The 56,427-nt window shown below is 47.8% G+C and carries 64 protein-coding genes, 2 tRNA genes and 2 other annotated features (2 of these 68 only partly in view); of the genes, 9 read left to right on the top strand and 57 right to left on the bottom strand.

The window, feature by feature from the left end; all coding sequences use genetic code 11:
- A protein-coding gene (gene glnA, locus IV45_RS02830) for a type I glutamate--ammonia ligase (RefSeq protein WP_057740525.1) crosses the window boundary here: on the bottom strand, positions 1-491 show its beginning. Its footprint begins 847 nt before the window's first position; 491 of the gene's 1,338 nt are visible here — the first part of the coding sequence; it begins with the start codon at positions 489-491; the stop codon falls past the left edge of the window.
- Positions 492-611: 120 nt separating this feature from the next.
- A complete protein-coding gene (gene miaA / locus IV45_RS02835) occupies positions 612-1,550 on the bottom strand; it encodes a tRNA (adenosine(37)-N6)-dimethylallyltransferase MiaA (RefSeq protein WP_057740527.1) in 939 nt (312 codons plus the stop codon).
- Positions 1,551-1,638: 88 nt separating this feature from the next.
- On the opposite strand from miaA, the gene IV45_RS02840 reads away from it, so the two are divergent.
- On the top strand, positions 1,639-1,818 hold the full coding sequence (locus IV45_RS02840; RefSeq protein ID WP_057740529.1) for a DUF3042 family protein: 180 nt from the start codon (positions 1,639-1,641) through the stop codon (positions 1,816-1,818).
- A 148-nt stretch (positions 1,819-1,966) separates the two neighbouring features.
- Here the strand turns inward: IV45_RS02840 and IV45_RS02845 are convergent, their stop codons facing one another.
- From IV45_RS02845 to IV45_RS02875, 7 genes are all read right to left on the bottom strand, one after another.
- Entirely contained in the window at positions 1,967-2,386 is a 420-nt protein-coding gene (locus IV45_RS02845; RefSeq protein ID WP_083487247.1) for a rhodanese-like domain-containing protein, read from the bottom strand.
- A 25-nt stretch (positions 2,387-2,411) separates the two neighbouring features.
- Entirely contained in the window at positions 2,412-3,386 is a 975-nt protein-coding gene (locus IV45_RS02850; RefSeq protein ID WP_057740532.1) for an ROK family glucokinase, read from the bottom strand.
- The gene (locus tag IV45_RS02855; protein ID WP_057740724.1) at positions 3,373-3,612 is read right to left on the bottom strand and encodes a YqgQ family protein; all 240 of its coding nucleotides are present in this window, start codon (positions 3,610-3,612) and stop codon (positions 3,373-3,375) included. Before IV45_RS02855 ends, IV45_RS02850 begins: the two co-directional genes overlap by 14 nt.
- A 20-nt stretch (positions 3,613-3,632) precedes the next feature.
- Positions 3,633-4,292 carry a rhomboid family intramembrane serine protease gene (locus IV45_RS02860; RefSeq protein WP_057740535.1) on the bottom strand — a complete coding sequence of 220 codons (660 nt, stop codon included), beginning with the start codon at positions 4,290-4,292 and terminating at the stop codon, positions 3,633-3,635.
- Positions 4,285-4,854, bottom strand: a complete 570-nt coding sequence (locus tag IV45_RS02865) for a 5-formyltetrahydrofolate cyclo-ligase (protein ID WP_057740537.1) — start codon at positions 4,852-4,854, stop codon at positions 4,285-4,287. Before IV45_RS02865 ends, IV45_RS02860 begins: the two co-directional genes overlap by 8 nt.
- A gap of 72 nt (positions 4,855-4,926) precedes the next feature.
- The gene (gene rpmG / locus IV45_RS02870; protein ID WP_047768829.1) at positions 4,927-5,076 is read right to left on the bottom strand and encodes a 50S ribosomal protein L33; all 150 of its coding nucleotides are present in this window, start codon (positions 5,074-5,076) and stop codon (positions 4,927-4,929) included.
- A 134-nt stretch (positions 5,077-5,210) separates the two neighbouring features.
- Positions 5,211-7,259, bottom strand: coding sequence for a peptidoglycan D,D-transpeptidase FtsI family protein (locus tag IV45_RS02875; protein ID WP_057740539.1), 2,049 nt, complete (start codon positions 7,257-7,259; stop codon positions 5,211-5,213).
- Between the two features lie 185 nt (positions 7,260-7,444).
- Here IV45_RS02875 and IV45_RS02880 point away from each other — a divergent pair, with 185 nt between their 5' ends.
- Entirely contained in the window at positions 7,445-10,054 is a 2,610-nt protein-coding gene (locus IV45_RS02880; protein ID WP_057740540.1) for a YfhO family protein, read from the top strand.
- Between the two features lie 82 nt (positions 10,055-10,136).
- On the opposite strand, the gene greA is transcribed toward IV45_RS02880, so the two are convergent.
- The 7 genes from greA to IV45_RS02915 all read right to left on the bottom strand — a co-directional run bounded on the left by greA (position 10,137) and on the right by IV45_RS02915 (position 16,973).
- Positions 10,137-10,613: a transcription elongation factor GreA gene (greA, locus tag IV45_RS02885; protein WP_057740542.1), complete on the bottom strand. Its 477-nt coding sequence runs from the start codon at positions 10,611-10,613 to the stop codon at positions 10,137-10,139.
- Positions 10,614-10,694: 81 nt separating this feature from the next.
- Positions 10,695-11,339: a uridine kinase gene (udk, locus tag IV45_RS02890; RefSeq protein ID WP_057740544.1), complete on the bottom strand. Its 645-nt coding sequence runs from the start codon at positions 11,337-11,339 to the stop codon at positions 10,695-10,697.
- Positions 11,340-11,464: 125 nt separating this feature from the next.
- Positions 11,465-13,894 carry a phenylalanine--tRNA ligase subunit beta gene (pheT, locus tag IV45_RS02895; protein ID WP_057740546.1) on the bottom strand — a complete coding sequence of 810 codons (2,430 nt, stop codon included), beginning with the start codon at positions 13,892-13,894 and terminating at the stop codon, positions 11,465-11,467.
- A gap of 6 nt (positions 13,895-13,900) precedes the next feature.
- On the bottom strand, positions 13,901-14,947 hold the full coding sequence (gene pheS / locus IV45_RS02900) for a phenylalanine--tRNA ligase subunit alpha (protein WP_057740547.1): 1,047 nt from the start codon (positions 14,945-14,947) through the stop codon (positions 13,901-13,903).
- 44 nt (positions 14,948-14,991) lie between these two features.
- Positions 14,992-15,193 (bottom strand) — a binding site (T-box leader).
- Between the two features lie 41 nt (positions 15,194-15,234).
- Complete coding sequence (locus IV45_RS02905; protein ID WP_057740549.1) at positions 15,235-15,573, bottom strand: winged helix-turn-helix transcriptional regulator; 339 nt, start codon at positions 15,571-15,573, stop codon at positions 15,235-15,237.
- 19 nt (positions 15,574-15,592) lie between these two features.
- Positions 15,593-16,111, bottom strand: a complete 519-nt coding sequence (locus tag IV45_RS02910; protein ID WP_057740550.1) for an HD domain-containing protein — start codon at positions 16,109-16,111, stop codon at positions 15,593-15,595.
- A gap of 88 nt (positions 16,112-16,199) precedes the next feature.
- Positions 16,200-16,973 (bottom strand): TrmH family RNA methyltransferase, encoded by a 774-nt coding sequence (locus IV45_RS02915; RefSeq protein WP_057740552.1) that lies wholly within the window; start codon positions 16,971-16,973, stop codon positions 16,200-16,202.
- Between the two features lie 61 nt (positions 16,974-17,034).
- Here IV45_RS02915 and IV45_RS02920 point away from each other — a divergent pair, with 61 nt between their 5' ends.
- The 3 genes from IV45_RS02920 to IV45_RS02930 all read left to right on the top strand — a co-directional run bounded on the left by IV45_RS02920 (position 17,035) and on the right by IV45_RS02930 (position 18,892).
- Positions 17,035-17,316, top strand: coding sequence for an acylphosphatase (locus IV45_RS02920; protein ID WP_057740556.1), 282 nt, complete (start codon positions 17,035-17,037; stop codon positions 17,314-17,316).
- Between the two features lie 72 nt (positions 17,317-17,388).
- Complete coding sequence (yidC, locus tag IV45_RS02925; RefSeq protein ID WP_057740558.1) at positions 17,389-18,393, top strand: membrane protein insertase YidC; 1,005 nt, start codon at positions 17,389-17,391, stop codon at positions 18,391-18,393.
- Positions 18,394-18,481: 88 nt separating this feature from the next.
- Positions 18,482-18,892 carry a peptide deformylase gene (locus IV45_RS02930; protein WP_057740560.1) on the top strand — a complete coding sequence of 137 codons (411 nt, stop codon included), beginning with the start codon at positions 18,482-18,484 and terminating at the stop codon, positions 18,890-18,892.
- Positions 18,893-18,960: 68 nt separating this feature from the next.
- Here IV45_RS02930 and IV45_RS02935 read toward each other — a convergent pair whose 3' ends face one another.
- The 25 genes from IV45_RS02935 to IV45_RS03055 form a co-directional block, all read right to left on the bottom strand.
- Positions 18,961-20,448 carry a HAMP domain-containing sensor histidine kinase gene (locus IV45_RS02935; protein WP_057740562.1) on the bottom strand — a complete coding sequence of 496 codons (1,488 nt, stop codon included), beginning with the start codon at positions 20,446-20,448 and terminating at the stop codon, positions 18,961-18,963.
- A 26-nt stretch (positions 20,449-20,474) separates the two neighbouring features.
- A complete protein-coding gene (locus IV45_RS02940) occupies positions 20,475-21,161 on the bottom strand; it encodes a response regulator transcription factor (RefSeq protein ID WP_057740565.1) in 687 nt (228 codons plus the stop codon).
- 143 nt (positions 21,162-21,304) lie between these two features.
- Positions 21,305-21,487, bottom strand: a complete 183-nt coding sequence (gene rpmF / locus IV45_RS02945) for a 50S ribosomal protein L32 (RefSeq protein WP_057740569.1) — start codon at positions 21,485-21,487, stop codon at positions 21,305-21,307.
- Positions 21,488-21,539: 52 nt separating this feature from the next.
- Positions 21,540-22,091, bottom strand: coding sequence for a YceD family protein (locus IV45_RS02950; RefSeq protein ID WP_057740571.1), 552 nt, complete (start codon positions 22,089-22,091; stop codon positions 21,540-21,542).
- A 55-nt stretch (positions 22,092-22,146) separates the two neighbouring features.
- Entirely contained in the window at positions 22,147-23,301 is a 1,155-nt protein-coding gene (locus IV45_RS02955) for a nucleotidyltransferase (RefSeq protein ID WP_057740573.1), read from the bottom strand.
- Positions 23,298-24,047 (bottom strand): class I SAM-dependent DNA methyltransferase, encoded by a 750-nt coding sequence (locus tag IV45_RS02960; protein ID WP_057740574.1) that lies wholly within the window; start codon positions 24,045-24,047, stop codon positions 23,298-23,300. Before IV45_RS02960 ends, IV45_RS02955 begins: the two co-directional genes overlap by 4 nt.
- Positions 24,048-24,404 (bottom strand): ribosome silencing factor, encoded by a 357-nt coding sequence (gene rsfS, locus IV45_RS02965; protein ID WP_057740725.1) that lies wholly within the window; start codon positions 24,402-24,404, stop codon positions 24,048-24,050.
- A 3-nt stretch (positions 24,405-24,407) separates the two neighbouring features.
- Complete coding sequence (gene yqeK, locus IV45_RS02970; RefSeq protein WP_057740576.1) at positions 24,408-25,019, bottom strand: bis(5'-nucleosyl)-tetraphosphatase (symmetrical) YqeK; 612 nt, start codon at positions 25,017-25,019, stop codon at positions 24,408-24,410.
- The gene (locus IV45_RS02975; RefSeq protein WP_057740578.1) at positions 25,012-25,644 is read right to left on the bottom strand and encodes a nicotinate-nucleotide adenylyltransferase; all 633 of its coding nucleotides are present in this window, start codon (positions 25,642-25,644) and stop codon (positions 25,012-25,014) included. The genes yqeK and IV45_RS02975 overlap by 8 nt, the downstream gene beginning before the upstream one ends.
- Before the next feature lie 15 nt (positions 25,645-25,659).
- Positions 25,660-25,971, bottom strand: coding sequence for a ribosome assembly RNA-binding protein YhbY (gene yhbY / locus IV45_RS02980; protein WP_057740579.1), 312 nt, complete (start codon positions 25,969-25,971; stop codon positions 25,660-25,662).
- A 12-nt stretch (positions 25,972-25,983) separates the two neighbouring features.
- Complete coding sequence (gene yqeH / locus IV45_RS02985) at positions 25,984-27,099, bottom strand: ribosome biogenesis GTPase YqeH (protein WP_057740581.1); 1,116 nt, start codon at positions 27,097-27,099, stop codon at positions 25,984-25,986.
- The gene (locus tag IV45_RS02990; RefSeq protein ID WP_057740583.1) at positions 27,092-27,622 is read right to left on the bottom strand and encodes a YqeG family HAD IIIA-type phosphatase; all 531 of its coding nucleotides are present in this window, start codon (positions 27,620-27,622) and stop codon (positions 27,092-27,094) included. The genes yqeH and IV45_RS02990 overlap by 8 nt, the downstream gene beginning before the upstream one ends.
- Positions 27,623-27,808: 186 nt before the next feature.
- On the bottom strand, positions 27,809-28,162 hold the full coding sequence (gene rplT / locus IV45_RS02995) for a 50S ribosomal protein L20 (protein WP_057740586.1): 354 nt from the start codon (positions 28,160-28,162) through the stop codon (positions 27,809-27,811).
- A gap of 45 nt (positions 28,163-28,207) precedes the next feature.
- Positions 28,208-28,405, bottom strand: a complete 198-nt coding sequence (gene rpmI / locus IV45_RS03000) for a 50S ribosomal protein L35 (RefSeq protein ID WP_057740588.1) — start codon at positions 28,403-28,405, stop codon at positions 28,208-28,210.
- Positions 28,406-28,423: 18 nt separating this feature from the next.
- Positions 28,424-28,936: a translation initiation factor IF-3 gene (gene infC / locus IV45_RS03005; protein ID WP_057740590.1), complete on the bottom strand. Its 513-nt coding sequence runs from the start codon at positions 28,934-28,936 to the stop codon at positions 28,424-28,426.
- A 42-nt stretch (positions 28,937-28,978) separates the two neighbouring features.
- Positions 28,979-29,101, bottom strand: a sequence feature (ribosomal protein L20 leader region).
- A 54-nt stretch (positions 29,102-29,155) separates the two neighbouring features.
- Positions 29,156-30,079 carry a primosomal protein DnaI gene (gene dnaI, locus IV45_RS03010; RefSeq protein WP_057740592.1) on the bottom strand — a complete coding sequence of 308 codons (924 nt, stop codon included), beginning with the start codon at positions 30,077-30,079 and terminating at the stop codon, positions 29,156-29,158.
- The gene (locus tag IV45_RS03015; protein WP_057740593.1) at positions 30,063-31,463 is read right to left on the bottom strand and encodes a DnaD domain protein; all 1,401 of its coding nucleotides are present in this window, start codon (positions 31,461-31,463) and stop codon (positions 30,063-30,065) included. Before IV45_RS03015 ends, dnaI begins: the two co-directional genes overlap by 17 nt.
- Positions 31,456-31,935: a transcriptional regulator NrdR gene (gene nrdR, locus IV45_RS03020; protein WP_057740595.1), complete on the bottom strand. Its 480-nt coding sequence runs from the start codon at positions 31,933-31,935 to the stop codon at positions 31,456-31,458. Before nrdR ends, IV45_RS03015 begins: the two co-directional genes overlap by 8 nt.
- A 50-nt stretch (positions 31,936-31,985) precedes the next feature.
- The gene (coaE, locus tag IV45_RS03025) at positions 31,986-32,582 is read right to left on the bottom strand and encodes a dephospho-CoA kinase (RefSeq protein WP_057740597.1); all 597 of its coding nucleotides are present in this window, start codon (positions 32,580-32,582) and stop codon (positions 31,986-31,988) included.
- Positions 32,579-33,415 (bottom strand): DNA-formamidopyrimidine glycosylase, encoded by an 837-nt coding sequence (gene mutM, locus IV45_RS03030; protein WP_057740599.1) that lies wholly within the window; start codon positions 33,413-33,415, stop codon positions 32,579-32,581. Before mutM ends, coaE begins: the two co-directional genes overlap by 4 nt.
- A 161-nt stretch (positions 33,416-33,576) precedes the next feature.
- Entirely contained in the window at positions 33,577-36,237 is a 2,661-nt protein-coding gene (gene polA / locus IV45_RS03035; RefSeq protein ID WP_057740601.1) for a DNA polymerase I, read from the bottom strand.
- Between the two features lie 104 nt (positions 36,238-36,341).
- Positions 36,342-37,052 carry a Bax inhibitor-1/YccA family protein gene (locus tag IV45_RS03040; protein WP_057740603.1) on the bottom strand — a complete coding sequence of 237 codons (711 nt, stop codon included), beginning with the start codon at positions 37,050-37,052 and terminating at the stop codon, positions 36,342-36,344.
- 79 nt (positions 37,053-37,131) lie between these two features.
- On the bottom strand, positions 37,132-38,448 hold the full coding sequence (gene murC / locus IV45_RS03045) for a UDP-N-acetylmuramate--L-alanine ligase (RefSeq protein ID WP_057740604.1): 1,317 nt from the start codon (positions 38,446-38,448) through the stop codon (positions 37,132-37,134).
- A 14-nt stretch (positions 38,449-38,462) separates the two neighbouring features.
- Complete coding sequence (ytpR, locus tag IV45_RS03050; RefSeq protein ID WP_057740606.1) at positions 38,463-39,101, bottom strand: YtpR family tRNA-binding protein; 639 nt, start codon at positions 39,099-39,101, stop codon at positions 38,463-38,465.
- Between the two features lie 132 nt (positions 39,102-39,233).
- Entirely contained in the window at positions 39,234-39,554 is a 321-nt protein-coding gene (locus IV45_RS03055) for a thioredoxin family protein (RefSeq protein ID WP_057740608.1), read from the bottom strand.
- Positions 39,555-39,708: 154 nt separating this feature from the next.
- Between IV45_RS03055 and IV45_RS03060 the strand changes: the two genes are divergently transcribed.
- Positions 39,709-40,038, top strand: coding sequence for a hypothetical protein (locus tag IV45_RS03060; protein WP_057740609.1), 330 nt, complete (start codon positions 39,709-39,711; stop codon positions 40,036-40,038).
- A gap of 94 nt (positions 40,039-40,132) precedes the next feature.
- Here the strand turns inward: IV45_RS03060 and IV45_RS03065 are convergent, their stop codons facing one another.
- The 4 genes from IV45_RS03065 to IV45_RS03080 all read right to left on the bottom strand — a co-directional run bounded on the left by IV45_RS03065 (position 40,133) and on the right by IV45_RS03080 (position 43,844).
- Complete coding sequence (locus IV45_RS03065; RefSeq protein WP_057740612.1) at positions 40,133-40,873, bottom strand: transaldolase family protein; 741 nt, start codon at positions 40,871-40,873, stop codon at positions 40,133-40,135.
- A gap of 402 nt (positions 40,874-41,275) precedes the next feature.
- On the bottom strand, positions 41,276-41,917 hold the full coding sequence (gene trmB / locus IV45_RS03070) for a tRNA (guanosine(46)-N7)-methyltransferase TrmB (RefSeq protein ID WP_057740613.1): 642 nt from the start codon (positions 41,915-41,917) through the stop codon (positions 41,276-41,278).
- Between the two features lie 12 nt (positions 41,918-41,929).
- Positions 41,930-43,114, bottom strand: coding sequence for an ABC transporter permease (locus IV45_RS03075; RefSeq protein ID WP_057740615.1), 1,185 nt, complete (start codon positions 43,112-43,114; stop codon positions 41,930-41,932).
- Positions 43,107-43,844 (bottom strand): ABC transporter ATP-binding protein, encoded by a 738-nt coding sequence (locus IV45_RS03080; RefSeq protein ID WP_057740617.1) that lies wholly within the window; start codon positions 43,842-43,844, stop codon positions 43,107-43,109. The genes IV45_RS03075 and IV45_RS03080 overlap by 8 nt, the downstream gene beginning before the upstream one ends.
- A 127-nt stretch (positions 43,845-43,971) precedes the next feature.
- On the opposite strand from IV45_RS03080, the gene IV45_RS03085 reads away from it, so the two are divergent.
- Entirely contained in the window at positions 43,972-44,397 is a 426-nt protein-coding gene (locus tag IV45_RS03085) for an HIT family protein (RefSeq protein ID WP_057740619.1), read from the top strand.
- 13 nt (positions 44,398-44,410) lie between these two features.
- Positions 44,411-44,623, top strand: coding sequence for a hypothetical protein (locus IV45_RS03090; protein ID WP_057740621.1), 213 nt, complete (start codon positions 44,411-44,413; stop codon positions 44,621-44,623).
- Between the two features lie 63 nt (positions 44,624-44,686).
- Here IV45_RS03090 and IV45_RS03095 read toward each other — a convergent pair whose 3' ends face one another.
- The 7 genes from IV45_RS03095 to IV45_RS03125 form a co-directional block, all read right to left on the bottom strand.
- Positions 44,687-45,634 carry a peptidylprolyl isomerase gene (locus IV45_RS03095; protein WP_057740623.1) on the bottom strand — a complete coding sequence of 316 codons (948 nt, stop codon included), beginning with the start codon at positions 45,632-45,634 and terminating at the stop codon, positions 44,687-44,689.
- Between the two features lie 90 nt (positions 45,635-45,724).
- A complete protein-coding gene (locus IV45_RS03100) occupies positions 45,725-46,687 on the bottom strand; it encodes a 3'-5' exoribonuclease YhaM family protein (RefSeq protein ID WP_057740625.1) in 963 nt (320 codons plus the stop codon).
- A 69-nt stretch (positions 46,688-46,756) separates the two neighbouring features.
- Positions 46,757-47,110, bottom strand: a complete 354-nt coding sequence (locus IV45_RS03105; RefSeq protein ID WP_057740627.1) for a YlbF family regulator — start codon at positions 47,108-47,110, stop codon at positions 46,757-46,759.
- Positions 47,111-47,160: 50 nt separating this feature from the next.
- The gene (locus IV45_RS03110) at positions 47,161-49,269 is read right to left on the bottom strand and encodes a PBP1A family penicillin-binding protein (protein ID WP_057740631.1); all 2,109 of its coding nucleotides are present in this window, start codon (positions 49,267-49,269) and stop codon (positions 47,161-47,163) included.
- A gap of 156 nt (positions 49,270-49,425) precedes the next feature.
- Positions 49,426-51,114: an arginine--tRNA ligase gene (gene argS, locus IV45_RS03115; RefSeq protein ID WP_057740636.1), complete on the bottom strand. Its 1,689-nt coding sequence runs from the start codon at positions 51,112-51,114 to the stop codon at positions 49,426-49,428.
- 258 nt (positions 51,115-51,372) lie between these two features.
- A tRNA-Gly gene (locus IV45_RS03120) sits at positions 51,373-51,443 on the bottom strand.
- A gap of 47 nt (positions 51,444-51,490) precedes the next feature.
- On the bottom strand, positions 51,491-51,841 hold the full coding sequence (locus IV45_RS03125; protein WP_057740637.1) for a hypothetical protein: 351 nt from the start codon (positions 51,839-51,841) through the stop codon (positions 51,491-51,493).
- 113 nt (positions 51,842-51,954) lie between these two features.
- Between IV45_RS03125 and IV45_RS03130 the strand changes: the two genes are divergently transcribed.
- On the top strand, positions 51,955-52,317 hold the full coding sequence (locus tag IV45_RS03130; protein WP_157051195.1) for a hypothetical protein: 363 nt from the start codon (positions 51,955-51,957) through the stop codon (positions 52,315-52,317).
- Here IV45_RS03130 and IV45_RS03135 read toward each other — a convergent pair.
- The 5 genes from IV45_RS03135 to IV45_RS03160 all read right to left on the bottom strand — a co-directional run.
- Positions 52,314-53,195 carry a folylpolyglutamate synthase/dihydrofolate synthase family protein gene (locus IV45_RS03135; protein ID WP_057740641.1) on the bottom strand — a complete coding sequence of 294 codons (882 nt, stop codon included), beginning with the start codon at positions 53,193-53,195 and terminating at the stop codon, positions 52,314-52,316. The two genes, IV45_RS03130 and IV45_RS03135, sit on opposite strands and share 4 nt — an antisense overlap.
- Positions 53,196-53,439: 244 nt before the next feature.
- Positions 53,440-53,523: transfer RNA gene (locus IV45_RS03140), tRNA-Leu, on the bottom strand.
- A gap of 595 nt (positions 53,524-54,118) precedes the next feature.
- Positions 54,119-54,796: a CPBP family intramembrane glutamic endopeptidase gene (locus tag IV45_RS03150; protein ID WP_057740643.1), complete on the bottom strand. Its 678-nt coding sequence runs from the start codon at positions 54,794-54,796 to the stop codon at positions 54,119-54,121.
- A gap of 13 nt (positions 54,797-54,809) precedes the next feature.
- Positions 54,810-55,820 (bottom strand): ribose utilization transcriptional repressor RbsR, encoded by a 1,011-nt coding sequence (rbsR, locus tag IV45_RS03155; protein WP_057740645.1) that lies wholly within the window; start codon positions 55,818-55,820, stop codon positions 54,810-54,812.
- A 22-nt stretch (positions 55,821-55,842) separates the two neighbouring features.
- Positions 55,843-56,427, bottom strand: partial view of a hypothetical protein gene (locus IV45_RS03160; RefSeq protein WP_057740647.1) — the 3' portion only. The gene runs 9 nt beyond the window's last position; 585 of the gene's 594 nt are visible here — the last part of the coding sequence; its start codon lies beyond the right edge, outside the window; it ends in the stop codon at positions 55,843-55,845.

The raw sequence follows: 56,427 nt of genomic DNA on the forward strand, positions 1-56,427 counted from the left end.
AGTGGTTCCATGTCAAAGTAGTTTTCTTGGTCGTTGACTTCCATCGTTGGCTGACTATTTTCATCCGTCTTGAAGAGGAAGAATTCTGGTTCAGGACCGATGTTAAAGTGCTTGAAGCCCAGCTTGTGCATCTTGTCAACGATCCGCTTCAGGTTGTTCCGTGGATCACCAGCAAACGGCTTACCGTCAATCGTGTGGACACTGCAGATTACCCGAGCAACCTTGCCGTGTTCTTCACCCCATGGGAAGACCAGCCAAGTTGACATGTCTGGGTACAGGTACATATCACTTTCTTCAATCCGGACAAAGCCGTCAATTGAAGAACCATCAAACATAATTTTATTATTCAGCAGCTTATCCAACTGGCTAATTGGCAGGTCAACGCTCTTGCTGACCCCGAGCAGGTCGGTGAACATCAGCCGTAAGAAATGAACGTTAGAATCCTTTACCAATTGGTGAACTTCTTCTTTTGTGTAGACGTGTTTAGCCATAATACAGGTCCTTTCTCAATCTCAATCACTGTTATACCAATTCCTTAAACTGGTTCCTACCTTAACGAATGCGTAATGGAAAGTCAATCTACCAGACAAGTTCCTGGATATCTGTTCTATTCAGTCAGTTGAACTTTCTTTTTTTAACCAAGTTTGAATGGCTTCTTCAATTTCTTCAGTGCTATTTTTCTTCGTTACCAGGTCGTACCAGTGGGTGTTTAAGTGATGTCTGAACCAGGTTAGTTGCCGCTTAGCATAGTGGCGTGAATCTTGCTTAATCTTCTCCACACAGGTTGTTAAGGACTCCTGGCCAGCAAAATAAGGGGCCAGTTCACGGTAGCCAATCCCCTTCCCGGCTGGCAGCGACAACCCACCCTGATCATACAGCCAACGCGCTTCATCAATTAAACCATGTTTCACCATGAGGTCCACCCGGGAGTTGATGCGCTTATACAATAGTTCACGTTCAGTGGTCAGGCCGATCGTCAAATAATCGTAAACGGCATGGGGCTTTTCTTGTTGTGAAAACAGTTTGCCCGTCTTTTCGATGACTTCCAAAGCCCGAATACTGCGACGCACATTGTTTTGGGGAATCTTGGCCGCCGCTAACGGGTCAATTTGGTTTAAGTGGTGCCACACATATGCGGGTCCCTTTTCCCGCGCCACTTGCTGCCAACGCTGACGAATGGCCACCGATTTTTGATCGAAGTTGTCGGATCCCAGGCTCAGGTTGTCAACCAAGCCTAGCAGGTAGAAACCAGTCCCACCAACAATCAAGGGTAACCGGCCCCGGTCCACAATCTCATCAATTGCCTGACCGGCCTGGCGTTGGAAATCCGCAACCGTATAACGTTGGTCAACATTCGCCACGTTGATCAAATGATGGGGTACACCGTCCATCTCAGCTGGGGTGACCTTTGCCGTCCCAATATCCAACTTGCGGTAAACCTGCATTGAGTCGCCAGAAACCACTTCGGCGCCCAACGACTTAGCCAGAGAAATGGACAGGGCCGTCTTACCAACCGCGGTCGGCCCCACAATCAACACAATTTTTTTCAAAGTAATTAGCCTCACTATGTCTTAAACTGGAATTCTGTCTAGAAATCCTGCATAATAGATGCAGATAGACTTGAAGGGAGCTAGCAACATGAAACAATTTACAAAGGGTTTTGCTTTCGGTACTTTAGCAACACTGGGTGCGATTGCCAGCGGCGTATTAGCCTTTCATAAAACCGTTATTCAGCCAATCGAAGAAACTGAAGAAAAGTTTGATAATAACCGTCGTGCAGCCGTTCGTAAAGGTCGTTCTGCTCACCAAATGTTATAATCATCCAGTAATTTGCGTGCCTCGTCAATCATTGACGGGGCTTTTTGTATTTATTATACGATATAGGGATTATCATTGCCTGTTCAATAAAGAAAATGGCTCCAGCATCAATCAACGCTGGAGCCATTCGTTTCAATTGCTGAGCTCACTAATCAGTGTACTTGGCTTTCTTCGTCTTACCATTCCACTTGGCATAGCCGCCCTTCAAGATGTAAACATGCTGGAAACCATGCTTGGATAGAAGCCGTGCACCCTGAATACTTAATGCTTCACCGGCATCATACAGGTAGACCGGTAAATCAGGACGCAGGTCAGCATAGGTCTGCTGCAAATATGCCAGCGGCATCGACCGTGCACCCAGGATGTGACCACGTTTAAAGTCTTCCTTGTTCCGTAAGTCCAACACCTGGGCCTTGTGCATGCCCTTTTGAAATTCGTCTTCATCAAGAACCGTAGCATAGTGATTTCTGCGCCAACGGTTGAGCAGCCAGGTACCTGCCCAAGCCACGATGATTACAATACATACAATGTCAACAACAATTAAAGCTGTACTTGCTGCTAAAAACAAATCAATTCCCTACTTTCATCTACGATTATTCTTTATCTTTAAACTGCAGCGCCAACGAAGCCGCACCAATAATACCGGCATCATTGCCCAGTTCAGCCAGCTTCAGACGAGTAGAAGTCCGAACGGTTGGGAAGGCAAAGCGTTCAAAGTTCTTTTGGACCCGTTCCAACAGGAAATCGCCGGCAGCGGAAACTCCGCCACCAATGACTGCAAATTCAGGGTTCAAGGTGTTGCTGATGTTGGCAACTGCTAATCCTAAGTAGTAGCATACACGATCAACAACCCGGTTAGCAAGGTAGTCATCTTCCTTAGCCAGGTCGAAAACAATCTTGGACGTGATTTCGTCGCCGTTGTCAATCATGGCCTTCAGCCGTGAACTGCCTTCGTATTCTTCGGCCAAGTCTTGTGCCAAGTGAACCACACCGGTTGCTGAAGCATATTGTTCCAGGCAGCCATGGTTACCACAAGTACATTGATAGCCATTTGGTTCAACGATGATGTGGCCAATTTCGCCACCGGCACCGTTAACCCCATGTATCAGCTTGTGGTTGGCGATGATACCGCCACCGACACCAGTACCTAAAGTGATGAAGACCACATCATCACCATCGTTACCAGCACCCTTCCAGCGTTCACCTAAGCCGGCACAGTTAGCATCATTGTCCAAGGCAAATGGCATGCCAGTGCCGTCTTCGATCTGCTGCTTAACGGGTTGCGTTTGCTTCCAGTTCAAGTTGTAAGCACCAACAACAGTTCCTTTGTCCCGGTCAACCGTTCCTGGGGTCCCCATACCAATTCCTACAAACTGGCTGCGGTTCATCTTGTAAAGGTCCAAGTGGTGGTTGATGGAGTGCACGATGTCAGGCACGATGTGTGACCCCTCATCCAATACATTGGTCCGTACTGACCATTTCTGCTGAATCTCGCCCTCGATGGTTAAAATCCCAAACTTAATAGTTGTACCACCAAGGTCGACCCCGATTAACTTACGATTGTCCATTCTGTTTTCCCCCTACGTTGAAGATATTATGATGCGTTTCTTCGTAATGGTGCTCCCGATTTAACACCATCTTAGCTTGTAAAAACAGCTTCTTGCTAATGACGTGGGCGTGGTAGAGATTATCGATCTCCAATGCCATGACCTCAATATCCCAAAGTCGCTTGCCCACATGAACGAAAACATCAAATCGCTTCAATAATTGCTGAACGTCATAAAGTGTGCGCAAGTGTTCAATTGGTTTGAGTCTCAAAGCAATCCCCTCCAAACGAGCATCCACACTAGCAACACTAATATAGTGCCACTCAGTAAGCGCTTTATCAAGCTTATTTGACCTAATTTTGGTGCACCGACAATAGCAGTCATCAAAAAACCGGTTAAAAGGCCACCGATGTGTCCCGCCATATCAATTCCAGGCATCAAATCAGCCACTAAGTTGAAAATAACCAAAATTAAAAACTGCCGGGCCAATTGATGAATGAGCGGGTTGTCATGAAATTCGGCACCCAGAAAAATAAAGGCACCAAACAGGCCAAAGATCCCCGTGCTGGCCCCAGCTGAGACGCTGTTAGCTGCTACCACCGCGCTTAACAAGTTACCGCCAATGATGCTGGCCAGGTAAACCAACAGCATCCGCAACGACCCCAGAATATTTTCCAGATACAATCCCAAGAAGTAAAGCGTCAGCATGTTGATCACTAAATGCTCAATGCCAATGTGCAGAAAGCCAGCAGACATTAGCCGCCACCACTGGCCAGCCACAATTAATGGTGTGTATTTGGCGCCATAAGTCACCAAAACCGCGGTGCTGGTCGACCCGCCATTGACCGTCAACCATAGGAAAACCAGGACATTGATGGCAATCAGACTGACTGTCACGGGCGCGGCTTTAAAAAAGCGATTAGTCATGTTTTTCACCGTTGCCCATGATCGTAATGATCCGATCCACGGGAATATCAAATTGATCCGGCTCCCACTCGTCATCATCCGCCAGCTGGGTTGTCAACACTAAGGAACAGGTGAAGCCATTATATTTAGCCAGGTAACGATCGTAATAACCGCCGCCAAAGCCGAGCCGCTGGCCATTTTCTTTGAACGCCACACCAGGAACGAGCATGAAGTCAATCTGGTCAGGAGTGACGACAGTGCCGTTCTCGGGTTCCAACAGGCCAAATGATGTTTCCTTAAACTGGGTTTCCTCGTTCAATTCCACAAATTCCATCTGGCGGTTGGGCAACGTCCGTGGCACAACCACCCGTTGACCCTTATGACGGGCATGAAGAATGATGGGGCCCGTATCAACTTCAAACGACTGACTCATGGTTAAAGCAACCGTCTTTGCGCTGACCCACTCTGGCTGGTCATACAAACGCGATGCCAGTTGTTCTTGTTCCTTCACTTTGTTTTTGATATCAAGTTGCCGCATCCGCGCAATGTATGCCCGCCGCAGCTCCTTCTTGCCATATGTCATTATGACCCTCCTGAATAAAGAAAAAGACCCTTGTAATGAACACAAATTCATCAAGGATCTATTCTGGTCTAATTACTTCGTTTCACGATGAAGCGTCACTTTGCGTTCCCGTGGGCAGTACTTGTTTAATTCCAAGCGGTCGGGATTGTGACGACGGTTCTTACTGGTTAAGTAAGTCCGTTCGTGGCATGAAGTGCATTCTAAGGTAATGTTTACACGCATCTTATTGTGCCTCCAAACTGTTTGTATTTAACGAGAATACGTTATACGTAACCCTAACTCGTACAACTATATCATTAATTGGCTGCTTTGACCAGTCATTTGGCAAAGTTTGTTAAGTAGAAAACCTTGACAAACTACTTCAGGCTCTTGTCACTCTGCACATCTTTCCAGTAGGCCGAGAAGATTGCCTTAGCGATGTTCAGGTTGCTTTCACCACCAGCTGCGTTCGGTACGGCAATGGCTACAACCACCTGTGGCTTGTCAGACGGTGCATAGCCGGCAAAGGACAAGGTTTCGGTGCTGCGCTTCTTGTAGAAGGTTTCAGCCGTCCCGGTCTTAGCAGAGATGGATGGCTTTTCACCAGCCAGTGCCCGGCCAGTCGTGTACGGACTGCTACCGTGAGTAACCAGGTAAAGACCATGCTTGACAATGTCGAAGTATGACTTCGGTGCCGGAATAACTTGTTGCACTTCCGGATGAGCGGTGTACTCGATCTTGCCCAGCTCACCGTTCGATTTGGTGTCACGAATTTCCTTCACAATGTAAGGCTTCATCCGGTAACCACCGTTAGCAATCGTGGACATGTATTGGGCCAACTGTAAGGTCGTGTAACCATCGTAGTTCCCATAAGAAAGGTCAAGTGCTGAACCAATATGCTTTTGGTTAGAAGGACCGGTGTAGCCCGCCGTTTCACCTGGCAGGTCGATCCCCGTCTTCACACCCAGGCCGAACATGTTGAAGTAGTAACGTTCCTTATCAAAGATACTTGGCTTCAAGTCCAGTTGAGCGCCGTTGTGGTACTTCATTCCGCCCTCTTTCATGGCTAATTGCATCATGTAAGAGTTTGAGGAAACTTCCAGGGCTTCGGCAGCACTAACCGCCGTGTTGGCACTCCCACTCTTGTTGAACCAGGAAGCCTTGATTGAAGTCCCAGCAACCTTAATTGGCTGGTCGGTCAACGTGTTGTTTTCCGGAGTGATCACACCCGTCATCAAGCCGCACATGATCATGGCTGGCTTAACAACAGAACCCATGGTGATCGGGTGGTTGATGGATCCGATCTGGTCAACTTCAGACTTACCAGTATCAGGGTTCCGATCCATGCCGGCCATCGCGTAAATGGCACCCGTGTAAGGGTTCATAACCACAGCGTAAGCACCGGTACAGTCGCCACCTGGCATGTTATCTTGCACAGCCTTTTGGACATCCGCTTGGAATTTGGCGTTGACCGTCAAGACCAGGTTGTCACCCTTCTTACCGGCGTACTTGGTGACTGACTTGGTAACGTTATTCCCCTTCGTCGTGACCTGGGTTTGTGACTTAGAGCCCGCCAGCGTTGCCTGGTATTTCTTTTCCAGGTAACTTTGACCAACGCTATCGTTCCGTGAATAACCTTGGGCCAGCAGGGAGTTAACCTCGTCACTTGGCAAACCAGTCGTGGAGACGGTCCCAGCCAGCGTCTTAACGTCCTTACCAGCTGGATAGTTTCGTGACCAGGCAGTCCCGATCTTGACACCTGGCATTTGACTCAGGTGTTCACCAACCGTGGCCAATTCCTTAGTTGTCACGTGGTTTTGCTTGATGTAGGTCGTCGAGAGCGAATAGGCACCGCTCATCGTGGCGTAAATCATTGCCCGATTCTTTTGGGCTTTAGTCAGTCTGAAGTAGTTAGGATGCTTCTCCAGATAATCAACGGCATCGTCATATTGAGCGGTCGTCCCACTCTTGTGCACCTTTTTAAGCACAGCTTTAAGGTTGCTCTTCTTGGCCAGGTAATAATCTTGTTGGTTACGCTTGGTCAACTTTTTGGTTGGGACACTGATGTAACCGCCCAGTCGATTGGCAATCCGGTACATCTCATCACTGGAAACATTCTGACCCTTCGTGTAAGTAATGGCTTGCTTGGCTTGGTTACCAACCATTACCTTCCCGGTCGAATCATAAATCATTCCTCGTTGAACATTATTGGTTTGGATCGAGGTGTCGGACCGTTTAACTTCCGCCTTGTATGACGTTCCATTCATAACCTGCAGGTAGAACAAACGAACGGACAATGCCAATAGCAAAATGCCGACAATCCACAAGAGAAAGTTCAGTCGGAAAGGAATGACTGATTGCGGATTTTTGTTCTTATTTCTTGATCGAAAGGTGAAAAAACCTTTGAGACGATTAAAAAAATTCACAACAATTGCTCCTTAGTAGAATGCTACTATTTTAACAAAGCGTGCAGGACTATGCACGATTGTTTAACGTGATTAATCATACTATCATTTACCTATCTTAAACTACTTTTAACGCTGATTTAAATAAAAATAAAGGCTTGCGTTATATAATAGTCAGCAGTTATTTTTCGAAGGGAAAGATCCATATGTTGAAACGACTCCGCAATCGTCCGCCATTTCTACTATTCGCATTTCTCATGCCGGTCCTGATCATGGGCGGCTATTTTGCTTTTCGGGGAATGGCGCCGTTTGGGTCGAGTAGCATCTTGACCGTCGACTTAGGCCAGCAATACGTTGACTTCTTTGCCTACTTCCGTCATAGTGTCCTCTCCCATCCCAGCAGCCTGCTCTATTCGTTTTCCAAGGGCCTGGGCGGAGAAATGTTTGGGACCAACGCCTACTACCTCTTCAGCCCCTTAAACTTTCTCCTCTTGCCCTTCAGTGGTGCTAGCCTGACCACCGGCATTGTATTGTTGCTGCTTTTGAAGTATGGTCTGGCATCCCTGAGTTTTGCCTGGTTATTACAACGAGAAAAAGTGCAGGTTAAAGGCCGCTTGGTTGCCTTCTCAACTGCCTATGCGCTGATGGGGTGGATGATCGCCAACCAGCTCAACTTGCTCTGGCTAGACGCCCTCTTCTTGTTGCCAATTGTCATTGCCGGTGTTTTGCAAATCAGCCGCAAACAAGGTTTTAAGTTGTTCATCTACTCCATGGCCCTAACCATCATGGACAATTATTACATGGCCTGGATGATTGCCCTGTTTGCTTTCTTATTCTTCATTTGGCAGATCAGCCGCTACTCTAATCCGCTTAAGCAGCAGCTGAAAATCCTTGGTCAGTTTGTTCTAGCAGGCATTTCGGCCGCCATGCTGGCTGCTTGGGCCCTGTTGCCGACCATCTATGCCTTGTTACAAAGCAAGGGCACCTATACCGAAACTCAGCTGAAGTTCCATTTCGAATACGCCCCTTGGAAGATGCTGGCGAAACTCGTACCGGGCGCCTTTGACTTCTCGCAGATGCCATCTGGTCAACCAAACATCTATGTGGGAGCCCTCTGCCTGCTTGGCGCTTTGCTATACTTCTGCTGCTATCACGACCGTTGGCAAGCCAAAGTCAGCGCAGGCCTGATCTCAATCTTCATGATCATCTCCTTCTGCTGGCCGCCATTCGACCTCCTCTGGCACCTCGGTCAATACCCGGTTTGGTACCCGTCACGCTTCTCGTTTGTTTGGTGTTTCTGGGTCATCTGGCTGGCAGCGACTACGCTGACGCCTGAATTCCAACTAAAGATCCGGACTGCGATTGCCGCTTTGGCTCTGACAATTATCTTCACCGTTGCCTTACTGATTGTTCAACAGCACGTTTCATACATCCAACCGGCACAGGTCTTCATGGCCACCGGTTTCTCCCTGGTCGCCATCTGCCTGTTGACCATTTCTCGTCGACAATCGCCACGCCTAATCGACTGTCTCTTCTGTTTCTTGATCGTGGTCGACGTTACCACCAATGCCTACGTCTCCCTCAACCAAATCTCTTACGTTTCCCAGGCCGAATATGGTAATTACACCACTGCCTTAAACCAGGCCATCAAAAAGGTTAAACACAAAAACCGTGGATTCTACCGGGTGGGCAAGAACTTCATGCGTACCAAGGACGATCCCTTTCAATCGGATTTTTACAGTGCCGATCATTTCGGTTCAACCATGGAGCCAAATATCAGCCACTTTATGGGCGCACTGGGCAACCCGGCCGGCGATGGCTATGTCACTTATACCAACGGGACGAAGGTCACCGATGCCCTCCTCAACTTCCGTTACTACTTAGCCGCCCGCAACAACGGTTACTCAGGCGACAATCTCGTTCTGCCATTGACTTCAACCAGACCTGACTGGCAGCATACAAAGACGGTGGCCCAAACTAAGCTGGTCAACATCAAAGAAAACAAGGAGCAGCTGCCGGTTGCCTTCGCTGCCAACCGGGATATCATCAACTTCCGCTCACTGACGCTCGACCCGCTTGCCTACCAGTCACAGATCTTTCAGACCCTTGCTGGCCGGGGCAACCAGCCCACCTTCTTCCAAGTGCAAAACTTCGATCACGTGGACTTCAACAACGTCAACGATGCCCATCAAATTACGGGCACCACTTTCCGCCGCAAGAATCGCAAACAGCGGGCCAGTGTCGTCCTGCATTTCAAGCCGGTGGATAATGATGCCTACTACTTGACGCTGGGTCCGTCGGTAAAGAGTGTCGCCAAGATTTCGATTAACGATCACCCGTTGCACCAATACCCTACCTATCGCAACACCATCGTGGTCAACGTTGCCGATCACGCGAAAAACAAAAACATTACCGTTCGCCTGCAATTGAAGAAGCAGACGATGTGGTTGCAAAACGTCAGCCTCTATAAGCTGAACGAAACCAGCTTCAATAAGTGCAAACGAATTCTGCAGCGTTCACCCCTGCACGTCACCAGCTGGCACGAAAATCGCCTGTCCGGTTGGATCAACGTGAAACACAACCAACAGTTACTGATGACGACCATTCCGTATAACAGCGGCTGGCACGTCAAGATCGATGGCCAAGCAGTCACCGGTCAAAAAGTGCTGAACACCTTCCTGGCCGTCCCTATTACTCCTGGCAAACACCAGGTTAGTTTCACCTTCTGGCCGCCATTATTAACCCTTGGCCTAACCGTTTCGGCATTGACTTTGGCCGCCCTGATCGTGGCTGATAAGAAGAAAATATTAAAGTAAAATAAATTGGTCAAAAAATACCTCCCTACATTCAGATGAATGTAAGGAGGTATTTTAAATTATCTAGATCTTAAGGCATCAACTATTCAACCTTCAGAATCTTGACGTGCATCGTCCCACTTGGGATTTCGATGTCGACTTTTTCACCAACCTTGTGACCTAACAAGCCTTTAGCCATTGGTGATTCGTTGGAGATCTTACCATTCATTGGATCCGATTCGGATTCACCAACAATGGTGTAGGTTTCGGGATCTTCGTCTGGCAGTTCCTTAAAGGTGATCTTGCGGCCCATTGAAACTTCGTCAGCGGCAACATCGTCATTGTCAATAATCACTGCGTATTGCAGCATATTTTCAATCTGACTAATCCGCCCTTCAACGAATGCCTGTTCATCCTTAGCAGATTCGTATTCGGAGTTTTCTGACAAGTCACCATAGCTTCTAGCGATCTTAATACGCTTAATGACTTCTGGACGCCGGTGCAGGCGCAGATCTTCGAGTTCCTTTTGCAGCTTTTCCTTACCTTCAGCTGTCATCGGATACGTTTTTTCATCAGCCATATTGTTAGTTACCTCTTTTTCCTTTTTTCACAAATGCAACACTATCATTTCGTCAGTCACAATGCAACCGTTCTGTAAAAATTAAGACAAGTGATGACCACGTGCATTCAGAACATCCTTCACCTTTGTTGCCAACAGATCAATGGCCACGTGGTTTTGACCACCTTCTGGCACAATGATGTCAGCATAACGCTTAGTTGGTTCCACGAATTGGTGGTACATCGGCTTGACCGTTGCCAGGTACTGGTTGATGACCGAATCCAAAGACCGGCCACGTTCTTCCATGTCCCGCTTGATCCGGCGAATGATCCGGATGTCAGAATCGGTGTCAACGAAGACCTTGATGTCCATCAGATTACGCAGGCGCTCGTCATCCAAAATCAGGATCCCTTCCAGAATGATGATGTCTTGTGGTTCAACATGAACCGTCTTCTTGGACCGCGTGTACTGCTTGTAATCGTAGACCGACATTTCAATTGCTTTACCGTGGCGCAAGTCGGCCAGCTGCTTAATCAACAGGTCAGTATCAAAGGCCAACGGGTGGTCATAGTTGACCTTCTTCCGCTCTTCCATGGTCATATCAGCTTGGTCATTGTAATAGGTGTCTTGCGTAATGATCTGAATGGCCTCACCATGCAGTTCATCATAAATCGCGTGCGCAACGGTCGTTTTACCGCTACCACTACCACCAGTAACCCCAATGACAATCGGTTTCTTCTTATCCATTATTATTTTCTCCTGCCTATCATTTCAGTGCCTAAAGTTTATTTAACAACGACAGGCCCCCAGCACCGTCAAAGAGTGCTGGAGACCATCGTTTAATCTAATTTAAGAGATACCCCGGGTAAAAATTAACGAATTTCTGCGCCCAATGCATCCGTCAGATGAGCCTCAACCTTAGCAAAGGCCTTATTGACTGTTTCTTCCTTCAGCGTATCGTTTTGATCTCGGTAGGTCAGCGTGTAGGCCAGTGACTTCTTACCCTTTGGCAGGTGGCTGCCTTCATAAACATCGAATAAGTGAACATCGGTTAAGAATGCTCCACCCTTTTCATTGATGGCGTTAACCACATCGGCATTCGTGACTGAGCTGTCGACTAACAGGGCAATGTCCCGCGTGATGGATGGGTACTTGCTGATTGCTTCGTAGTGCTTGTCACGCCGGTCAGCCTTCAACAATGCTTCCAGATTCAGTTCAAAGACATAGGTTTCTGGAATCTTGTATTCTTTGGCCGTTTGTGGGTGAACTTCACCAATGAAACCAACTTGTTGATTGTCCAGCAGAATGTTTGCCGTCCGGCCAGGGTGCATTTCTGGCCGTGAACTGTCAGCCACAAATTCAACTTTACCGTTGACCGCGAAGTTCTTCAGGTACTGTTCAACAATTCCCTTCAACTGGAAGAAGTCGATCTGGTCGCCCTTCATATGCCAGTTGTCAGCATAAAGGCTGCCAGTGACCGCTCCGGCAACGTGTTCCTCTTCGCGTGGACGTTCGCCGCCAGCTGGGATGAAGACGCGTCCTTGTTCATATAAGGCAACATTATCGACGTTCCGGGCATGGTTGTAGGCAATGTCGTTCAAGAGGCCAGAAACAATGTTCATCCGCGTGGCAACGTGATCACTGCTCATTGGGTAGGACAATACCATCGGTTCAACATCCTGTGGTTCAACCATGAACTGCTTAGCCTTAGCCACCGTCGTCAAGGAATAAGAGATGGCTTGATCCAGGCCCAGACCTTCCAGAACGTGACGACTAGCACGCAGGCGCCGTTGCCGGTCAGTCAGGCCACCCAAAGTCCGGGTCATGACTGGCAGCGTCGATGGGATCTTGTCGTAGCCGTACAGACGAGCAATTTCTTCGTTCAGGTCAGCTGGGATACTGATGTCCCAACGCCGCGCCGGCACAACCACTTTGAACTGATCATCATCGATCTTTTCAGTGGCAAAATCGAGCCGGCGGAAAATGTCCAGTAAGTCTGCTAATGAGAGGTCCGTCCCCAGAGTGTCATTGACCTTGGCCGTTGACATCTGAATGGTCTTGGCTGGGTAGTCGGACTGGTTGCCGACCACAATGCCTTGGTCCACCGTCCCATTGGCTAATTGAGTCAACCAGTATGCTGCTTCGTTCAAGGCCGTTTCAACCGTTTCTGGGTTAATGCCCCGTTCGAAGCGCATGGAGGATTCGCTGTGCAGGTCTAAGCGACGGGCCTGTTTACGCACCATGACTGGGTCGAAGATGGCGGCTTCCAATGCAACCGTCTTGGTGTTGTTGTCGACCATCGTGCTCTTGCCACCCATCGTACCGGCTAAGGCAACGGCTGTATCACCAGCAGCAATCACGATGTCGTTGGCCTTTAAGACGCGTTCTTCATCATCCAGGGTGGTCAGCTTTTCACCTTCATGAGCGTGACGCACATTGATGTCATGACTTGGCAGCTTGTCATAGTCAAAGCTGTGCAGCGGCTGACCATACTTCAGCAGGATGTAGTTGGTAATGTCGACCACGTTGTTGATTGGCCGCACACCGGAGTTCATCAGCTTAACCTTCAACCACAATGGACTGTCAGCGACTTTAACGTTTTCGATGACCCGCATTTTGTAAACCGGTGCGATCTTGTCATCGGCAACACTGATCTTCACCTTGTCGCTGGCTGGACCACCGTCTTCGCTTGCTAAAGCATGTTGACGGAAGTTCTTCTTCAAGTCGTAAATGGCAGACAGGTCGTTGACATTGCCGTAGATACTCAACATGTCACCACGGTTTGGCGTCACGTCAGTATCGATAATCGTGTCGTCCATGCCAACGTATGGCCAGACTGGTTCACCAACCTTAGCGTCGTCAGGCAGGATCCAGATACCTTCGTCGTCACTCTTTGGCGTCACACTGGTGCTGACCCCTAATTCTTGCAGGGCACACAGCATGCCGTTGGATTCTTCGCCCCGCATCTTGCTGCGCTTAATCTTAACGTTATTGCCGATACGGGCACCGTGTAAGGCAACAATAACCTTCTCACCGGCAGCCACATTAGGTGCACCACAAACGATTTGTACCGTCTCATCATCACTGACCTGAACCTGACAAACGTGGAGGTGGTCAGAATTCGGGTGGGGTACGCATTCTTTAACCAAACCAACGACGACCTTCTTCAAACCGTCTTTTGGTGAGGACACTTCGTTGATATCGACGGAAGTCCGTGCCAGCTTTTCTGCTAAGGCCGCTGGCTTAATACCATTCTTTGCCAGAGGCAGGTATTCATTTAACCATTGATATGATACTTTCATGTGACCCTATCCTTTCTGATCAAATTGGTTCAGGAACCGAACATCGTTGAGGTAGAAGTCCCGAATATCTTCAACCCCATATTTCAGCATGGCAAAACGATCTGGGCCCAGCCCAAATGCAAAACCGCCATAGACGTTTGGATCCACACCGGACATCTTCAGTACGTTCGGGTGGGTCATCCCAGCACCCAGCACTTCGATCCAGCCAGTACCCTTGCAGATTGGGCAACCCTTACCCATGCAATTAAAGCAGGTGATATCCGCTTCGACTGATGGTTCAGTGAATGGGAAGTAGCTTGGCCGCAGACGAACCTGCAACTGGTCACCAAACAGCTTCTGGGCAACCAGTTCCAGCGTCCCCTTCAAGTCGGCCATCGTGATGTGCTTACCAACAACCATTCCTTCAATTTGGTGGAATTGATGACTGTGAGTGGCATCATCGGTGTCACGACGGTAAACCTTACCTGGGGAAATCATCTTCAAAGGTCCCTTGCTGAAGTCATGCTTTTCCAGCATCCGCGCTTGCATTGGGGAGGTTTGCGTCCGCATCAGAATGGATGGCGTTACGTAGAAGGTATCCTGCATGTCCCGTGCGGGGTGGTCTTTTGGCAGGTTCAATTTTTCAAAGTTGTATTCTTCTTCTTCGACTTCATCACCAACGGCCACTTGGTAACCCATGTCGGTGAAGATATCAACCACCTGGTCAATCACCTGTTGGATAACGTGCGGCTGTCCTTGGGCAACTGATGTTCCCGGCAGGGTCACGTCAATCTTTTCTGACTGCAGCTTGGCCTGGAGCAAGTCGTCTTCAATCTGCGACTTCTTTTCATCTAACTTTGCTTGCAGGTCCTGCTTGATTTGGTTGGCAAATTTACCAACTTGTGGCCGTTCCTCGGCACTCAAATCCTTCATACCCCGCAAGACATTCGTGATGGGCCCCTTCTTACCAAGCAGCCGTACCCGGATTTTGTTAATGCTATCCAGGTCCGCGGTCTTTTGGATATCAGCAAGTCCTTGATCACGAAGCTCTTCAAGTTTCTCTCTAATTCCCATGGTGTTCCTCCTTTGTGGGGTGGCAATAAAAAAAACCCCGTCCGAAAAGGGACGAGGTTTATTTCGCGGTACCACCCTAGTTTATGACTAATGCCATACACTCGACGATTTGATAACGGCGATCAACCGGGGTAATACCAGCTCTGGAAATGAAATTCGCTGGGCTTAACTGGGGATGACTTCCAGTGCATCATCATCCTTCCCTGACAGGTACTCCCAACTACTAGTTTCCGTCAAAGCGTTTTTCAATTGGTCTTATTATAACAATTTAAAGCAGTGGGTCAAGCTCACTTGCACCATTTATCGCTCCACTCATGGATGGCAGCCATTACCGGCCCCAATTCACGACCACGCGGCGTCAGCGAATAGTCGATCCGGCTTTGGCCCTCATAAGTGTTACGCTGGATGATCTGGTCTTCTTCCAGTTCCTTTAAGCGTTCACACAAAACCCGGTCACTGCAAGCGTCAATATGGGAAGCAAGGTCCTTAAAACGCTGTGTTGGTTCATTGAGCAAGACCTCAATGATCAATCCGTTCCACTTTTTTCCTAGAATTGAAAAAGTCTTGGAAAACCGTGGACACAGACAAAAATCGTCCTTAACCTGTTTTTCTTTGACTTGATCCATTCAAAAAACCTCCCCAAGCTTAGCCCTTTAATTTTGTATTAGTACTCGTTGATTCACTCAATAACTTCTGTTCGATATGCTTACGGAACGGCGAGAAGAATTCATGTTCTGCTTCATAGTCGTCAACTAAAGAGACAATCAGACTTTCCATGTACTTCGGCACTGCTAACGTGGCACCAAACATATGCTTCAGGATAATATCTTTTTCCTTATCGTTCAACTTGGTAATCTTTTCCGCATTCCGCAAGGCCACCCGCGGGTGAATAAAGGCGTGGGTGCCCAAGTCAAACTTGGTCTTGCGCCAGTCATAGTAGAACAGGTCATGCAAAAGCCCGGCCCGTGCAGTGCTCTTGTAATCTAAATGCATGCGCTTGGCAATCCGGTAGCTGTCGTATGAAACGGCAATCGAATGCTGCAAACGATTAGAGTGGTGGTGCTGCGTAAACTGTGACAGACGCTGCACTGCCGGCTGATCCAACAAATCTTGCACGATTGCCAGGTATTCTGGATCGTGTTTCCATTCATCTTTTGTCCGCATTTAAATCACTGCCTCTTTCCTATTTTGCCTTTATTTTACCGTATGTAAAAGCGAAAGGAAATTATTTTGCTTGTATTATGTAAGTGAATCAACCTTGGTTTAGCTGGAACATCAGTATTCCGGCAGACACGGCCACGTTCAAAGATTCGGCCTGGCCCGGCATCGGGATGTAGAGATTATCGGTGGTTTCCTGCAATAATGACTGGTCCATCCCATGGCCTTCGTTACCCATGATCAGTGCAAAGTCAGGTCCTGGAGTGACGTCTCTGAAGTTCTTGGCTTGCGGATTCAATTCGCTACCATAGACCGGCAAACCAGCAGCTTTGAAGTCGGCAATCCACTTCTTCAAATCACCAGCAACCAGGTCTAGGTGAAACTGGCTTCCCTGCATGGAACGGACCACTTTCGGGTTAAAGAAATCCGCCGTCTGGTCGCTGGCCACCACACCGCGGAATCCTGCCGCATCGGCCGTCCGGACCATGGTGCCAACGTTACCAGGATCCTGAATCCGGTCTAAGAACAGCCAGGCTCCGTGCAGACGATCGGCTGGCAATTCATGATCGTTAGGCAATTCAACCACGGCGGCAATCCCTTGCGGTGTTTCGGAATCAACGATATCCTTCATAATCGCCGGTGTGACTTCGAAGACCTGGTCAAACAGTGCTACAATGTCTGCATGACGATCCAACTCATCAGCAACGCCAATGAGCGTCAATAATTTCTGCTGGCTGTGACTGGCTTCTAAAACTAAATGCCAGCCATCAAGCAGGTAAGTGTGTGATTTTTTCCGGCCCTTTTTGGTCTGTAATTTTTTCCAATCCTTAACGCGTTGGTTATGGATGGAAGTGATTTTTTCTCTCATTCTGTTCACCTCGTCGCGCTAATTATACCATTGTCAATTTATTCTTTTCGGGGGAGTTAACATGATCAACTATCACATTAAAGTTTCCGGAATGGTGCAGGGCGTCGGCTTTCGTTGGTCGACCTACCAATTAGCACAGAAATTGGGTTTAACCGGCTTCGTCAAGAACCTGCCCAACGGCCAAGTCTACATTGTCGTCCAAGGTCCTAGTCAGGCCATGCACAAGTTTCTGCAGGCGATCAAGGATGACTCCATCACCCCATACGGCCATATTGAACACTACGACGTAACCCCGGCCAACCTGGGTGAATATGCATCTTTCAAAATCAGCACCGATTGGTAGTGTTACTAGCTTTTCAGCTGATTTTAGAGTATTATTTAACAGACACTTTTTGAAGAAGGATGAGTTAAATCAATGAATAAAAAAAGAGGACTAACGCTCGCCAGTTTGGGCCTGATTGCCCTGACTTTAAGCGGGTGTTCATCCAAAGAAATGCTAAGCTCTAAAGCACCGACCCATGGCATCTATGGTTGGATAAACACCTACCTTGGGGTCCCGATGCAGCACCTAATGGAAATGCTTGCTCGCCACCTTGGTAATAACTATGGTTGGGCCATCATCGCCATCGTTGTTATTGTGCGGCTGATTTTGCTGCCGGTCATGATGAGCCAGATGAAGAAGACCACGCTGATGCAAGAAAAGATGGCCATGGTTCAGCCACAGATCCGGGCCATTCAAGCTCAACTGAAACAGGCCAAAACTCCTGAAGAACAAGCCGCTGCCAACCAAGCAATGATGCGGTTGTACAAGGATAACAACATCAGCATGACGGGCGGGATCGGCTGCCTGCCACTGTTGATCCAATTGCCAATCTTTACCGGTTTGTATGACGCCATCCGTTACTCTCCCGACCTGTACAACGCCACCTTCATGGGAATCCACTTAGGGAAGCCTAGCATGGTCTTAGCCATCTTGTCCCTGCTTGCCTACCTGGCTCAGAGTTGGCTGTCGTTAGTGGGCCTGCCGGAAAGTCAGAAGAAACAAATGCGGGCTATGATGATCTTCAGCCCGTTGATGATCTTCTTCATCTGTATGTCTTCGTCCGCCGGTTTGGGACTTTACTTCTTCATCGGTGGGATCTTCGCCATCTTGCAAACTTGGCTGATCAACGCCTACCGTCCACGGCTCAAGAAGCAGATTAAGGAAGAAGCCAAAAAGCACCCGGTTAAGCCGGTCGTTGTAGCAGCTCCTAAACAAGAAAGCCAAGAAGAGCAACACGTCGAAAATGTTGCTCAGCTGCAAAGCAAGCAGCCGGCTAGTGAAAAGCATCAAAACAAGCCACAACGTAACGCCGGTAAACAGCGCAATGCTGGCAAGCAACGCAACGCTGGCAAGCAGCACCATCATTCACAAAAGTAATCGTTATTCAATCGTCAGTATTCACTAGTCTGAATGCTGGCGTTTTTATATAATTGAGCCTAGTTAATCAATCCAAAGGAGTTTCACTATGATCCGTCCAATTGAACACGACCCAATGTTTCTCGCCCAAAAGAGCAGTGCAGCCAGTAAAGCCGATCGTCAAGTTGGCCAGGACCTGTTAGATACCTTCCAGGCCCACCGGCAAAACTGTATTGGCATGGCCGCCAACATGATTGGCCAGTTGAAAGCCATTATCGTCATCGATTTCGTGCCGCAACCGCTCTTGATGTATAACCCGCAAATTATTCAGCATGCCGATCCCTACGAAACCAGTGAAGGCTGCCTGAGTCTTGAAGGCAAGCGCCCCACGACCCGTTTTCGTCAAATCACGGTGGTCTTTTATGATCAAGACTTTAACAAACGAATTTTAAAGCTCAGCGACCTCTATGCCGAAATCGTCCAGCATGAGGTTGACCACATCAACGGCGTCCTCATCTAACAGAGCATAGATAAAGTGTCGATAAAAAAAGCCAGCACTGCTCATCATGAACAGTGCTGGCTTTTAACTTATTTTTGATTATCAGGCTTTTTGGCAATTGGAATGGTGACCCTGAAGAGTGAACCGGAGCCAACCTGACTTTCCACGGTAATCGTCCCATGGTAGTTTTCGATCAGGCGTTTGGCGATCGACAGGCCTAGTCCGTTACCGCCACGTTTCCGAGTCCGTGCTTTGTCGACCCGGTAGAAGCGATCGAAGACACGGTCCAGTTGATCGGCCGAAATCCCTTCACCGAAGTCCTGTACCCCGATTTCAGCTGAATCGAAGTTGCGTGACAGTGATAGGTGAATCTCTTTACGATCCGTTGAATATTTGACGGCGTTGTCACACAGGATGACCAGGATTTGCTCCAAATGATCCCGGTAAATCTTGACCGGCAAGTCAGTCTTCAAATCGTCATCCAAAATAAACACGAAGTCCGTGTGCAGCATCTTGAAGTCGTTGAAGACCTGCTGTACCACTTCACGGACATTGGTAGTCGCATTGTGGTAATTCAGATTTGCCTGGTCAGCCCGCGACAGGTCGAGCATTTCCTTGACCAGGTTATTCATCCGCTGGGTTTCAGCCAGAGAGGCTTTGATGGATTCGTTCAAGATCTTCGGGTCATCCTTGCCCCAACGGTCGAGCATCTCCATATGCCCCTGAATGATGGCCACTGGCGTCCGCAATTCATGAGACACATCGCCGACAAATTGCGATTGAGCATCGATGTAACGTTGCGTCTGATCCAGCATTTCGTTGAACAGATGCGACATCTCACTCAGTTCATCGTTCCGGTCTGTTTCAGGCACCCGTACATCCTTGGTTGGGTCTTTGGTAACCACTGCCATGGCGGACTGCAGGTCGTTGATGGGACGCAGCAGGAACCATGAAAGGAAGTAGCCAATCAAGCCACTGAAGACAAAGACAACGCACAGAGCCATCAGCATCACGAGCAGTAACCGGTGATACAGGTTGTGGTAGTTGTTCAACTGGTCTTCAACTTGCAGATAACCGATCCGCTGGCCTTTATGGTCGACTATCGGCATCCGGCCAAACATGATCCGGTGCTGCGGTCCCCGGACCAAACTGATGGCCGAGCGTTGCGGATTAACGAACGGTCGCAATGCTTTCCCGGTAGCAAAGACCTCTTTGCCGGAGCGATCATAGACGAAGAAGTTGAGTCGAGAATTGCTCAACCCTTGCAATAACGGCCGGTGGTAGACGGAAGTACTGTCCTTTCGTTCCGGCTTGGCGAAAGCTTCTTTTGCCAAAACTTGGTGGACATTATCCTCGGTCAACGGGGCATTGATGTCCTTAAGCTTCTGACTGATCACTGTCATCTCATGATCCATCGTGTCCTGTTCCTGGTCGAGCAGATCATGAGTAAAGAAGCTGAAAATGGCCACAATGACCACAATCGAAACCAGCAGTGTGCCGACAGCGGTGCCTAATGCCCACTTGAGCTTCAACGACATGAAGCGCTTAGCTGGTTTTTGTGCTATTGTTTCTGGCATAAGGAACCCTTCTATTAATCAAGACATTAGGAACGAATAACGTAGCCGGTACCCCGGACAGTCTGGATGTAACTCTTTTCACCAGGACGGTCAATCTTATTCCGCAAGTAACGGATGTAGACATCAACCACGTTCGTTTCCACTTTGGAATCGTATCCCCAAACCTTGCTGAGCAGTTCCTTACGTGACATAACCACATTGATGTTTTCCATCAAAATCAACAATAATTCGTATTCCCGCTTGGTCAGGTTAATCGTTTCGTCGCCACGACGGACAACCCGGTTCTCCTTTTCGATGGTGAGGTCCTTGTATGTAACCGTCGTTTGATGAGTGGTGTTGTTGCCATCTTCAATGTTGATCCGCCGCAACAATGCCCGGACCCGGGCCAGCAGCTCTTCAATTGCAAACGGCTTAACGATGTAATCATCCGCACCGTGGTCTAAGCCGGAAACCCGGTCGATCACTGAATCACGTGCCGTCATGATGATGATCGGTGTGTCCTTGACTTCACGAACCCGACGAGCAACTTCAATCCCGTTCAGTTCTGGCAACATCAGGTCCAGCAGAATTACATCAAAGTCCTGGATTAATGCTGCTTCCAATCCAGCACGACCATCCAGCTCTACATCCGTTTCATATCCCTCGTGTTTCAGTTCGAGCTCCACAAAACGGGCCAGGTTCTCTTCATCTTCAATAACCAAAATCCGACTCATTCGCGTTCACCTTTCATTTTTTAACTTTATTAGTAAATCATTCCTAGTTTATCATAAAAATTTCATTGGGAACTGATGAAAAAATAAAAAAAGCTTTCCCAGGTCCGGCGCCTAAAGGAAAGCTTTTTAAAATATTATGATAATTAGTTATTACTCTTGGAAATAACTTCCTTACCATCGTAGTAACCACAGTTTGGGCAAACCATGTGTGACTTGCGCAGTTCACCACAGTTTGGGCATGGTGCTAAGCCAGGAACAGCCAATTTGATGTGCCCCCGACGGTTACGCTTACGGGTCTTTGATGTCTTCCGTGCTGGTACAGCCATGTTTGACACCTCCTTAAAAATAAATTATCCACTAGTGGTTTTTAACCGTTCGCTAATTGTGGTCATCCTGATCAGGAAATAATTGTTTGAGTTTAGCGAGACGTGGATCAACACTTTGATTTTTCTGCTTGGTATGTGCCTGTTCGTCAATCACCTGCCAGCCCTTGCCAGCCGGAAAATGATGTCCAGACTTTTCCTCTGCAGAAAGAACTTTGGTAGGAATCTGCTCGTAAATGTTTTCCACCAGTGCATTGTCAAAATCGATCAGTGCTTGATCATTATCCATGACAAAGACCAGCTCGTCATCATCGTATAAAGCACGGTGATCAGGATCAGCCGTGTAATTTTCAACGAAGTCAAAGTCGAGCGGTAATTCTACCTCCGTCAACGAACGTGTTGAAGGAACCGTCAGCTTAGTGTGGACAGATACAACCATCGTCGCATCGCCATCATGGTAAGTGACGTCTCCTTGCACACGCACGCCCGTTGCATCCAGAATGGTTTCTGGAAAACGAGCCATTAAAGGTGCTTTCAGATCAAAAGTACTATCAATATGAAGTGGTTCCCGTGAGTAACGGTGTAGTTCCGACAACGACCATTTCATAGTACTAGCCTCCTAATTGCAACGTGCCTAATTATACTCAACCGCATGGGGAATGTCAACGGTCTTTACTTGACAGGTCCATAATCGGTGCACGTTTCAAGTCCTGTTCATCTTTTGTGAAGTTCTGATAAAGCTTGCCTGCCCGAAAATCCAAGTCTAACAAGCCATGATGCAGCGTCTGGTCAACCTTGGTAATCAATGGCAGCGACAGTTTTTTCTTAACCTGGTGCAGGTATGCCTGTCCCTTTTTATTGAAGCCCAGTAGACGGATATATGGATGCTGCATCGTCCACTCAACCTGCTTTTGACTGGCTTCCAAATCCAAATACAGAAACAGCCGCAAGAGATGGGCATAGGTGTAACGTTTCGTCTTAGCCTTCTTCATCAGCGTCGTAAAGTCCAAGCTTTGATCAGCGGCTTGTTTCAAGCGATTCTCCAGTCCTTCTGCCATCGAATAGGTCTGGGCTAACTCTTCAACGGGTGCCTGAATCAAGTGGTTACGCAAGATTGGGAACAAACGCTCAACACTAGGCAGGTCATGCAAGTCCTGTAAGCAGGGCCAACTGGCAGACGGCACCGCCGACTTAGCCTGCTCGGTCTTTCCTGCCTCCAAAGCCGCTCGAATGGCACTGGCACTGGCAATCTGACCCGTAATTTGCAGGTCATGATAATCACTACCCCGCCGTTTAATGGGGTGCAAGCACATTGACCAACCAGCCTGCAGGACCTCTTTGTAGTAGCTAAAGGCCAAAATGTCGTTGGGATCGCGCAGACTGTGGCCGGTCGTCGCCTCAAGCTGTTGATTAAACTGAGTAGCATAGGTTTGGTCATAATTTTGGAAGGCCGCCTGTTGAAACTTTTTTTCGGCTTCTACCAGCTGGGGGAAATCCCAATCGGGGTGTTCAGCACCGAAGACCAGATCACTGACACCTAAGTCATGTAAGATCACCAGTGCTCCCTTTGCAAAGCGGTCGGCCGGTTGTACAGCGTGAACCAGTGGCAGCTCCACCACCAGATCGGCCCCATTTGCAAGCGCCATCCGAGTCCGCTGCCATTTATCCAGCACGGTCGGCTCACCCCGCTGGGTAAAGTCGCCGCTCATTACGACCACGACCGCGTCAGCATGCGTAATCTTTTTGGCGAGCTGCAGGTGGTACAAATGACCGTTATGGAAGGGATTGTATTCGGCTATTAACCCGACCGCTTTCATTTGTCCTCCTTTTGGCATTCAAAAAACCAACGCGTCGTTTGGTCGTCTACCTGTCCATTGCCAAAGTCACTCGTAATGACTGGCCGTCTAAAACCCGCTGCCTGCACTGCGTGAACCACATCCGCCAGTTCATAGGCGCGTTCAAAGTGGGTCTCGCCACCCCGACGGTAACTGCCATCCTGTTGACGGTAGAAGAAAGTCAGGTCATGAATCACCCCGTGGTCCACATCGTCGTTTGCATAACTCGACCACATCAAGGCGCGCTCATAATCCTCATCTTCGTAGTTATACATGTAACCTGGGTAGACGACATCCGTTTGGTAAGGCGTAATCATATCAAACAGGAGCTTACCATTGGCCTTCAGATGCTTGTAGACCTCCACCAGGGTTTGCTGAACGTCACTGAGATCGTCTAAGTAGTTCAGCGAGTCGGCGAAACAGGTCACCAGGTCATATTGTGGAAGACCCGTCAAATCCGTCATATCCGCACAGATAAGCTGCAAATCCACCCCGGCATCCGCGGCGTGCGCTTGGGCCAGTGTCAGCATGTCTTCGGAAAAATCCAGGTCGGTTACTTGATAGCCATCTTGGGCCAAAAGCACACCCAGTCGTCCAGCACCACCGGCCAAATCCAGCACCTGGCGGGTATTTTTCGCACAATGTTGTTTCACATAAGTCCGCCAGCGCTCGTAAAGATCACTGTCAAACAGTTGATCATAGAATTGCGCAAATGATTGGTAGATCATCTAATCTTTAACCCATTGATCAATCTTGGCCAATGGAGCCGCTGACCACAGCTTTTCCAGGTTGTAGAAGTGACGGGTTTCGTCCCGGAAAACGTGAACGACCACGTCACCTAAGTCGATCAGGACCCAACGTGCTTCCCGCTTGCCTTCAACGCTTCCAATGTTGACGCCTTCTTCGTGGGCCTTTTCCACGATGGCATTAACAATGGCCTGTACTTGCCGGTTAGAACCACCGGTCATGACCACAAAGTAATCGGCCATTGGACTCAGTTGATCCACCTTCAGTGCCACAATGTCTTCGGCACGGCGGCCATCAGCGGCCTTAACTACCATTTCCAATACTTGTTTGCTATCCATCAATTAAAGATCCTTTCTGTACTGTGGTACCCAAGCGTTATAGGTCAATAACGTCTGCGGGTAGACTGGCTGGTTGTTTTCAATCAAATATTCCAGTGTGTGTTTCGTCTGATAAGCAACGGCTGCTCCCAGGTTGCTCTGACACAATTCACGGGCACGGTCGACCCCCTCAAAGTCACGGGCGGGCTCGATATAATCAGCCATATAGATGATTTGTGCCAGCTTGGTCATGTAAGTGCCACCAACCGTGTGCTGGCGGATGGCGTCCAAAATGTCTTCCGACTGGACACCCAGTTCATCCTTGACCATTTCAGCGCCAACAACGCCATGCCAAATTGCGTTGCCATAGTTCAACAATTCCGGATCAAGCTTCTTCTGCTTAATGACGGCGATGAAGTCCTCGTCTGGACGCTGCTTAGCGTAGTCATGACACAAGCCGGCGATACTAGCAGCTTCAACGTCAGCGCCAAAACGCTTGGCCATGTCCATCGCTACCTTTTCGACCCGTTGAACATGGGCAAAACGCCCAGCTGATAAGGCATTATCGAGCTTATTCAACAATTGCTCACGGGTCAGTGGAATTAAATGTTCATGATATTGAATGTTATCAGTCACGATACAATTGATGCTCCTTAATGTAATCCTCAACGGCATCCGGAACCATGTACTTAATCGACCGGCCGTCTTTGATCCGTTGGCGAATGTCACTGGATGAGAAGTCAACTTGTGGCGTGTCCACCCAGATCACTGGATACTCACTGTGGTTATTGGCTCCGGGACGCCGCACACCGACAAAATTGACCAGCTTCAACAGGTCGTTGATCCGGTGCCACTTTGGCAGGTAATCGACCATGTCACCGCCGATAATGAAGTAGTAGTCAATTTCGGGGTGCTTCTTCTTTAGTTCAACCATGGTGTCGTAGGTATAACTCACCCCGCCACGGTTAATTTCGGCCAACTCCAGCCCCAAAAACGGGTTGTCCGCAATTGCGAGCTTAAGCATGGCCACCCGGTATTTGGCCGCCAAGGCTCCCTTATGATCAACATGCGGCGGCTGCATATCCGGCATCAGGTAGACCCGGTCCAGACACAGAGCCTTGCCAACTTGATCTGCCACTAGCAGGTGCCCATTGTGAACCGGATTAAAGGTGCCGCCATACAAGCCAACGCGGCGGTGCGGCAGGGTCGTGACCCGCTGAAACTGTAATTGTGGGGTTGTCCGGTATGCTGACTTCACCATACTCACTGCCTCGACCTACAATTTGGCTACGCGTCGTGATAGGTCACGCAGCTCTGTCTTCTTGGAAGGCTTAAACAAAACCAAGACCCGGCCGATCGTCTGCACAACCTGAATCTCAGAATTATCTTCAATATATTGCTTAACCTCTGCAACGGAAACATCCGCGTTCTGCAGAATGTTGATCTTAATCAATTCTCTGCGGTCCAGTGCCCCCGTCAACTGTTCCAGCCAAACTGGCGACAGGCCATTCTTGCCCACCGCAAAAATTGGCTGCAGTTTGTTGGCATGAGCACGTAAAAACCGCTTCTGTTTGCCACGTAATTGCATATTCATTGCTCCTTAAATCATTGCTCTTCTTAACAAGACTGACACTCCGTCCGGTGCCCAACCAGCGACCGTGACTTTTGCCGGTACTGTAATCCAGCCCAGCCCTTCAAATACCAAGTCACTCTTATGCTCAGTAGTGAATTCATACCGTTTCAGTGCTGGAATCTTATCCAGCTCATCTTTGCTTGGCGGCGTCAGCAAATCACCCAGATGTTTCTGGTAGAAGTGATCAGCATTCGCTAACTTAGTCCGGTGCAGCTTCAAATTGTTGTCAAAGTAAGCCACAAAACCGGCATGTGGTCCGTTCAAGTAATCAAACCGGCCAAGGCCGCCCAGGAAGATTGTTTGTGAGTCATCCAGCTGGTAGGTCTTAGGCTTCAATTCCTTCTGTGGTGATACCAGCTTCAGATCTTTGGCTGGCAGTACGTGGGCCATTTGGTGCTCGTGAATAATTCCGGGCGTATCAATCAGTTGGTGACCATCGTCCAGCGGGATTTCAATCTTGTCCAAAGTCGTCCCAGGAAAACGGGAAGTCGTGATCAAGTCTTTGACACCCGTTCTCAAGGCAATAATCTGGTTGATCAACGTCGACTTACCAACGTTGGTGACCCCGACAACATAGACATCGCGATTCTGCCGGTACTTCTCAATCAGGTCTAGCAGGTGTTCAATCTGGTGATTCTTCTTAGCCGAAACCAAAGTGGTTGCAATCGGCCGGATACCTGCTTGGTTGACCTGCTGCCGCATCCAATCCGTTAACCGGGTCCGGTGCAAAGACCGCGGCAGGATATCCTCTTTATTGCCGACTAACAGTACCGGGTTGTCACCCACAAAACGGTGCAATCCAGGGATCAGCGACCCGTTTAAGTCGAAGATATCGACTACGTAGACAATCAAGGCTTTGGTATCGCGGATCTGGCTTAGTAAGCGCAGGAAGTCGTCATCGCTCAAAGAGACGGGCGCAATTTCGTTGTAGTGACGGAGACGGAAACAACGCTGACAATATAGTTCATCGTTTGCCATCCCCTTCTTGATCGCCGACTGGGGCGTGTAGCCGGCCTTCTCAGGGTCAGTCGACTGGATGACTGCTCCACAACCAATACACCGCAATTCTTCTTGATTATCCATGCAATTCCTCCTGCCACTTCATATCGGGATAACGACGCTGCAATTCTTTCATGATCATGTTACCCATGAACCGGTTTGGCCAGGTAACCCACTTATCCGTCGAAATGATGGGTTTAACAAGCACACTCCGCACGCCTGCCCGGTGAGCAGCCATTACGTCCGTCATCAATTGGTCACCAACCATGACCACCTCGTGTTTATTCAGGCCCAAACGCTTGCGGGCATTGTTGATTCCCCAGCTCAATGGCTTTAATGACCGTGCAACAAAAGGCAGGTGGAGTGGTTCTACAGCCCGACCAACCCGATCGGCACTGTTGTTAGAGATGACGATTAAAGGAATCCCAAAACGATGGAGCTCATCCATCCACTGATGCAATTCAGGAGTGCCGTCAGGATTGTTCCAAGCAATCAAAGTGTTATCCAAGTCAGAAAAGACTGCACGAATCCCTTCTGCTTTTAATTGTGCCGGTGAAAGGTCATACACCGTTTTTACCATCCAGGTTGGTTTAAATGATTCTAACAAAACGTTACCTCGTTTTATCCTTTTTGTTTTCAATTATACCGACAGTCTTTTGGCGGTTCAATTATATAAATGGTTCAATCAACCTTCCCGAACCATTATTTTGATCAATCCAGAGTAAGCAAAGACCTCCTAGAGTCCGGATAGTCCAAACACCAGGAGGTCTTTTCATTATGTTAAATCACAAGCTTAGTTCAATGCCTGCTTAGCTTGGTCAACGATTGCCTTGAAAGCATCTGCATCGTTAACAGCCAGGTCAGCCAGCATCTTACGGTTGATGTCGATGTTAGCCAACTTCAGACCGTGCATCAACTTGCTGTAGCTGATGTCGTTCATACGTGCACCGGCGTTGATCCGTGCGATCCATAATTCACGGAACTTACGCTTGTTAACCTTACGATCACGGAAGGCGTAAGTACCACTCTTCATCACTTGGTCCTTAGCAGTCTTGAAAAGACGGTGCTTGGACATCGTGTAACCCTTTGCTAATTTCATGATGCGCTTACGACGAGCGCGCGTAACTGTTCCACCCTTAACTCGCATAGTGGTTTCCTCCTATTTTTTCGAATTAATTCTTCAATTCAGATATTAAGCGTAAGGAAGCATCTTCTTGAAACGCTTCTTGTTAGTCTTGTCCATCATGCTTAATCCACGTAATTGACGACGCTGTTTCTTGGTCTTACCGTGGAAACGGTGGCTAGTGAATGAGTTACCACTCTTAAATCCACCCTTGGCAGTACGCTTAAAACGCTTTGCAGCAGCGCGATTAGTCTTCATCTTTGGCATAAGTATTCCCTACCTTCTTTAATTTTTTGCCTTATCAGTAATTGGGGCGAGCGTTAAGAACATGCTGCGACCTTCCATCTTAGGACGTTGAACAACACTAGCAATGTCCTTAGTTTCTTCAGCCATACGTTCGATCATGTCTCGACCGATATCCTTGTGGGTAATGGCACGACCACGGAAGCGCAAAGAAACCCGAACCTTATCGCCCTTGGCAATAAACTTACGAACCCGATTTAACTTGACGTTGAAGTCGTTGGTATCAATCGTCGGACTCAAGCGGATTTCCTTAACTGCTTGCGTCTTTTGATTCTTACGAGCTTCACGTTCCTTCTTCTGCATCTGAAAACGATACTTTCCGTAGTCCATGATCCGGGCAACCGCAGGACGAGCCTTTGGTGCTACCAATACCAGATCGAGGCCAGCATCTTCAGCTAATTGCAATGCTTCCCGCTTGGACTTGATCCCGAGTTGTTCGCCGTTCTGGTCGATCAAACGAACTTCCCGTGCGCGAATACCGTTGTTGACATTCATTCCCTGAGCTATGGCAATACACCTCCAATTTGATAACGAAAGAAGAAGCAAAAAAGCGGGGTGCAAACCACACCCCGCTAACGTCGATCACTCGACTAAATTTCTACTCGTCAGCCCGGTCACTCTAGTCACCAAGGCGAGAAGCGGGTGCTTCTGCTTTTCTTTCAACATTTATATAGATTACAAGCTTTATCGCTTAATGTCAAGCAAGCAGGCAAATTATTCCTTCACCCGCAAGTTTTTACCAGAAATCACTAATTCTCGTGATAAGAAACGGACTCTTTCCATAATGCGTTGGGCTTTCAGTGGTTCGGAACCACCATTGTTATCTTGTGCCAGGTGGGCCGTCAACTCAGCCATAGTGAAATTAGATGAGAAGAAGGTTGGCAACTCTTCTTGCATCCGGTATTCCAAAATGACCCCCAACACTTCGTCACGCAGCCATGGCGACAAAGTGTCAGCACCGATATCATCCAGCATTAAGACTGGTGCCGACTTGACCTGGTCACGCAACTGGTCAGTCGTATTGCTGCTGATGGCACTCTTCATCTTGACGGCAAAGGTCGGGAAATGGACCAAGGTACTCTTGATCCCACGTTGCGCTAAGGCATTGGCAAGAGCCCCTAAGAGATAGGTCTTGCCGACACCAAATTTCCCAGTCAGGTAATAACCTGGCATGAAGTGAGAACCATCGTACTCCTGACTAAAGGAAACCAGTTTACCAAAGGCAGCGGTCCGACTTGGCGAGCTGTTTTTGCCTTCCAACCAGAAGTCGTGGAAATTAGCCTCACGAATGTTTTTCGGCATGTCCATTGTGGATACCCGATCGTGAAGCTCCTGGGCCGCCTGTTTGGCAAGGTGTTCTTTGGTGGGAACATATGAAACATCAATCTGGTGGGCTGCATAGACCAACTTGGGTGTGTAACCGGGAGCCACACTGATACCACCCTGTTTGATGATGTTCTTCTGGTGAACATATTCATACAGCTTAGATTGGCCCCGCTGGATTGCTTCTTGAGTCAAATCGTCTTGGTGGTCGGCTAAAAACTTTTTGACGTCCGGGTCCTGGAAAACTTCCGCCATCAACTGCTTCAGCTGACTGCCCTGTTGCTGATCCTGCCAAAAATCATTTACTGCTTTCATTGTTCTCACCTCGCTTGCCTGAGTCATGACTTGCCTGTTCACCCTTCTCTAACAGGCGCCGCATAGCAGCAGCCTGTTCGGGACTGGCCTCTTCATTTTGTTCTTTGTATCCTGGTTGAGCCCATTTTGGCAACTGCTCATGAACGGCTTTTTTCTTGTAATAGGTCTTATGTGGCCGCTTCAAGCTTTGCCGGTTCTGCTGGTAATTCTTGGCGGCCTTCAACGCGCTGGAAGCATCCTTCACGCCCTGCTGCAGCCAGTTGTTGGCAATTGCATCCGCAAAGTTGGCGCTCAAGCTAGCATTCCCTCGTTCTCCAATTATATACCAGATCAAAACGTTTACCGCAGCGGGATTGAGGTTGCTGACCAGCCTTTCCACCGTATTCTTCTCGGCTGGACTGATATAACCACTCCCCGTTTGCTGCTTCAACTGGGCTAAGAAGTCAATCGGCCGCATTCGTTCACAAGTCGCAACCAAGGACCGTTCCTGGTCGGACAAATCGTCTGTCGCTTGAGATGGCGCGGTTGACGGGGTCGAATCCGTCTGACTGGGTTCGGATTTTGGCACACTCGAATTGGCCTGTGCCCGGACTAAGTACTTAAACTGTTGTGGATCTAACTTGCCCGAAACCAAGTCAACGGCCCGGGCAATTAGTTTAGCCAGACTCAGTTCGTCTAGCCCGTATACCAGGTGCTCAGTCAAAATCAGCTGTTTGTGTTTTTGCAGCTCTTGCTTCGAAACACCCTGGTCAGCCAGTTGCTGGGCCAGAAAGTGAAAATCAAAGTCATCAGCTGGCAGCTGCTTTTTGTCCACCCGGTGATCAACCAGCTTGGTCAGCGAATCACGCGCGTTTTGGATCAATGGATCATTGATTGTCTGGCTGTTCTGATCCAGCTTAAACACATCGAAAAATGAATGGGTGATGTTTTCATAATTGGAGAGATCCAGTTGATACTGCAAAGCTTGCTGGCTTAACTGTTTAAAGTGCTCGGCACCCACCATTTGCAGGCACAGGACACTCAAGAGATCGTCATGAATGAATTCGGCAGGTGTCAAGGTCCGCTGCAGCTCTAAGAACAGCACATCGTCCTTTGCATCTCGAAAGCTTTTCAGAAGACGCAAACCCTCCAGTTGACTAAGGCCCTCTTTAGCCTGCTGCCAACCGGCGTTAACCTGCAGAAGTAGTGATGATAACGGCTGGGCATTTGTGACTAATGGATTTGGTGTCAGTTGTCCCCTTAATGCCAAAAAAAGCCCCAAAGTGTGGGGACTCATAATGGGTTGGTAGAAATCAATCAGCGTTTGCAGGTTAAACGACGCGAAATCAGGTGCGGCACAAACGACATAATTGGTGTGTGGACTTAATGCAACTTGCTCAGTCATTATGCCCACCTTGCTTCTTATCGTTGCCAATCATCGACTTAATCTCGTTCATAAAGGCGTCCACGTCCTTGAACTGACGGTAAACACTGGCAAAGCGGATGTAGGAAATTTCGTCAACGCCCTTCAGTTCTTTCATCACGTATTTACCAATGAGTTGGCTGGAGACCTCGTTTTCGCCCAAACTGCGAACTTTGTTTTCAACGTGGTCGGTAATCGCCGTCAACTGGTCCATACTGACTGGCCGCTTTTCTGCTGACCGGATCAGACCATTCAAAATCTTCTTACGATCAAATTCCTGGCGGGTCCCGTCTTTCTTAATCACTAAGAGCGGGCTTTCCTCAAAACGTTCAAAAGTGGTAAAACGAAAGCCACAGTGAATGCATTCACGCCGCCGTCTGATGCACATGCCGTCGTCGCTAGGCCGGCTATCCACCACGCGGGAACCATTTTTATGACAATGTGGACAAATCAAAGGAGACCCTCCAGTTCATACATTTTTATCAATACATTATTATACCATAATTAGGCAATTGTTCGTTTAAGCCAAGCCGCTACCTGTTCTCGCGTTTGATCAGGACCCTCATCGTTATTAATAATTATATCGGCTTGTTGGACCTTCTGTTTCAGTGGCCACTGGGCATTGATCCGTTCTTGAGCGGCAGATTGGGTCAGTTGATCGCGCTGCATTAAGCGCTGCAGTTGTGTTTGCGGACTGACATACACCACGACGATCTCGTCACACAAGGACTGGTAGCTTTGTTCAAACAGCAACGGGGCCACCAAAAAGGCCACTTTCGCCCCTTGTTCACGCAACGCGTTTAGGTGACTGATAATCCGTTCACGAATTAATGGCTGCATAATGGCATTCAATCGTCTCAGTTGACCATGATCAGCAAAGACAATCTGGCCCAAACGTTTGCGCGCTAATTGACCATCTGCATCAATCACTGTTTGGCCAAACTCTTCTTCAATCCGTTTTAAGCCGGCGCTGTCTTTAGCAACCACCTCACGGGCAACCACATCGGCGTCGACAATGGGGTATCCCTGCGTTTCTAAATAATGGCTAACCAGGCTTTTGCCCGAGGCGATGCCGCCCGTAATACCGATTATCTTCGTCATTTTTTCTCCACTAACGGCTGGCAATGCGGACAGAAAGTGGTCCCCCGTTCGGCCACCTTAATCTTAACCATCTTGGTCCCGCAGCGTGGGCAACGATCACCAACGTGGCCATAAGCAACCAGCTTTTCCTGGAAGGCCCCGGCGTTACCAAAGGCGTTCGTAAACGTGTGCACCGTCGTCCCCTTGTACTTGGTGGCCACCGCAATTTCGTGAATGATATTCTTGCGCAACGCGGCCGCCTGCTTGTGAGTCAGGGTATTGGCCGGTTGTTCAGGATTGATCTTCGTCTGCCAGAGCACTTCATCGCAGTAAATGTTGCCCAGACCAGCAACGTGGCTCTGGTTCAGCAAAAACGGCTTGATCTTACTGCGGCTCTTGCCCAAAATCCGTTCGAAGTAGTCCAGCTTAAAGTCCCTTTCAGTCGGTTCAGGGCCAATCGTCCGCAAACCGCCATACTCCATCTCCGTGCCGGTCTTCACCAGGTGCATGCGGCCAAACTTACGGGTATCGTGGTAGCAAAGGTCGGTGCCGTCATCAAGATGAAAGACAACGTGCGTATGCTTGTCAATCGGCGACCCGGTCTTCTGATTGAAGTACTTGCCTTCCATCCGCAAGTGAGAAATCATCGTTAGGTCATTGGTAAACCGGAACAGAAGGTATTTTCCCCGCCGATCAATCCGTTTAATGGTTTGGCCAATCAGTGCCTGCCGGAATTCCTCGACATCGTTTTCAATGGTTTTGCCATAATGCACGTCGATTCCGACAATTTTGCGACCAGCAGCAATCTTCATCAAGCCACGCCGCACCGTTTCTACTTCAGGCATTTCAGGCATACACGAACACTCCTTACTTTTTGTTTAAAATCATTGTAAATTAATTCTTAAAAAAAGCAAAACGACTAGCTTTTCCATGATCCCGTCTTTTTAAACAACTGAGTGTTAAGCAACAAAGGCGTCAACGTTCACTAACGCTGACGCCCTTTGTATTGTCACTGTTACTTCAAATCGTACCAGGTGTCCCCAACTTTGCTGTCAACTTTGAGTGGCACCTCCAGCTTAACTGCCGAGTCCATGATATGCGGCACCAGCTTCTCCAGGACTGGGATTTCCTCAGCTGGTGCTTCAAAGATCAATTCGTCATGGATTTGCAACAGCATCTTGGCCTGCAGGTGATGGGTCCGCAAAGCCTCATCCATGTTGATCATGGCAATCTTAATGATATCGGCCGCACTACCTTGAATTGGCGTATTCATTGCCGTCCGTTCCGCAAATGACCGCCGGCTGAAGTTCTTTGAATGGATATCCGGCAGGTAACGACGACGGTGCGTCAGTGTCTCAACGTAACCCTTCTTCCGGGCCACTTCCACAATATCGTGAACGTACTTCTTGACGCCTGGGAATTCCTTGAAGTAGCTCTGAATGAAGGCATGTGCTTGCTTCCGCGTGACGTGAATGTTTTGTGACAGACCGTAATCGCTGATGCCATAAACGATTCCAAAGTTAACCGCCTTGGCTTGGCGCCGCATGTTTGGCGTCACCTTTTCATCTGGCAACAGCTTAAAGATTCGCCGGGCCGTGCTGGCGTGAATATCTTTTCCGTCAATGAAGTCTTGCTGCAGGTTATGGTCATGGGTCACATGGGCCAGCACCCGCAGTTCAATCTGTGAGTAGTCGGAGGAGAAGATCTGCCAACCCGGATGACTCGGTACAAACGCCTGCCGGATCCGCTTGCCTTCCTCGAGACGGACAGGGATGTTCTGCAGGTTAGGATCGACTGATGACAACCGTCCCGTCTGTGTTAACGTCTGCAAGTAACGAGTGTGGATCTTCTGGTCGCTAGAGTGAATCACCTTCAGCAAGCCGGTAATGTAGGTTGATTGGATCTTGGCGATTTGCCGGTAATTCAAAATATCGTCAATGATTGGGGATTGCCCTTGCAGCTTTTGCAAGACCTCCACAGAAGTTGAATAGCCCGTCTTTGTCTTCTTGATGACTGGCAACTTCAGCTTCTCAAACAGGATGGTTCCCAGTTGCTTCGTGGAGTTGATATTGAACTCTTCACCGGCCTCGTTGTAAATCTGCTGCTCCAATTCGGCCAAGCGTTCCTTCAACTTGCTGCCCATATTCTTCAAGGTATCGGCGTTCACCCGTACTCCGGCAATTTCCATCTTTGCCAGAACCGTTGACAGCGGACGTTCAATATCCACGTACAGCGGCAGTTGCTCATTATCCTCCAGTTGCTTCTTCAACGGATCCTGCAGATTCCAGATGGCCCGGGCTTTCTGAACTAGGTGGTTCAAGAAGACGTGATCATCTTTTGGCAATTCACGTTTCTTGCCCTTGCCGTAGACATCTTCATCCGGCTGGACAGCATGATAGTCGTGCTCCGCTGCCACTTGGCCCAAGTCATTGCTGTTATCGAATGTATTCAAGAGGTAAGAGGCCAATAGCAGGTCAAAATTCAGGCCCTTAAAGTCGACTCCCATCCGGTGCAGGCCGACGTATTGTGCCTTGCCGTCGAAGGTATCCTTCTTGATTTTCGGATCACTTAAGATGTCCTTTAACGGTTGCTGCTTTAGTAACTCGGCATCGCGGCTGGCCCACCACTGCTTGCCGTTACCAATTGCAAAACCGGCAAACGGTGATAAGTGGTAGTTGGCTTCCGGCATTTCCAAATAGAAGGCCAGTTCTTGACCACTGTTTTTCAGGTCGTCTAAGTTGGCGGCCGTCAAAGTGGTGAACTCGACATCCTTCTCCTTGCCACCGTCAGCTTCATCAGGGGCGAGGTTCATCTTGGACAAAAAGGACTTGAAGTTCAATTGGGTATACAGGTCCACCAGTTTTTCTTCCTGGGGTCCTTTGTAGGTCAATTGGTCCAGCTTCACACTAACTGGAGCATCCCGCCGAATACGGGCTAAGTCCTGGCACTTGCGCGCAATCGCTTCTTCGTTGATCAAATTTTCCTTGCGCTTGCTGGCCTTCATCTGGTCAATCTGTTCATACATTTGGTCCAGTGACCCATATTCTTGGATGAGTTTTAAGGCCGTCTTTTCCCCGATCTTCGTGACACCAGGATAGTTATCAGAACTATCACCCATCAGTGCCTTGACATCAATAAATTGGGTCGGAGTTACACCCAGTTTTTCCTGCATATGAGCTGGGGTAAAATGCTCAGTCTGGGTAACTCCCTTCTTGGTGACAGCAACGGTTGTATGGTCGGTGGCCAGCTGAGTCAAGTCCCGATCTCCAGTGACAACCAGGGTTTCGTAACCGGCGTCATCCGCCATCTTAGCCACTGTCCCAATGATGTCATCCGCTTCATAGTTCTTGAGTTCATAGCTGTGCATCCCGCAATCAGCCACCAATTGACGCACATAAGGGAGCTGTTCGGTCAATTCACTCGGCGTTTTGGCCCGGCCACCCTTATAATCGGCGTACTTCTTGGTCCGAAAAGTGACTTTCCCCGCATCGAAGGCTACCAAAGCGGCGTCCGGCGTGAACTTGTCCAGCACGTGATCCAGCATCAACTTAAAGCCATAAATCGCTGCCGTATGCAGGCCGTCCTGGTTCGTAAAACGGTCGATCTGGTTGTGCATCGCAAAGAAGGCCCGGAATACGATGCTGTTGCCATCAATTAATAATAATTTTTTTGCCATGAAACTTACCTCTCTCTTTCACCTTCCTATTGTAACAAAAAGGGCGTGCAAGCAAAGCCGGAAATGACTCTGTGCATGCCCAAATTTAATCTAATAATGATCAACTAGTTACGGTCGCTCATTCCGAAAATTTGTAAGAATGAGATGAAGAGGTTGATGAAGTCTAGGTACAGCTGTAAGGCACCTAAAATTGCCAAACCGCCGACCGACATCTCACTGCCGTAGTTAACGTAAATGGCCTTCATCTTTTGTGCATCCCAAGCGGTCAGAACAGTGAAGATGATGACCGCGATGAATGAGAAGACGTAGGTGATGGCTGCGGAACGCAAGAACATGTTGATGATGTAAGCAATCATCAAAGCGATCAGTGCCGCAAAGGCGTGACTGCCAGCCCGACTCAAATCGCGCTTGGTGAACGTCCCCATCAAAGTCATCGTGATGAAGACTGCTGAAGATGACAGGAAGGCAGCCGCAATGTTAGCAGCCGTGTAAGCCATTGAAATCAATGAGAATTCGAAGCCGTAAATGACGGCGACGACCATCAACATCAAAAAGCTACCGGCTGGGTTCCGAGTGGCACTGAAGCTGATTCCCATTGACAAAGCGATTGGCAATAAGAGAATCAGCCAGACCATCCCAGGGTGAGCACTGACAAAGGCCATCGAAGCGGCGCGGAAAGGCACCATTGTTAAGTAAGCCACGAAGGCCGAAACCAACACTGACAAGGACATGTAGCCGTACATGCGTCCTAAGAATGCATTCAGGCCAGCCCCAGCGTTGACTTCGCGCCGTGGTTCTCTGGAGTAATTATCCAAATTAAAGACCTCCTATTAATTTGACTAATCTTGACGTTTATTAATGAGTATGCTAGCAAATGACCGGGTCAACTGCAAATTATTTATCTTGATCCTTCATCAATTGCGCAAAACGTTCCTCATACTTTTGGATATCACCGGCGCCCATGAAGACCAGCACCTGTGAATGATACTGGCACAGGTCTGCCACGTGATCCATTGTTAATTCAACACTGCCAGGGATAAGGGCTTTTAAGTCGTCATCAGAGACGTGACCGCTGTGTTCCCGGATTGAACCGAAAATTGGCAGGATGTAAGTCTTGTCGGTCTTGGACAGTGCCTTACCAAATTCTGGCAGGTAAGCCTGCAGCCGTGAATAAGTGTGTGGCTGGAAAACCGCGATAATCTGCTTGTCAGGGAACTTTTGCCGAGCCGCATCAATCGTCGCTTTGATTTCGGACGGGTGGTGCGCGTAATCGTCAACAACCGTGATATCCCCAACCTGCTTGACACTGAAGCGCCGTTTAACGCCCTTGAAGTTGGCCAACTCTTTTTTAATTTGATCCAGGTCAACGTGTTCCATGTAAGCAGCCGCAATCACCGCCAAACTGTTTAAGATGCTGTGTTCGCCGTATAGCTGAATGCTGAACCGTCCCAACTTCTGATCGCGGAAGTAGGCATCATAGGAAGAACCCTGGGCGTTGCGGACAATATTAGTCGCCCGAAAATCGTCGTTCTCACTGGTCCCGTAGTAGTAAATCGGCACGTCAACCTGCAATTTACGTAGGTTTTCGTCGTCGCCATAGGCAAAAATTCCCTTCTTCACCTGCCGGCCAAACTGTTCAAATGACGACCGGACATCATCAATATCCTTAAAGAAGTCCGGGTGATCAAAATCGATGTTGGTCATGATGGCATAGTCGGGATGGTAAGCGAGGAAGTGGTTGCGGTACTCGTCGGCTTCAAAGACAAAGAAGCGTGAATCACTTTCACCCACGCCGACACCATCACCAATCAGGTAGCTGGTCGGCACAACATTGGCAAAGACATGGGCTAGCAAGCCAGTCGTACTCGTCTTTCCATGGGCACCGGCGATACCGATTGAGATGTTGTTATTAACCACTTGTTCGACAGTTTGCGGGTAAGTTTGCACGGTCAGGCCCATCTCTTTTGCCCGCACGACTTCAGGATGGTCATCAGGAAATGCGTTCCCCTTAACCACGATCATTCCTGGCTTCAGATTGTCAGGGTTGAATGACAAAACCGGGATTCCCGCTGCGACAAGCGGCTTCTGGGTGAAAGTCTCTTTATCAATATCGGAGCCGGACACGTTGTTGCCTAAGCCCTTCAAGACGCGGGCCAAAGCAGCCATCCCTGTACCTTTGATCCCTACAAAATAATAGTTATGCACAGTCATGATGAATGCCTCTCTTAAGCGAACAATTGATTGCCGCGCTTAAAGTCAAACGCAGCCCCATTTTCAGCAAAGTCATCGTCCAAAATCAGGCAACCTGGCTTCTGGGGTGCATTCTTCAATGCTAATTCACGGGCCGCACAAATCATGCCGTCACTTTCAACTCCCAGCAGCTTGCCGGGCCAAATAATCTTGCCATCTGGCATCATTGTCCCAACGTTGGCAACGACAACCTTGATGTGGTTACGCAAGTTAACGGAGCCGCAGACAATTTGCTGAGTGTGGTCGCCAAGGTTGACTTTGGTGATGTGCAGGTGGTCAGACTTCGGGTGATCGCTGACCTCTTCCACATAACCTACTTGGAAGTGCGGCGTTGGATCAAAAGTCAGGCGCTGGTCCATCCCTGCTGCCTGGGCCGCCTGATTCAGTTGATCAACTTCTTCCTTAGTTAGGTTGACTTGACCATTTTCATCCTTCAAACGTGGCAAGATCTGGCTGGCATTCAAGAAATTGTAGCCTAACAAATGGCCGGATTTCTTGTCTGTCACGGCCACCACGTCACCCTTTTGACTGACGGTTTGTGCCGCCGTATCTGGTGCCGTTAATACCACTAAGATGTCTCCCATTACTTTCGGATTGTAACTTGCAATCAGCATTCTTATCTCTCCATCTCTTTCGTGTTTTTGCCATTTCTGGCACAGTCGCAATTATTGTACCATAACGGCCTGTTGATATCTGCAGACACTACTGAAATAAAAAAGCTGGAGAATCCTCCAGCCATCGTTTGTCTATAATGCTTGACTCAAGAAGTTCTCAACCTCTTCTTTGGTCTTGCGCTTCTTGTTTACCAGCCGTGCCACTTCTTTGCCATCCTGGATTACCACAAAACTTGGAATTCCCATAATGCCAAAATCGGCAGCCAGTTCAATGTTATCGTCACGGTTGATGGTGATGAACTTGGCTTGGGAGAAATCTTGTTCAATTTCTGGCATTGCCGGCTTAATGAAGTTACAGTCAGGGCACCAATCAGCGGTAAAGAATAAGACGTAGGTTCCCTGCTTGAACTTCTGGTTAAACTCGTTCATGTCCATATGAGCTAAAGTTTCCATCGCAAATCCCCCTTTGTTTTGTCCTCAATTTACCACAGTCATAATTGTCGGCACAACTATGCTGCCTTACAAGAAGATAGATAATTTGCGAATAATGTCAAATATGATAAGCTTAAGCTATTATGCCGCTAATAAAGCAAGGTGAATCAACTATATGAACAACAGCAAAAGTATCGCTAATCCTTTAGTTATTTCAATGATCTTGGGGATGTCTGGCTTCGTCGGCTGGATGGCTGGTAAATTCGCTGGCAACCGCCAACAAAGTGCCAACGCCATCTTGCGACTGGTCATTAACGACTTCAAACGTGAAGGATCGGTTGTCGGCAGTTGGATTGATCATACACCGCGACCGTTCCAGCGTTTTGCGGTTCACACCCAAGCATATCGGGGTGGGATCCAACGTGTTGAAGACGGTAAAGTTGTTAATTACCGCTTCATTGCTGATGCCTATACAGGATCCATTCTTGATATGCAAAGACATTAAAGCATTTTAAATGATAAATACCCCCTTAGCACTTCTCAGTACTAAGGGGGTATTTGTATGCGTTGAATAATTTAAGTGGAGTGTTTGATAAGGATTAAACAGTCATTGCTTCTTTTTCATCCAGAATGCTGAAGCCTAATGACTTGATGTCGTTATCAAAGCCCTTGACCGTGTCTAAGGCAACGTCAGCGGGAGTGAAGCTGCGACGTGCATTGTACTTGGCCAAAATCTTTGGCGGAACAGTGATGATGTCGATACCAGCCTTTTCAGCTTGGTAGATGTTGTAAACTTCACGGGTAGCTGCCCATAAGGTTTCAACGTTTGGATAATCGGCACACAGTTCAACACTGCGATCAACGAAGTTTTGTGGATCGCGGCCAGTGTCAGCAACCCGCCCAACAAAGAGGGAGATGATTGCTGGAGTCGTTGAGTTCAATGCAGCCAGTGCAGCTTCAACTTGGTAGTCAGTGGTGATGGCAGTGACGTTAACCTTAACGCCGCTGTTGGACAGGTCACTGATTAATTTAGTGTTGTAATTACCATTCAAGTTTAAGATTGGAATCTTAACGTAAACGTTCTTGCTCAGTGCAGATAACGTCAAAGCTTCCTTCTTCATTGTTTCAGGATCTTGGCTAAAGACTTCGAATGAAATGCAGTAGTCAGGGAATTCAGAAACAACTTCATGTGCAAATTTCAGGTAGTTAGTAATGCCTGCACGCTTCATCAGTGATGGATTAGTTGTGAACCCAGTCAGATAATCGTTCTTTGCCATTTCACGCATAGCATTGATTTCAGCTCCGTCAGAGTAAACTTTGACTGAAAATTCGTTCTTCATTTTATAGGTTCCTTTCACAAATAAAAACTATACCAATTGCGGTATTAATCATCTATGTGTCATATACTGACACTAACTAACCCAATCGTCAACCCCAATTGAGCAAATTAATTTTTCTCAAAATGATAAACGTATGTCATTAATAATCTTAAATTAACGGCAATCCAGTTATTATAAAAGCTTGTTTGTGATTTGATAATCGTTTACAAAAAGCGGTAAAAATAAAATTAATCTTTTTTCGAAATTCCCGTCAAAGCCACCTATACCAATTTATAATTTTGGTCTATTTTTAATAAAATTGAACAAGCCAAACCAATTCTCTAATTATTAATTTTGCTTGTGAAAAAGAAAGCCAGTGTCTGCAATCATGCAAACACTGGCCTTCATTCCAAGTGGTTATGTTCAATTAAAATGGGCTGTTAATTTATAAATTGGTTGCCCCAACTCACTAAATTTGTGTTCATATTCGGTTTCAACATTCTGCTTAGCCTCGTCACTGTGGTGGAGGTCCAGCCATACGCCGTCAAATTGCATGCCGAAGTTGTTCATGCTGACCAACGAAAATTCAAAGAAGCCCATATTGTCAGTCTTCAATTCAATGGCACCATGCGCTTTTAAGATCGTTTGATAGCCGCTTAAGAAGGTGTGGTAGGTTAAACGCCGCTTGGCATGGCGCTTCTTCGGCCAAGGATCAGAGAAATTCAGATACATGCGGTCAATTGAGTGGGGCGCAAAAAAGTCCGTTAAGTCCGCGCCGTCAGCACAAACCAGCTGCAAGTTCGGCAACTTTTCTGGCAAAGCCTTCTTTAAGGCAATGGCTGCCACCGTGTGCTCCACTTCCAGCCCGATGAAGTTAATCTCCGGGTGGGCTTTGGCCATGCCAATGATAAACTGACCCTTGCCCATGCCGACTTCAAGCTGCAGCGGCTGTTCTTTTTCAAATCGTTTATTCCATTCACCCTTGAGCTGAGCCGGGTCCATGACCATCATTTCTGGATGATCATGCATCAATGGTTCCGCCCATTTTTTATGTTTAACTCTCATATCAACGCTCCATTACAATTTTTTGATTCGGTAATTTAGGTAATAGTGCACCAGCACATATGCTTCGGCCAATGTCAACACCAGGTTCAAAAGCATAGTCAACCAGTGCAAATGCAACCCTAACGAGGCCACAGAAATCAAGACGGCGACAATGACCATCAATTTCTGGCTGATCTGACGAAATGCCTGCACTTTGCTTCCCTGAGCAATGGGATAGATGTGGGTAAAGGCAATCTGGTCGAACTGGTCATAGAACGGTACCAGTTGGACAAAAATCAGGTAAACCATCAGAATGGCTAGCACAGTATTCAGCCAAGCAACGGGAATGAAGAAAGCAATCAGCATGCCCAAGAAGGTCAGGCGCATGATCAGGCCACTGACTTCGGTATTTCTGACGAGGCCGCGGCTAAACAGGTAAGCCCATGGATCGCGGCCACCCAGCCAATTCACCAGTCCATCCGCAAACTTGCGCCGCCGCACTTGTCCTTGCACACTTGGCACATCCGTAAACAGGTTGAAGAAGCGATAAACACCCGTCATCCGGTCACTTTCCAGTGCAACCGTCGCCCGCCAGTTGACCCGCTTACCACGTGTATTGACATACTGGAAGATTGCATCCGCTAGTGCCACCACTGCCCCCAGCAATGGGTTAACAAACCAGCAAATGATCCAAGCCACTGCCGGAATAACCCAGCTCATCCAAGTTAAGCGTTGTTGGGCAACAAAGAGCATCCGTTGCGAATAGATCAGGAGGTTGGCCGTTTTCAAACAAATGGTACTCAACCCGATGGCCACGATGTCCAACGTTGAGAGGTGCATGATCACCATCGCTAATGGCAAGGCAATCAATACACCGGCTAAACTCATGATGATCGCTAACACCCAACTGTAGGCATAGGCAGACCGGAAATAATCCTGCATGCTGTCGGACTGGGGCAATAAGAAGACGGGGTCAGCCTTTTGAATCAAGCTGGCAACCCGCCCCAATTGCACGAACAGGGTCAAGAAGAGAACTAAGACCCACTTAGGCCACCACATTGCCGGTGTCACACTCGGCAAAGCCTGCGAATAGCTATAGGCCAAAGCGCCCAGAATAAAGAACAGGGCGATCACAAAATGGTCGTTAAACACTAAGCGCCAGTACTTTAACAGCAAGAGAAAATGGCGCTGACGCCGCTTTTCAAATAACTTATTCATGCTGGTCACCCTTAGCAAGCTGCAGGTAGATATCACTCAAAGAAGCATTTGGCTGGCCACTTTGGGCTTGTAATTCTTGCAATGTGCCCGACACCTTGACCTGACCCTCGTTGAGCAAGACAAAGCGATCACAGTAACGCTGGGCAGTATCCAGGACGTGGGTCGACATTAAAATGCCCACTCCCTGCTTCTTCTTTTCGTCAATCAATTGCAAGAGGTCATGGACGGCCAGCGGGTCCAAGCCGTAGAATGGTTCATCAACGAACAGCATTTTTGCATCTGTCATGAACGCACAGACAATCATGACCTTCTGCCGCATCCCCTTGGAAAAGTCAGCGGGGAACCAATCCAGTTTGTTGTCGAGGCGGAAGGTCTTTAACAGCTTTTGGGCACGTTGCCAGGCCGTCTCGTTGTCCAAACCATAGGCATTGATGGTCAGCTGCAAGTGCTCTCTTAACGTCAATTCATCGTACAAAATTGGCGTTTCAGGCACATAGGCGATCTGTTGCTTGTAGGCCGACGGATCAGTCTGTAAATTAACACCATTCAGCTTAATTTCGCCCGCAAATGGCTTCAGCAAACCGATCAGGTGGTTGATGGTGGTCGATTTACCGGCACCATTGAGGCCGATCAGCCCCACCAATTCACCGGGTTCCACTTTAAAGCTCACCTTATGTAAGACCGGAATTTTAGAATAGCCGCCAACTAAATCAGAAACTTCAAGTGACATAGTGTGCTCCCTTCTTTTTATCCTGCTAATTATATCACAGGGCCCCTCGGCAATTTGCTGAATGGCCGGACAATTTAAACTTGCGGTATAATGAATTTACACGATTCTAGAGAAATGAGGCGATTCCATGAACGATTGCATTTTTTGTAAGATTATCAACGGTGATATCCCGAGTTACACGGTTTATGAAGACGATGTGGTGAAGGCCTTTCTGGACATCTCACAGGTTACCCCAGGTCATACCCTGATGGTGCCAAAGAAGCATGTGCAAGATATCTTTGCTTATGACGACGAACTGGCACAGGCAGTCTTTGCACGTCTGCCAAAGGTGGCCCGCGCCATCAAGGCTTCCAACCCGAACATCAAGGGAATGAACATTTTAAACAACAATGGCAAGGTGGCCTACCAATCCGTCTTCCATTCTCACATCCACTTGATTCCTCGTTACAGTGCAGATGATGGCTTCGGAATGAAGTTCACCGACCACTCCAAAGAAATGACCCCTGACAAGTACAAGGAAATTCAGCAGTCAATCATCGATCAATTCAAGTAATTGGAGCGATTTTATGTTTGAAAAAACTAAGAGTGTCTGGAAGGCCGGCAAACGGGTTCAAGCTGAGGTTAACAACCTGCAAGCTAACCTAAAAAAGCTGGCCGCATCACAGGATAACCTAACCGCTTTTCAACACGATGTGCAACGAGCAGTGGATCGCTGGCAATTCAAGGCCCAGCCCCGCTTAGACAAAATCAACGAGCTGCTCAAACATCTCAATCAATGATTACAAAAAGGAGTGCGACTAAGAAGTCGCACTCCTTTTTTCTATTTGCTTTTAGCGAAGTGATTACTTCGAACTGCCGGAGTTGGCATTGCTTGTGCCAATTGAACCGTTGTTGTTGGAAGAGCCAGGATTCAGGTAGCCATCCAGGATGTTCTTCAAGTCCTTATCCTTAATGGAGACATTTCCCTTCTTCAGGACCTTTGAAACCACCTTGGCCATGAATGACTGCTTGTTCATGTTTTCTTCGACGATTTGCGTCTTCAAGTCATCAATGTGGGCACTCTTAGCTCCCTTGGCTGGGTGCTTAACCATGTAGATGACCTGGTAACCATTGTCGGTCTTAACTGGATCCTTCGTGTATTCACCAGTCTTAAGCTTGAAGGCCGCCTTCTTGTAGGCCGAGTCAACAGATGAGCTGGTGTTATCAAAGGCTGGCACTACCCCACCGGCAGACTTGTTTGAGCTGTCGGTAGACTTGGACTTAGCCAGTTTCTTGAATTCCTTGAACTTGTCGCCCTTGGCATTATCCAACTGGCTGATGATGTTTTGAGCATCTTCCTTGGAACCAACCAAGATTTCGGCAGTCTGCACTTTAGGCTCAAAGTTCTTCCATTGCTTGTTAATGGCATCGTTGGAGAAGGTTGAGTAATGACGGACGGCCGCTTCAAGCAGGAGTCGGGACCGAATCTGGTTCTTGAAGGTCTTAGTCGTCAGACCTTGCTGCTGCAGCACTGCACTAAATTCAGAACCGTACTGGGACTTGTATGAATTAAATTCCTTGTTAACTTGGGCATCAGATACCTGCTTACCGTATTGCTTTTGCAGGACCTTATCCAAGATCATCTGCTGCAGAACAGCCTTCCCTTGTGAGGTCTGCTTCATACTACTGTAGTATTCGCTTTCGGTAATCTTACCACCACTGGTCGTTGCAACGGCTTTGTTGCCACAAGCAGCTAACGGCAGCATCACAGCAACGCCGGCAATGATTGCCAGTAATTTCTTTGATTTCAAACTATTTCACATCCTTCTAGATTGTTACCCATCTAATATACCACAAGCAGATTAGACGGCTAATTGCTTTCGAAAATGTTTATTATTTCTTCACTCATTCTTCTTATTTTCTTCGGGCCGGTAGAATGAACGGTTGTCTAGCGCAAAGATCCGGTCGGTAAAGTCACCAGGGGCAGTTTTGGCCAATGCTGAATCCATCATCATAATGCTAGCGTCCAATTCGTCTAGATGGTGCAAGATCTCAGCCTCCATCAGTTCTGGACGCACCGGTGACCCATACTCTTGTAAACCATGGTGGGACAAAACCATGTGCCGCAATAAAACGACCTGCATGTCATCTTGGTCCAATCCCAACTCATCACAGGCGGCACAAATTTCGCCGTCAATCAGTGAGATATGGCCAATCAGTTTACCAGTAACGGTGTATTGAGTTGCAACCGCCCCGGACAATTCGACTGTCTTACCCAAGTCATGCAACAGTGCTCCAGCATATAACAAGCCTTTGTTGATGTCCGGATACAAACCGCACACCGCTTTGGCCAGCCTCAAGATCGATAAAGTATGGAAGGATAAACCACCCGCATAGGCATGGTGGTTACTCTTAGCCGCTGGCGACTTGAAGAAATCCTCGCCATGTTGCTTTAACAGGTAGAAGACGATTTTGCGCCAGGTGGGGTTGGTGATGGCTGCCACGAACGGCCGCAGATCATCCTTGATCTTATCCTCGCTCTCGGGCGCACGAGCAACATAATCTTCTGGGGCATTCGGTTCATTGACCGTTGCCAAGCGCACGTCGTCGATATTTAATTGTGGCTTCCCCTGATAAGCAGACCGGGTGCCTTCGACATAAACGACCACACCAGGCTTCAACGTTTCTTCTTGTTTCTCATCCACATCCCAAAAATTGCCGGCCAAATCTCCAGAACGGTCACTGAAGGTTAATGCCAGGTAGTCGTCGCCCTTACGTGTCTTTCGAATTTGCGCATCCTTGATCAGGGCAAAGACTTTGACCTGGTCACCATCCTGGAAGTCTGCTAATTGTTTATCAACCATATTTCGACCCTTTCCACGAAAAAAATGGGACAAGGCATTCACCTTCGTCCCATTCACGTCAGCAATTGATTATTGCAGTGCTTGTTTGTACAAGTCCTGGATTGGCTTCGTAATCGTGTCGTTCAGCTGTTGCAGCATGTTGTCCACTTGCTTTTCTTTGTCCATCAAAGCACGCACAGCATCTTTTTGGGAAACCTGTTTAGCCAGGTCCTGAACGTTCTTGATTTCATCGTCACTCAGCTTTTCGCCCTTCATCTGCTTTTGTTGAGCTTGTGCCTGTGACTGTTGGAACTTCTTGAATAAGTCAAAGGTTGCTTGATCAGCCTTCAAAGCATCGAAAGCCTGCTTCAAAGCTTGAAATTCTTGCGTTTGACTCATCTGTTGTTCCAATTCATTAGCTGTGTCGTAAATATTTACCACCATGTGATAATCCTCCTAAATATTGCTTCTTTTATTGTAGCATGCGCTCCGTCTTACTGAAAGAGCGAAGAAATGCCGTCCCATAGGCGTTTAGCTTTTTGACCTAGACTGCCGGCTCCCTGCCGAACCTGGTTGGCAAAGTCACCCGCATCCGTCCAGAAGTCGTTACCACTCTTGGTACCCTTCTGCGCCTTTTCTTGGGCGTCTTCAACCTTGAACTTGGTGCCCGCGGTGTGCGGCAGCAAACTACCCATTTCAGCCTTGAACAGCGAGTTGATGTTGTTTTCCTGAATGTTGGTCTGCTGATTTTGCTTATTATCGTAGCCTTCCCAGGTTGCCACGACCACATCCGGCGTGTAACCAACAATCCATTGGTCACGATTGGTCTGGTCATTCTTAATCCCAGTATCGGTGGTCCCGGTCTTACCGGCAAGCGTGTAGCCTATTGGTTTAGCGCTCTTACCGGTACCGTGCTTGTAGACCCCGATCATCATGCTCGTCATCGTATTTGCATTCTTCTTAGAAATGACCTGTTTGTTAGTCAACCGGGACTTGCGCTTGATAGTATGTCCAGTTGCGTCCTTGATGCTAGTGATGAAGTGACTCGTTGGCAGTTGACCATCGGCAGCAAAGGCAGAATAGGCACGGGCCAACTGTTCTGGAGAAACACCCTTCGTCATTCCGCCAAGGGCCAAGGCAAGGTTCTTATCGCCCTTCTGAACAGGGAGGCCAAATTTCTGAGCCATAGCATAGCCCTCGTTAACGCCGATCTTGTTCAATAGCCAGACTGCCGGTGCGTTCAGCGATTCATACAGGGCTTTATACATTGGCACACTGCCGCTGTACTGGTTGTTGTAGTTATGCGGCGTGTAATGGTTGGTACCGTACGACTGCTTCTCATCTTGCAAGTATGAGTCATAGTAGTAGCCATGCTCCAGTGCTGGCGCGTAAACGGCAATCGGCTTCATCGTGGAGCCCGGCTGCCGCCGCATTTGGGTCGAACGATTGTAGCCACGGAAGACGTGCTTCCCACGGCCGCCAACAACCGCCGTTACCCCACCGGTCTTCGGATTCATTGCCAAAGAGGCTGATTGGACCATTGAGCCAGTGGACTGTGGGAAATTGTCGTCATCATGATAGGTTTTCTGCATTGCCTTCTGCTGACCCTGGTCGAGGCTGGTATAGATCTTGTAGCCATCGTTCATGATTTCCTTTTCGGTCAAACCATAGTCCTGAATGGCCTCACTGATGACCGCATCGAAGTAGTAAGGATAACGGTAGGTGCCCGACGCGTGATAACCATTATTGATCGTCAATGGTTCTTTTTGATAACGTTTGGCCGCAGCTTGTGACAGCTTATGATTGTCTACCATCAGCTGCAAGACCACGTTCCGCCGTTGCTTACATGCCTCTGGGTGGGCAACTGGGTCATATGTACCTGGCGACGTGAGCATGCCGGCCAAAGTCGCCGCTTGTGGTACCGTTAACTCACTGGCGTCACTGTTGAAGTATCGCTTAGCCGCGTCCTGGACTCCCCAAACCCCGTTGCCGAAGTAGGCATTGTTCAGGTACATGGTCAGGATGTCTTTTTTAGAATATTGATTTTCGACTTCCACCGCGATGAAAATTTCCTTGGCTTTCCGCGAGAAGGTTTGCTGTTGGGTCAGAAAAGCGTTCTTGACCAGTTGCTGGGTCAATGTGCTCCCACCACCAGAAATATAGTTGCGGTGCATGATTTTGTTTTTGACCAACAACAAGCCGGCCCGCATGATCCCCTTCACTGAGAAACCATGTTCATGGTAGAAGTTCCGGTCTTCCGTTGATAAGACCGCATCAGGCACGTTTTGCGAGATCCGGTCCAGTTTGACATAAGTCCCCTTCTGCGAATAGAGGCTGCCTGCCGAATTATGGTTGCGGTCGTAAATCATTGTGGGCTTTTCCAGCCGGGATTGTAGATTCTTAACGTCGGCAGTCTTAGCTACAAATGTCAGGTAAATGCTGGCCATTAAAAAGAGGCTCAGAAAAACGATGATCAGCCACCTGGTCAACTGATAGCGATGCCACTTCTTCTTCAAAAAGCGCCATGCCCGTCGCACCCAGTCAGCCACCATCATCTTTAGTTTTTTCGTCCATGTCGACTGATCCTGTGGTGCACGTTTCATAACTTACTCCCATTTAGAAATACTGAACCCAATTTTACCACGCCGAAAACAAAACTCGATGATGCTGCTCGGCCTTAGTTAATTCTTCAACTTTAAAAACAAAAACGTGCAAACAGAAAGTTTCTGTTTACACGTTGTACTCGGCTTGAAGCGAGATTACATTTCATCAGGTGCCTTAACGCCTAACAGGGCCAGGGCAGACTTCAATACATCACTGACTGCCTGAACCAATGCCAACCGTGATTCACGACCTTCGTCATCAACGAGGATCCGGTTGTGTGCGTAATACTGGTTGAAGTCCTTGGCTAATGACAATGCGTACTTCCCGATCAATGATGGATCGTATTCGGCTGCCGCACGCTCGATCACTTCACCGAACTGGCCCAGACGCTTGATGATTCCCCAGGCTTCGTCACCGTTCAAGTGGATGGCAACGTTCTTCAGGTCAGGTTGACCGGCCTTTCGCAGGATACTTTCAGCCCGTGCGTGGGCGTATTGAACGTAAGGACCGGTTTCACCTTCGAACTTAACCACGTCTGCCAGCTTGAAGTCGATCGAGTTAGTCCGTTCATTCTTCAAATCGTGGAAGATTACAGCACCGACACCGACTTGTTTAGCAACCTCATCCGCGTTGGCCAACGTAGGGTTCTTCTCGGCAATCTGCTGACGAGCCAGCTTGATGGAGTCGTTCAAAACATCCTCCAACTGCACAATGTTTCCCTTCCGCGTGGACATCTTCTTGCCGTTCAGACTCATCAGGCCAAACGGAATGTAATGAATCTGCTTGGACCAGGTGAAGCCCATTTCGGCCAAGACAGCCTTCAATTGATCGAAGTGGTTACGTTGTTCGGCCCCAACAACGTACAGGGCCTGGGCAAAGCCATACATCCGCTTACGGAAAAGTGCGGCGGCAAGGTCACGGGTCATGTAAAGTGACGAACCGTCGGACTTAGTGATCAAAGCCGGATTCAAGTTGTACTGGCTTAAGTCCACAATCTTGGCACCACGACTTTCCTGCAACAGGCCTTTGTCAGCCAACAACTGGTCGATTTCTGGCATCTTATCGTTGTAGAAGGCCTCACCGTTGTAGGAATCAAAGTGAATATCCAACATTTGGTAGATCTTCATGAACCGGGAAAGTGAGGCAGCTCTGAACCACTTCCACAGGCGCCGAGCTTCCGGATCGCCGTCTTCCAGCTTCTTGAACCACTTCCGGCCTGCATCCGCGTACTCAGGGTGTTCGTCGGCTTCCGTATTGATCCGCACATAGTACTTTTGCAAGGTGTTGATTGGGTCCTTCTTAACGGCTTCTTCGTCGCCCCACATCTCATATGCGGCCATGAGCTTCCCGAATTGGGTGCCCCAGTCACCTAAGTGGTTGATCCGGATTGGGTTGAAGCCCACCTTGGCCAGAATGTTAGCAATGGCGTTACCAATGACCGTTGACCGTAAGTGACCCATCCCCATTGGCTTGGCGATGTTTGGTGATGACAGGTCAATTGCGACATTAGCTAAATGGCCAATGTTTTGCCCACCATAATTTTCCGGATCTTGCAAAATCGTCTGCAAGATAGTGGCGGCCACTGCCTGCTTGTCCAAGTAGAAGTTGATGTAAGGACCAGCCACAACAACTTTTTCAAAGCCTTCTTGATCCACCTTAGCGACCAGGTCTTTAGCAATCAGCTGCGGTGCCTTATGCAAAGTCTTGGCTAAAAAGAAGGTTGGGAATGCGTAATCCCCATTCTTCTCGTCTTTAGGCCGTTCAATCTTGTTTAAAATCTCTTCCGTGCTCAAATCTGGCAATGCCTTACTCAGCGCGTTCGCTACCGTTTGACGTTCGTCCATCATAAAACCTCCTGCAAATAAAAAAGTCCCCAATAGGTCTTTGCCTATTAGAGACGAGAATTCCCGCGGTACCACTCTAGTTGAATTTACATTCCACTCAATATTAATTGAACTAAAATCTGCCAGCACGCTTTCAGCTCCGTCATCAATTCGTCTTCCATCAACACGAACTTGCTGTATGAATCAAAAGCCTACTACTCCAGCAAACGACCGCTGTTAAATAAAAAAGCATCATCAAGTGACGGTGCTTAGCGGCTAAGCGGGTAACGAGAATCGAACTCGCGACTTAACCTTGGGAAGGTTATGTTTTACCACTGAACTATACCCGCAAAATGAATGAGTAAATGCTTACTCATTCGATAATACCATATTTTTATTAATTGTCAGTAGCTTTTTTTGTCTTTTTGCTCTTTGCCTTGCTGCTCTTACGCTTGCGTGACGTCTTGTTGGCTTTAGCAGCCTTTTCTTCGGCTTCTTTTTCTTCCAAAGCAGCCACTTTGCGATCTTCATCCGTCCGTGCAACAGCTTTGAGCATCTTGGCTTCACTCTTTCGAATCACAGCACGACCGTTTAATTCGTTAACGCTGGACTTGTCTGATGGGTTGAAATCATCAATGGAAACCATCAACGAGTTATCGTAAACCTTTTCGACCACACCGGAAAAGTTATGTTCCAGCTGACCAAATTTTTTGCCTTCAACAACGTCTCCAACCTTAAAGAAAGTCATTCCAGCCACCTCGCAGATAAAAGTTTCAACAGTATAAAATATTCTACTCTTTTTATAAGGCTTTCTCAAGTAATCGACATTATCGTCCGTACTTTTTCAAAAAATGATAAGATATGGTTGAGATTATTGGCTGGAGGGATGAAGTGTTGGTATTTGCCTATTTCTTAGTTTTTAGTTTACTGTTCTTAATCTGCCTGCACTTAGGTTTAAATGCCACGATTGAGAAGCGGGTGTCAAAGTGGCTGGTGCTTTGCCGCTTGTCAATTTCTGCTTTGGTGATCGGTAAAATTGTTCAGCTCTTGCGGAACCTGCATTTTTCGTGGGGCATTAACCTGATTCAAGCATTACTTTTGATCGTCGTCATGATGTTAATCGAGATGGGCTTCCGGCGTAAGCGGCTGACGTTCGGTGATCCCCACCTTAATTTAGTGTTGGAAGTTTTATCTTTGTCGGTCGCCATCATTACACTGATCTAATCAACCAGCGCCTTGCAGCTGGTTTTGACGGTCAAGCCATTTTCCTTCAACCAATTGACAGTTGTCAAAATAAGATATAGATTACGCAGTTTCCTCTTACTTAGCTTGCCAGGGAGGGTCAAATTAAAATGCTGTTGCGGGGTCCTTACTTGCAGGAATGCAGGTAAGGACCCTTCTTTATTGAGGCTCAAAGTCACAAATTGTTTGCTTTCGATTACACGCACACCTTTTGATCTGACGATGGCGGCAATTTCTTCATGAAACTCCCCTTGAATACCAGGACCAACGATCACCGCTTTCGTCCCCGGTTTAACGACCCCTGCTTTAGCCTGAGCCACTTGGTGGATGGTGCTGCCTAACTTCCGCCAATGATCCATGCAACAGCTGGTCACTACCACCAAATCTGGGGCACCAATGGCATTACTGGTATCACCGATGCCACCCATCACCGCTGGCAGAATCAACCAATCGACATTTTTCTCGGCAAAGTAATTTAAGCCAATTAAAAAGGTCCATTCAGCCTGGGTGAGTTCATTTTCGGTCATGTCTAATGGCAAGTGACAATAGATTTGGAGGAAATTATGGATATAGTCTTCTTCACTAATTGATTGGCCATTAATCTTGATCTGGCTCCGGGGATCACTGCTCAGGCCCCCAATTAGACAAGCAATTTTTAGTCCACTTTGCTCCATTAAACGATCCAGGACTTTGACAAAATCACGCTTACCATGGGTGCCCACCACGTGGATGATCCGATAGAACTGGTCAGGGCGATTCAAATTTAATAATACTTGGCGAACTAAGCCAACTCGGTCACAAGACGTATTAATGCAAGAATTGTTTTTGACAGACTCAATTAGGTCCTTATAGTTATCCACAATCATTCTCCTTATCACAATCGGGCGTTTATCCTGAAATCGGTTTCTAATATTAACATACGTGATGCGCTTACAAAAGCACTAAAATAATCAGATAAATGGTGATAAATAAAAGAATGTCAACAATAAACAAGGCGACAAGAATAATTAATTTGTTAAATTGCTGACCGTTGTGAATACTGATAAATGGATAAGCTAAAAAACACAAAAAAACCGCTAGACATATATGTCTAGCGGTTAATGATGCCCCAAACAGGATTCGAACCTGTACATGGTTACCCATACAACGACCTGAACGTTGCGCGTCTGCCAGTTCCGCCACTGGGGCATTTTTTCAACACCAACTAATATACGTTATTTTTATGATTTTGGCAAGGCCTATTTTAAAATATCTTTGTTTCACCCACAAAATAATGTGCACCGCTGGCTGACAAAGATGGTGAATCTTTTAATTTTAAAAGTATTGGGCTTATAATAAATTTAGTCTGTGCCCTTAGTGTAACTGGATAGCACATGAGATTTCGGTCCTCATACTCGGGGTTCGAACCCCCGGGGGCGCATTTTTATTTGGTCACCTATGTGTGGCCTTTTTTTGTACCTACACCACAAAAAAAGCCGCCTCAGGATGAGACGACTTCTACTAAGGGAAGGATTAATATTTTACTTTGCGAGAAAGCTCTTTTTTCAACTCAACTCATATCTTAAATTATTAAATTCTTCCGCAAAGTAACTTCACAACTTAGTGCACGCTGGTAACTACAATCTTAAAAAACACAATCTTTCTAGTTACACTTATGCTGCTTCTAGCCTACTAATACTTCAACTGCTAAGTTAACGTAGATTTCTTGTTGCATCTACTTTTCTGTCCTTCCACGCTTTTAATATACCATTAAATGTAAGCGGTTGCAAGGATAAATCCGAAATTAATTTAACAGAGCAATTAGGGCCAATAAATTGTTCAAAGCATGCAATAGAATCGTATTGGTTAGGCGTCCGGTTCGCCGATAAATGTAGGCAAAGACTGCTCCCATATAGAAATAAATTAAATATGAGATCGGCGTCGTACTGGAATGAGCCAAGGTAAACATTAATCCTGACAAAAGGATCGGCAACCAGTAGGCATCATCTTTATAAAACAAGTTCATCAGGATGCCACGAAAAATTAGTTCCTCAGCAATTGGGCTTAAAACGACCGCAGCTATTGACATTAAAATCAATGCTTGGTGGCTACTACTCATGATTGCTTTGATGGCATCATTATTGGCCGTGCTGGACTGATGGTAAATGGCTTGATTCAGTCGTGCCAGCGCATTTTCTCCCACAATCACCAGTAACCAGCCGATGACCGGCCAGCCGACATACATGATCGGTTGCTGTTCTTGTGCCGGCCAACGCCGATAACGACGGTATAACCACCATGCCCACACAATGATCAGCGCAAACACGAAGAGGTAGATAATAGGACCGATTATCGTTTCTTGACCTTGAGTATGATAGTGAGGCAGCAACATCAAGATCACCGGCGGCACCTGAATTACCAGCATTAATAATGCAATTAATAGGATCCTAATTAATAATGGCGGACGTGCTGATCTCGTCATATTCAACCCCCTATTATTTTTTTACACTGGTACTTTCACGCTGAACCAGCTTGACTGGAAACTTGATTAATTGCCGATCAATATCCGGTTTTTCAAGACGATTGACCAACAAGCGCGCACTTTCGCGTCCAATCTCGACTACTGGTTGAGCAATCGTTGTCAACCGTGGATAGACATACTGGTCCAAGTCGATATCATCATAACCAATGATTGATAGGTCACCAGGCACGTGTAAACCACGTTCATTTAGGCCACGGTACAAACCAATGGCTAAAATGTCGTCAGCACAGAAAACAGCTGAAACATTGCTGTCTAACACTTTCTGGGTAGCCTCATACCCGGCCTTCATACTGAAATCAGCGTGAATCTCGGTTAAATTATCTGCTGGTAGTCCCGCCTGCTTGATGGCTGCTTTAAAACCGCGCAAACGTTCACGAACATTGATTGTCGAGTTCGCCGGCAATAAGATCGCCATTTTCTGGTGGCCCAATTCAGTCAGGTGCTGACCTGCTAGTAAACCGCCATTATAATCGTCAACCTCAATCCGATCGGCAAGATTAGCAATCTGGTTTTGATCAAATAATAGGTACGGGACCTGCAGTGGTTTTACCAGCTTATCAATGGCCTCAGCGGTGATGGAAGCACTCGCAATGATTAAACCATCCACCGAATGCTCCAAAAGTTTACCCAGGTAGTAGGTTTCCAACTTCACATCATGGTTGGCACTGAAGACCATTGGCATATAGGTGGCATCACGACAATATTCTTGAATCCCGTGAATAAAGCTGCTGAAGAATGGGTTGCGCAAATCCGGAATCAGCACCCCTAACATCTTTGAGGAATGCAAGATTAAATTACGGGCATTGAAATCAGGAACATAGTGCAGCCGTTCTTTTACGGCCAACACACGGTCTCTGGTCTCTTGACTAAAGCGGCCGCCCTTATCGTTTAAAATTTGTGAAACCGTGGTTACTGAAACACCGGCCTCGTCTGCCACTTGCCTAATTGTTACTTTTTTTGCCATCATCGATCTCCTGTATTCCTTGTTAATCATCAAAAACTGATCGCATTACAGCCTTGGTCGTCGCACTCTGAGTTCCAAAAGCACGAAGATAGTCAATCTGTGCCAATAAAATATCATACTCCCACTCGGATGATAGATCGTGCTCATTGTAGTAATGCAGAGTCAGCTTTTGTGCAGTTAATTGATGCACAAAGCCCTCAAATTCGTCTTGTGCTTTGTATTTACGCGTTCCCACAACCACTGCTTCATCCATCGATTGTGCCTGTGTCAGCATCGTTTTCAACAAACTTTTATTTTCATAATGATGCTGTTTTAAGAAACGCTCAGTCCCCCATAAATCATAATAATGGTTTTTGCGCGCTACTGCACCTTTTATTGCAACCGTTTTTAAATAATCCGTAAATGCCCGGACCTTATGGATGCTGGTCAGGCGAATGGCAATCAGACTGCTCACTTTGCCATCCCAGTCAATACTCTTCATCAAAACAAATAAGGGGTCAATGGCAATCACGTAACCCACGTTGAAATCATTGTCATCATTAAAGTTATAAACTTCGAGCATCCGCCCTTGCTGCTGGGCCATTACTAATTGTGCCCGAATTTCAGC

The organism is Limosilactobacillus secaliphilus (assembly GCF_001437055.1).
GTDB lineage: Bacteria > Bacillota > Bacilli > Lactobacillales > Lactobacillaceae > Limosilactobacillus > Limosilactobacillus secaliphilus.

Coding starts and splice junctions, on each gene's coding strand:
- IV45_RS02840 (WP_057740529.1), top strand. CDS start 1,639: ATGAAACAATTTACAAAGGGTTTTGCTTTCGGTACTTTAGCAACACTG.
- IV45_RS02850 (WP_057740532.1), bottom strand. CDS start 3,386: ATGGACAATCGTAAGTTAATCGGGGTCGACCTTGGTGGTACAACTATT.
- IV45_RS02860 (WP_057740535.1), bottom strand. CDS start 4,292: ATGACTAATCGCTTTTTTAAAGCCGCGCCCGTGACAGTCAGTCTGATT.
- IV45_RS02865 (WP_057740537.1), bottom strand. CDS start 4,854: ATGACATATGGCAAGAAGGAGCTGCGGCGGGCATACATTGCGCGGATG.
- rpmG (WP_047768829.1), bottom strand. CDS start 5,076: ATGCGTGTAAACATTACCTTAGAATGCACTTCATGCCACGAACGGACT.
- IV45_RS02880 (WP_057740540.1), top strand. CDS start 7,445: ATGTTGAAACGACTCCGCAATCGTCCGCCATTTCTACTATTCGCATTT.
- greA (WP_057740542.1), bottom strand. CDS start 10,613: ATGGCTGATGAAAAAACGTATCCGATGACAGCTGAAGGTAAGGAAAAG.
- udk (WP_057740544.1), bottom strand. CDS start 11,339: ATGGATAAGAAGAAACCGATTGTCATTGGGGTTACTGGTGGTAGTGGT.
- pheT (WP_057740546.1), bottom strand. CDS start 13,894: ATGAAAGTATCATATCAATGGTTAAATGAATACCTGCCTCTGGCAAAG.
- pheS (WP_057740547.1), bottom strand. CDS start 14,947: ATGGGAATTAGAGAGAAACTTGAAGAGCTTCGTGATCAAGGACTTGCT.
- IV45_RS02905 (WP_057740549.1), bottom strand. CDS start 15,573: ATGGATCAAGTCAAAGAAAAACAGGTTAAGGACGATTTTTGTCTGTGT.
- IV45_RS02910 (WP_057740550.1), bottom strand. CDS start 16,111: ATGCGGACAAAAGATGAATGGAAACACGATCCAGAATACCTGGCAATC.
- IV45_RS02915 (WP_057740552.1), bottom strand. CDS start 16,973: ATGAGAGAAAAAATCACTTCCATCCATAACCAACGCGTTAAGGATTGG.
- IV45_RS02920 (WP_057740556.1), top strand. CDS start 17,035: ATGATCAACTATCACATTAAAGTTTCCGGAATGGTGCAGGGCGTCGGC.
- yidC (WP_057740558.1), top strand. CDS start 17,389: ATGAATAAAAAAAGAGGACTAACGCTCGCCAGTTTGGGCCTGATTGCC.
- IV45_RS02930 (WP_057740560.1), top strand. CDS start 18,482: ATGATCCGTCCAATTGAACACGACCCAATGTTTCTCGCCCAAAAGAGC.
- IV45_RS02935 (WP_057740562.1), bottom strand. CDS start 20,448: ATGCCAGAAACAATAGCACAAAAACCAGCTAAGCGCTTCATGTCGTTG.
- IV45_RS02940 (WP_057740565.1), bottom strand. CDS start 21,161: ATGAGTCGGATTTTGGTTATTGAAGATGAAGAGAACCTGGCCCGTTTT.
- rpmF (WP_057740569.1), bottom strand. CDS start 21,487: ATGGCTGTACCAGCACGGAAGACATCAAAGACCCGTAAGCGTAACCGT.
- IV45_RS02950 (WP_057740571.1), bottom strand. CDS start 22,091: ATGAAATGGTCGTTGTCGGAACTACACCGTTACTCACGGGAACCACTT.
- IV45_RS02955 (WP_057740573.1), bottom strand. CDS start 23,301: ATGAAAGCGGTCGGGTTAATAGCCGAATACAATCCCTTCCATAACGGT.
- IV45_RS02960 (WP_057740574.1), bottom strand. CDS start 24,047: ATGATCTACCAATCATTTGCGCAATTCTATGATCAACTGTTTGACAGT.
- rsfS (WP_057740725.1), bottom strand. CDS start 24,404: ATGGATAGCAAACAAGTATTGGAAATGGTAGTTAAGGCCGCTGATGGC.
- IV45_RS02975 (WP_057740578.1), bottom strand. CDS start 25,644: ATGGTGAAGTCAGCATACCGGACAACCCCACAATTACAGTTTCAGCGG.
- yhbY (WP_057740579.1), bottom strand. CDS start 25,971: ATGCAATTACGTGGCAAACAGAAGCGGTTTTTACGTGCTCATGCCAAC.
- yqeH (WP_057740581.1), bottom strand. CDS start 27,099: ATGGATAATCAAGAAGAATTGCGGTGTATTGGTTGTGGAGCAGTCATC.
- rplT (WP_057740586.1), bottom strand. CDS start 28,162: ATGCGAGTTAAGGGTGGAACAGTTACGCGCGCTCGTCGTAAGCGCATC.
- rpmI (WP_057740588.1), bottom strand. CDS start 28,405: ATGCCAAAGATGAAGACTAATCGCGCTGCTGCAAAGCGTTTTAAGCGT.
- infC (WP_057740590.1), bottom strand. CDS start 28,936: ATGAATGTCAACAACGGTATTCGCGCACGGGAAGTTCGTTTGATCGAC.
- dnaI (WP_057740592.1), bottom strand. CDS start 30,079: ATGAAAGCAGTAAATGATTTTTGGCAGGATCAGCAACAGGGCAGTCAG.
- IV45_RS03015 (WP_057740593.1), bottom strand. CDS start 31,463: ATGACTGAGCAAGTTGCATTAAGTCCACACACCAATTATGTCGTTTGT.
- coaE (WP_057740597.1), bottom strand. CDS start 32,582: ATGACGAAGATAATCGGTATTACGGGCGGCATCGCCTCGGGCAAAAGC.
- mutM (WP_057740599.1), bottom strand. CDS start 33,415: ATGCCTGAAATGCCTGAAGTAGAAACGGTGCGGCGTGGCTTGATGAAG.
- polA (WP_057740601.1), bottom strand. CDS start 36,237: ATGGCAAAAAAATTATTATTAATTGATGGCAACAGCATCGTATTCCGG.
- murC (WP_057740604.1), bottom strand. CDS start 38,448: ATGACTGTGCATAACTATTATTTTGTAGGGATCAAAGGTACAGGGATG.
- ytpR (WP_057740606.1), bottom strand. CDS start 39,101: ATGCTGATTGCAAGTTACAATCCGAAAGTAATGGGAGACATCTTAGTG.
- IV45_RS03055 (WP_057740608.1), bottom strand. CDS start 39,554: ATGGAAACTTTAGCTCATATGGACATGAACGAGTTTAACCAGAAGTTC.
- IV45_RS03060 (WP_057740609.1), top strand. CDS start 39,709: ATGAACAACAGCAAAAGTATCGCTAATCCTTTAGTTATTTCAATGATC.
- IV45_RS03065 (WP_057740612.1), bottom strand. CDS start 40,873: ATGAAGAACGAATTTTCAGTCAAAGTTTACTCTGACGGAGCTGAAATC.
- trmB (WP_057740613.1), bottom strand. CDS start 41,917: ATGAGAGTTAAACATAAAAAATGGGCGGAACCATTGATGCATGATCAT.
- IV45_RS03075 (WP_057740615.1), bottom strand. CDS start 43,114: ATGAATAAGTTATTTGAAAAGCGGCGTCAGCGCCATTTTCTCTTGCTG.
- IV45_RS03080 (WP_057740617.1), bottom strand. CDS start 43,844: ATGTCACTTGAAGTTTCTGATTTAGTTGGCGGCTATTCTAAAATTCCG.
- IV45_RS03085 (WP_057740619.1), top strand. CDS start 43,972: ATGAACGATTGCATTTTTTGTAAGATTATCAACGGTGATATCCCGAGT.
- IV45_RS03090 (WP_057740621.1), top strand. CDS start 44,411: ATGTTTGAAAAAACTAAGAGTGTCTGGAAGGCCGGCAAACGGGTTCAA.
- IV45_RS03100 (WP_057740625.1), bottom strand. CDS start 46,687: ATGGTTGATAAACAATTAGCAGACTTCCAGGATGGTGACCAGGTCAAA.
- IV45_RS03105 (WP_057740627.1), bottom strand. CDS start 47,110: ATGGTGGTAAATATTTACGACACAGCTAATGAATTGGAACAACAGATG.
- IV45_RS03110 (WP_057740631.1), bottom strand. CDS start 49,269: ATGAAACGTGCACCACAGGATCAGTCGACATGGACGAAAAAACTAAAG.
- argS (WP_057740636.1), bottom strand. CDS start 51,114: ATGGACGAACGTCAAACGGTAGCGAACGCGCTGAGTAAGGCATTGCCA.
- IV45_RS03125 (WP_057740637.1), bottom strand. CDS start 51,841: ATGACTTTCTTTAAGGTTGGAGACGTTGTTGAAGGCAAAAAATTTGGT.
- IV45_RS03130 (WP_157051195.1), top strand. CDS start 51,955: ATGGTTGAGATTATTGGCTGGAGGGATGAAGTGTTGGTATTTGCCTAT.
- IV45_RS03150 (WP_057740643.1), bottom strand. CDS start 54,796: ATGACGAGATCAGCACGTCCGCCATTATTAATTAGGATCCTATTAATT.
- rbsR (WP_057740645.1), bottom strand. CDS start 55,820: ATGGCAAAAAAAGTAACAATTAGGCAAGTGGCAGACGAGGCCGGTGTT.